Source organism: Fervidibacillus halotolerans (assembly GCF_026547205.1).
Classification (GTDB): domain Bacteria; phylum Bacillota; class Bacilli; order Bacillales; family Caldibacillaceae; genus Fervidibacillus; species Fervidibacillus halotolerans.
Map to the genome: position 1 here is coordinate 57,672 of NZ_CP106877.1, position 57,671 is coordinate 115,342.

The 57,671-nt window shown below is 35.5% G+C and carries 46 protein-coding genes, 8 pseudogenes and 1 riboswitch (2 of these 55 cut by a window edge); of the genes and pseudogenes, 30 read left to right on the forward strand and 24 right to left on the reverse strand.

Annotation, left to right across the window (positions count from 1 at the left end; translation table 11 throughout):
• From OE105_RS00215 to OE105_RS00230, 4 genes are all read left to right on the forward strand, one after another.
• Window positions 1-554 carry the 3' end of an FMN-binding glutamate synthase family protein gene (locus OE105_RS00215; protein WP_275422055.1) on the forward strand. 970 nt of this gene lie to the left of the window's left edge, so 554 of the gene's 1,524 nt are visible here — the last part of the coding sequence; its start codon lies off the left edge, out of view; its stop codon occupies window positions 552-554.
• 201 nt (window positions 555-755) lie between these two features.
• Window positions 756-1,658, forward strand: coding sequence for a 3-hydroxyacyl-CoA dehydrogenase (locus tag OE105_RS00220; protein ID WP_275420749.1), 903 nt, complete (start codon window positions 756-758; stop codon window positions 1,656-1,658).
• A 274-nt stretch (window positions 1,659-1,932) separates the two neighbouring features.
• On the forward strand, window positions 1,933-2,331 hold the full coding sequence (gene tnpA, locus OE105_RS00225; RefSeq protein ID WP_275420750.1) for an IS200/IS605 family transposase: 399 nt from the start codon (window positions 1,933-1,935) through the stop codon (window positions 2,329-2,331).
• 12 nt (window positions 2,332-2,343) lie between these two features.
• Complete coding sequence (locus OE105_RS00230) at window positions 2,344-3,453, forward strand: RNA-guided endonuclease InsQ/TnpB family protein (protein ID WP_275420751.1); 1,110 nt, start codon at window positions 2,344-2,346, stop codon at window positions 3,451-3,453.
• Window positions 3,454-3,741: 288 nt separating this feature from the next.
• Here OE105_RS00230 and OE105_RS00235 read toward each other — a convergent pair whose 3' ends face one another.
• A complete protein-coding gene (locus tag OE105_RS00235; RefSeq protein WP_275420752.1) occupies window positions 3,742-4,653 on the reverse strand; it encodes a diacylglycerol kinase in 912 nt (303 codons plus the stop codon).
• Window positions 4,654-4,859: 206 nt separating this feature from the next.
• Window positions 4,860-6,044 (reverse strand): endonuclease NucS domain-containing protein, encoded by a 1,185-nt coding sequence (locus tag OE105_RS00240; RefSeq protein ID WP_275420753.1) that lies wholly within the window; start codon window positions 6,042-6,044, stop codon window positions 4,860-4,862.
• Window positions 6,045-6,508: 464 nt separating this feature from the next.
• Between OE105_RS00240 and rlmD the strand changes: the two genes are divergently transcribed.
• Window positions 6,509-7,879, forward strand: coding sequence for a 23S rRNA (uracil(1939)-C(5))-methyltransferase RlmD (gene rlmD, locus OE105_RS00245; protein ID WP_275420754.1), 1,371 nt, complete (start codon window positions 6,509-6,511; stop codon window positions 7,877-7,879).
• A 34-nt stretch (window positions 7,880-7,913) separates the two neighbouring features.
• On the opposite strand, the gene OE105_RS00250 is transcribed toward rlmD, so the two are convergent.
• The gene (locus OE105_RS00250; protein ID WP_275420755.1) at window positions 7,914-9,392 is read right to left on the reverse strand and encodes a recombinase family protein; all 1,479 of its coding nucleotides are present in this window, start codon (window positions 9,390-9,392) and stop codon (window positions 7,914-7,916) included.
• Window positions 9,389-9,559: a hypothetical protein gene (locus tag OE105_RS00255; protein ID WP_275420756.1), complete on the reverse strand. Its 171-nt coding sequence runs from the start codon at window positions 9,557-9,559 to the stop codon at window positions 9,389-9,391. The genes OE105_RS00250 and OE105_RS00255 overlap by 4 nt, the downstream gene beginning before the upstream one ends.
• An 847-nt stretch (window positions 9,560-10,406) precedes the next feature.
• Here OE105_RS00255 and OE105_RS00260 point away from each other — a divergent pair.
• Window positions 10,407-11,870, forward strand: coding sequence for a type I restriction-modification system subunit M (locus OE105_RS00260; RefSeq protein ID WP_275420757.1), 1,464 nt, complete (start codon window positions 10,407-10,409; stop codon window positions 11,868-11,870).
• The gene (locus OE105_RS00265; RefSeq protein WP_275420758.1) at window positions 11,860-12,855 is read left to right on the forward strand and encodes a restriction endonuclease subunit S; all 996 of its coding nucleotides are present in this window, start codon (window positions 11,860-11,862) and stop codon (window positions 12,853-12,855) included. Before OE105_RS00260 ends, OE105_RS00265 begins: the two co-directional genes overlap by 11 nt.
• A gap of 136 nt (window positions 12,856-12,991) precedes the next feature.
• On the opposite strand, the gene OE105_RS00270 is transcribed toward OE105_RS00265, so the two are convergent.
• Window positions 12,992-14,155, reverse strand: coding sequence for an IS256 family transposase (locus tag OE105_RS00270; protein WP_275420759.1), 1,164 nt, complete (start codon window positions 14,153-14,155; stop codon window positions 12,992-12,994).
• A gap of 124 nt (window positions 14,156-14,279) precedes the next feature.
• Between OE105_RS00270 and OE105_RS00275 the strand changes: the two genes are divergently transcribed.
• The 4 genes from OE105_RS00275 (at window position 14,280) to OE105_RS00290 (ending at window position 21,129) form a co-directional block, all read left to right on the forward strand.
• A complete protein-coding gene (locus OE105_RS00275) occupies window positions 14,280-14,486 on the forward strand; it encodes a restriction endonuclease subunit S domain-containing protein (RefSeq protein ID WP_275420760.1) in 207 nt (68 codons plus the stop codon).
• Window positions 14,487-14,504: 18 nt separating this feature from the next.
• Entirely contained in the window at window positions 14,505-17,843 is a 3,339-nt protein-coding gene (locus tag OE105_RS00280; protein WP_275420761.1) for a DEAD/DEAH box helicase family protein, read from the forward strand.
• Window positions 17,844-17,911: 68 nt separating this feature from the next.
• The gene (locus OE105_RS00285; protein ID WP_275420762.1) at window positions 17,912-19,183 is read left to right on the forward strand and encodes a HEPN domain-containing protein; all 1,272 of its coding nucleotides are present in this window, start codon (window positions 17,912-17,914) and stop codon (window positions 19,181-19,183) included.
• A 602-nt stretch (window positions 19,184-19,785) separates the two neighbouring features.
• Entirely contained in the window at window positions 19,786-21,129 is a 1,344-nt protein-coding gene (locus OE105_RS00290) for an ISLre2 family transposase (RefSeq protein WP_275420763.1), read from the forward strand.
• Window positions 21,130-21,801: 672 nt separating this feature from the next.
• On the opposite strand, the gene OE105_RS00295 is transcribed toward OE105_RS00290, so the two are convergent.
• From OE105_RS00295 to OE105_RS00315, 5 genes and pseudogenes are all read right to left on the reverse strand, one after another.
• Window positions 21,802-22,185 (reverse strand): hypothetical protein, encoded by a 384-nt coding sequence (locus OE105_RS00295; RefSeq protein WP_275420764.1) that lies wholly within the window; start codon window positions 22,183-22,185, stop codon window positions 21,802-21,804.
• Window positions 22,179-22,496, reverse strand: coding sequence for a hypothetical protein (locus OE105_RS00300; RefSeq protein WP_420842551.1), 318 nt, complete (start codon window positions 22,494-22,496; stop codon window positions 22,179-22,181). The genes OE105_RS00295 and OE105_RS00300 overlap by 7 nt, the downstream gene beginning before the upstream one ends.
• A gap of 362 nt (window positions 22,497-22,858) precedes the next feature.
• Window positions 22,859-23,371 (reverse strand): annotated as a pseudogene (locus OE105_RS00305) (vitamin B12-dependent ribonucleotide reductase); the annotation flags it as partial.
• 288 nt (window positions 23,372-23,659) lie between these two features.
• Window positions 23,660-24,310 (reverse strand): annotated as a pseudogene (locus OE105_RS00310) (vitamin B12-dependent ribonucleotide reductase); the annotation flags it as partial.
• 342 nt (window positions 24,311-24,652) lie between these two features.
• Window positions 24,653-25,003, reverse strand: a pseudogene (locus tag OE105_RS00315) (PLP-dependent transferase); the annotation flags it as partial.
• 147 nt (window positions 25,004-25,150) lie between these two features.
• Here OE105_RS00315 and OE105_RS00320 point away from each other — a divergent pair.
• Window positions 25,151-25,694, forward strand: a pseudogene (locus tag OE105_RS00320) (GNAT family N-acetyltransferase).
• A 182-nt stretch (window positions 25,695-25,876) separates the two neighbouring features.
• On the opposite strand, the gene OE105_RS00325 reads toward OE105_RS00320, so the two are convergent.
• Complete coding sequence (locus OE105_RS00325) at window positions 25,877-26,062, reverse strand: hypothetical protein (protein ID WP_075047809.1); 186 nt, start codon at window positions 26,060-26,062, stop codon at window positions 25,877-25,879.
• Window positions 26,063-26,676: 614 nt separating this feature from the next.
• Between OE105_RS00325 and OE105_RS00330 the strand changes: the two genes are divergently transcribed.
• The 5 genes from OE105_RS00330 to OE105_RS00350 all read left to right on the forward strand — a co-directional run bounded on the left by OE105_RS00330 (window position 26,677) and on the right by OE105_RS00350 (window position 31,318).
• On the forward strand, window positions 26,677-27,357 hold the full coding sequence (locus OE105_RS00330; protein ID WP_275420765.1) for a response regulator transcription factor: 681 nt from the start codon (window positions 26,677-26,679) through the stop codon (window positions 27,355-27,357).
• A complete protein-coding gene (locus OE105_RS00335) occupies window positions 27,354-28,733 on the forward strand; it encodes a sensor histidine kinase (RefSeq protein ID WP_275420766.1) in 1,380 nt (459 codons plus the stop codon). Before OE105_RS00330 ends, OE105_RS00335 begins: the two co-directional genes overlap by 4 nt.
• A gap of 370 nt (window positions 28,734-29,103) precedes the next feature.
• Window positions 29,104-30,195 (forward strand): ABC transporter permease, encoded by a 1,092-nt coding sequence (locus OE105_RS00340; RefSeq protein ID WP_275420767.1) that lies wholly within the window; start codon window positions 29,104-29,106, stop codon window positions 30,193-30,195.
• Window positions 30,196-30,888, forward strand: a complete 693-nt coding sequence (locus OE105_RS00345; RefSeq protein WP_275420768.1) for an ABC transporter ATP-binding protein — start codon at window positions 30,196-30,198, stop codon at window positions 30,886-30,888.
• Between the two features lies 1 nt (window position 30,889).
• Window positions 30,890-31,318 (forward strand): DUF2871 domain-containing protein, encoded by a 429-nt coding sequence (locus OE105_RS00350; protein WP_275420769.1) that lies wholly within the window; start codon window positions 30,890-30,892, stop codon window positions 31,316-31,318.
• A gap of 40 nt (window positions 31,319-31,358) precedes the next feature.
• On the opposite strand, the gene OE105_RS00355 is transcribed toward OE105_RS00350, so the two are convergent.
• Window positions 31,359-32,051 carry a copper homeostasis protein CutC gene (locus tag OE105_RS00355; RefSeq protein WP_033827644.1) on the reverse strand — a complete coding sequence of 231 codons (693 nt, stop codon included), beginning with the start codon at window positions 32,049-32,051 and terminating at the stop codon, window positions 31,359-31,361.
• Window positions 32,052-32,288: 237 nt separating this feature from the next.
• Between OE105_RS00355 and OE105_RS00360 the strand changes: the two genes are divergently transcribed.
• Both OE105_RS00360 and OE105_RS00365 read left to right on the forward strand, forming a co-directional pair.
• Complete coding sequence (locus tag OE105_RS00360) at window positions 32,289-33,602, forward strand: transposase (RefSeq protein WP_015865126.1); 1,314 nt, start codon at window positions 32,289-32,291, stop codon at window positions 33,600-33,602.
• Between the two features lie 265 nt (window positions 33,603-33,867).
• A riboswitch (SAM riboswitch) is annotated at window positions 33,868-33,965 on the forward strand.
• A gap of 142 nt (window positions 33,966-34,107) precedes the next feature.
• A pseudogene (locus OE105_RS00365) lies at window positions 34,108-34,527 on the forward strand (Na+/H+ antiporter NhaC family protein); the annotation flags it as partial.
• 68 nt (window positions 34,528-34,595) lie between these two features.
• Here the strand turns inward: OE105_RS00365 and OE105_RS00370 are convergent.
• The 9 genes and pseudogenes from OE105_RS00370 to OE105_RS00410 all read right to left on the reverse strand — a co-directional run bounded on the left by OE105_RS00370 (window position 34,596) and on the right by OE105_RS00410 (window position 42,465).
• Window positions 34,596-35,729: a recombinase family protein gene (locus tag OE105_RS00370; protein WP_275420770.1), complete on the reverse strand. Its 1,134-nt coding sequence runs from the start codon at window positions 35,727-35,729 to the stop codon at window positions 34,596-34,598.
• Between the two features lie 68 nt (window positions 35,730-35,797).
• Window positions 35,798-37,330 (reverse strand): annotated as a pseudogene (gene tnpC / locus OE105_RS00375) (IS66 family transposase).
• A 106-nt stretch (window positions 37,331-37,436) separates the two neighbouring features.
• Window positions 37,437-37,739, reverse strand: a complete 303-nt coding sequence (tnpB, locus tag OE105_RS00380) for an IS66 family insertion sequence element accessory protein TnpB (protein WP_275420771.1) — start codon at window positions 37,737-37,739, stop codon at window positions 37,437-37,439.
• Between the two features lie 47 nt (window positions 37,740-37,786).
• Entirely contained in the window at window positions 37,787-38,107 is a 321-nt protein-coding gene (gene tnpA, locus OE105_RS00385; RefSeq protein WP_003352856.1) for an IS66 family insertion sequence element accessory protein TnpA, read from the reverse strand.
• Window positions 38,108-38,847: 740 nt separating this feature from the next.
• Window positions 38,848-39,477, reverse strand: coding sequence for a hypothetical protein (locus tag OE105_RS00390; protein ID WP_275420772.1), 630 nt, complete (start codon window positions 39,475-39,477; stop codon window positions 38,848-38,850).
• Window positions 39,478-39,754: 277 nt separating this feature from the next.
• Complete coding sequence (gene tnpC, locus OE105_RS00395; protein WP_275422056.1) at window positions 39,755-41,287, reverse strand: IS66 family transposase; 1,533 nt, start codon at window positions 41,285-41,287, stop codon at window positions 39,755-39,757.
• Window positions 41,288-41,393: 106 nt separating this feature from the next.
• On the reverse strand, window positions 41,394-41,696 hold the full coding sequence (gene tnpB / locus OE105_RS00400; protein ID WP_275420771.1) for an IS66 family insertion sequence element accessory protein TnpB: 303 nt from the start codon (window positions 41,694-41,696) through the stop codon (window positions 41,394-41,396).
• A 47-nt stretch (window positions 41,697-41,743) separates the two neighbouring features.
• Entirely contained in the window at window positions 41,744-42,064 is a 321-nt protein-coding gene (tnpA, locus tag OE105_RS00405) for an IS66 family insertion sequence element accessory protein TnpA (protein WP_003352856.1), read from the reverse strand.
• A gap of 80 nt (window positions 42,065-42,144) precedes the next feature.
• Window positions 42,145-42,465 carry a hypothetical protein gene (locus tag OE105_RS00410; RefSeq protein WP_275420773.1) on the reverse strand — a complete coding sequence of 107 codons (321 nt, stop codon included), beginning with the start codon at window positions 42,463-42,465 and terminating at the stop codon, window positions 42,145-42,147.
• 109 nt (window positions 42,466-42,574) lie between these two features.
• Here OE105_RS00410 and OE105_RS00415 point away from each other — a divergent pair, with 109 nt between their 5' ends.
• Together OE105_RS00415 and OE105_RS00420 are read left to right on the forward strand one after the other, a co-directional pair.
• On the forward strand, window positions 42,575-43,078 hold the full coding sequence (locus OE105_RS00415) for a hypothetical protein (RefSeq protein WP_146938797.1): 504 nt from the start codon (window positions 42,575-42,577) through the stop codon (window positions 43,076-43,078).
• 342 nt (window positions 43,079-43,420) lie between these two features.
• Window positions 43,421-44,026, forward strand: coding sequence for an SdpI family protein (locus tag OE105_RS00420; protein ID WP_275420775.1), 606 nt, complete (start codon window positions 43,421-43,423; stop codon window positions 44,024-44,026).
• Window positions 44,027-44,169: 143 nt separating this feature from the next.
• Here the strand turns inward: OE105_RS00420 and OE105_RS00425 are convergent.
• Window positions 44,170-44,394, reverse strand: a pseudogene (locus tag OE105_RS00425) (hypothetical protein); the annotation flags it as partial.
• A 410-nt stretch (window positions 44,395-44,804) separates the two neighbouring features.
• Complete coding sequence (locus tag OE105_RS00430) at window positions 44,805-45,929, reverse strand: IS4 family transposase (RefSeq protein ID WP_275420776.1); 1,125 nt, start codon at window positions 45,927-45,929, stop codon at window positions 44,805-44,807.
• A 210-nt stretch (window positions 45,930-46,139) separates the two neighbouring features.
• On the opposite strand from OE105_RS00430, the gene OE105_RS00435 reads away from it, so the two are divergent.
• The 6 genes and pseudogenes from OE105_RS00435 (at window position 46,140) to OE105_RS00460 (ending at window position 53,052) form a co-directional block, all read left to right on the forward strand.
• Window positions 46,140-47,453: an IS1380-like element ISBco1 family transposase gene (locus OE105_RS00435; RefSeq protein WP_017550355.1), complete on the forward strand. Its 1,314-nt coding sequence runs from the start codon at window positions 46,140-46,142 to the stop codon at window positions 47,451-47,453.
• A 196-nt stretch (window positions 47,454-47,649) separates the two neighbouring features.
• Window positions 47,650-47,862, forward strand: a pseudogene (locus OE105_RS00440) (protein adenylyltransferase Fic); the annotation flags it as partial.
• Between the two features lie 578 nt (window positions 47,863-48,440).
• Window positions 48,441-49,334, forward strand: a complete 894-nt coding sequence (locus OE105_RS00445) for an alpha/beta hydrolase fold domain-containing protein (protein ID WP_275420778.1) — start codon at window positions 48,441-48,443, stop codon at window positions 49,332-49,334.
• Window positions 49,335-49,772: 438 nt separating this feature from the next.
• Window positions 49,773-50,204 carry a hypothetical protein gene (locus OE105_RS00450; RefSeq protein ID WP_275420779.1) on the forward strand — a complete coding sequence of 144 codons (432 nt, stop codon included), beginning with the start codon at window positions 49,773-49,775 and terminating at the stop codon, window positions 50,202-50,204.
• A 728-nt stretch (window positions 50,205-50,932) separates the two neighbouring features.
• Window positions 50,933-51,295 (forward strand): BlaI/MecI/CopY family transcriptional regulator, encoded by a 363-nt coding sequence (locus OE105_RS00455; RefSeq protein WP_275420780.1) that lies wholly within the window; start codon window positions 50,933-50,935, stop codon window positions 51,293-51,295.
• Window positions 51,296-51,297: 2 nt separating this feature from the next.
• Window positions 51,298-53,052, forward strand: a complete 1,755-nt coding sequence (locus OE105_RS00460; RefSeq protein WP_275420781.1) for a M56 family metallopeptidase — start codon at window positions 51,298-51,300, stop codon at window positions 53,050-53,052.
• A 145-nt stretch (window positions 53,053-53,197) separates the two neighbouring features.
• Here OE105_RS00460 and OE105_RS00465 read toward each other — a convergent pair whose 3' ends face one another.
• Window positions 53,198-53,647: a hypothetical protein gene (locus tag OE105_RS00465; RefSeq protein WP_275420782.1), complete on the reverse strand. Its 450-nt coding sequence runs from the start codon at window positions 53,645-53,647 to the stop codon at window positions 53,198-53,200.
• Between the two features lie 616 nt (window positions 53,648-54,263).
• Between OE105_RS00465 and OE105_RS00470 the strand changes: the two genes are divergently transcribed.
• From OE105_RS00470 to OE105_RS00480, 3 genes are all read left to right on the forward strand, one after another.
• Complete coding sequence (locus OE105_RS00470) at window positions 54,264-55,238, forward strand: polysaccharide deacetylase family protein (RefSeq protein WP_275420783.1); 975 nt, start codon at window positions 54,264-54,266, stop codon at window positions 55,236-55,238.
• Window positions 55,239-56,048: 810 nt separating this feature from the next.
• Window positions 56,049-56,909 carry an ATP-binding cassette domain-containing protein gene (locus OE105_RS00475; protein WP_275420784.1) on the forward strand — a complete coding sequence of 287 codons (861 nt, stop codon included), beginning with the start codon at window positions 56,049-56,051 and terminating at the stop codon, window positions 56,907-56,909.
• Window positions 56,906-57,671: the 5' portion of an ABC transporter permease gene (locus OE105_RS00480; RefSeq protein WP_275420785.1), read on the forward strand. 53 nt of this gene lie beyond the right edge of the window; the window shows 766 of its 819 coding nt (coding positions 1-766); its start codon is at window positions 56,906-56,908; the stop codon falls past the right edge of the window. The genes OE105_RS00475 and OE105_RS00480 overlap by 4 nt, the downstream gene beginning before the upstream one ends.

The window sequence follows — 57,671 nt, forward strand, 5'->3', positions numbered from 1 at the left end:
CGGAAATCGAACAATTGGCCAAATTAATGAAAGAAACGGGTAAAGGGCCGGATTTTATTACGGTGGACGGAGGAGAAGGAGGGACAGGAGCTACATATCAGGAATTGGCGGACAGTGTTGGATTACCCCTTCGTTCAGGTTTGATGCTTCTTCATGACGTTTTAACAGAATACGGAGTTCGTGATCGGGTGAAAATTATCGCATCTGGAAAACTGTTTACCCCTGACCGAATTGCCGTCGCCCTTGCATTGGGGGCTGATCTCGTCAATATCGCCCGGGCTTTTATGGTAACGGTAGGTTGTATTATGGCGCAAGTTTGCCACACGAATCATTGCCCGGTCGGAGTGGCAACGACAGATCCAAAATTGCAAAAGGCTTTGAGCATCGAAGAAAAATCGTATCGAGTCACTAATTATTTAGTCTCCCTTAGGGAAGGATTATATAATTTAGCTGCAGCATGTGGAATTGAAAGCCCGGTTTATTTTACTCGAGAACATATCGTTTATAAAGATAAATACGATCGATTGTATGAGTTGAACCAATTGAAAAAATAGCATTTATATTATTTTGAAATAACCTTTTCAAATTAATCAAGTTTTTACTTTTTCCCTTGTATATACAAGGGATGTTTTTAAATGGAACTAATTTAATATTACTCCTTTTGAACCGGAGGATGAAACCCTTTACAAAGGTTCGTAATAGGTATATGATGAAAATGTAAACATTATGTTAAAATAACAAAGAGAGGGGTTCAAATGAATTTTAAAAACATTACTGTTGCTGGTAGCGGAGTGTTAGGAAGTCAAATCGCTTATCAAACTGCATTTAGTGGATTTGATGTAACCGTTTACGACGTGACTGACGAGGCTTTGGAACAAAATAAAAAAAGATATGAAACGTTAATGAAACGGTATCAAGAAGATTTACATGCAACAGAAGAGGAAGTAAAGGAAGCTTATGAACGGTTATCCTTTAGTTCCGACTTAAAAGAAGCAGTAAAAAATGCTGATCTTGTTATTGAAGCGATTCCTGAAGTGGTGAAAATTAAAACGGAATTTTACAGCCAATTAGGAAAAGTGGCACCTGAACATACGATTTTTGCAACAAACACTTCGACCCTTTTACCGAGCCAGTTTGCTGAAGCGACCGGTCGCCCAGAAAAATTTTTAGCCCTTCATTTTGCGAACGAAATTTGGAAAAATAATACGGCGGAAATTATGAAGCATCCGGGAACCGATGAAAGTGTGTTCCAAGCAGTAATTGAATTTGCAAAGGCAATTGGAATGGTTGCTCTTCCACTTCATAAAGAACAACCGGGCTATATTCTCAACTCCCTTCTCGTTCCTTTATTAGAAGCAGCTGAAATGCTATGGTTAAATGAAGTGGCTGACCCGGAAACGATCGATAAAACATGGATGATTGCAACAGGGGCACCTAAGGGACCGTTCGCCATTTTGGATATTGTCGGTATTACGACTGCGTATAATGTAGTAAATGCAAAAATTGCTGCAGGTGTGAAAGATGAAAGGCTTAAGAAACTAGCTAATTTATTAAAAACGGAATATATTGATAAAGGAAAACTCGGTGTAGCAACAGGTGAAGGTTTCTATAAATATCCAAATCCTTCCTATGCTGACCCCAACTTTTTGAAAGGATAAACAAATTATTCAATGGTAATTCAAAATAACAAAAGTGATCAAACCTCTGTATGAAATTCAAGGAAACAAACATTCATACAGAGGTTTTTTTCTTTATATATTGATAACTGTTGGGTTGGCGATAGGCCGTTTTTAACATCTTTCCGAAAGAAGTCTCCCACTTCTAAACGAAGTGAAAGTGTGAGATGAATTTCGGTTAGGCGTAGGTATGAGTTGTCTCTTTTTTTGTGTTATGATATAATCAGTATTATAAAAATGAAAGGCTGTTTTACCAATGAAATTAGATAATAATAACCATTCAGTGTTCTCGTTGTATTATCATCTTGTTTTGGTGGTAAAATATCGCAGACCAGTGATTGATGATACCATATCTGACTATGCAAAAGATATGTTTGTGAGACTGGGTAAAAATTACAATATTTCCTTGGTCGAATGGAATCACGATATGGACCATGTGCATATTTTGTTCAAAGCACATCCGAATAGTGAACTGTCAAAGTTCATCAATGCTTATAAAAGTGCAAGTTCTCGACTGATCAAAAAGCATTTTCCACAAGTGAAAAGAAAACTGTGGAAAGAATATTTTTGGTCAAGAAGCTTTTGCCTGCTTACAACGGGTGGTGCACCCATTGAAGTCATCAAAAAATATATAGAAAATCAAGGGATGAAGTGATGGGGTGTCGATATGGCAAACAAAGCCTATCAGTTCCGTCTGTACCCAACAAAAGAACAAGAACAACTGCTCGCCAAAACCTTTGGTTGTGTCCGTTTCGTTTACAACAAAATGCTTGAAGAACGCATACAAATTTATGAAAAGTTCAAAGACGACAAAGAAGCTTTGAAAAAACAAACATTTCCGACCCCTGCCAAGTACAAAAAGGAGTTTCCTTGGCTTAAAGAAGTGGATAGCCTTGCGCTGGCAAACGCCCAATTGAATTTGCAGAAAGCGTTTCAAAATTTCTTTTCCGGTCGTGCTGGATTTCCAAAGTTCAAAAACCGCAAAGCGAAACAGTCGTACACGACAAATGTGGTCAATGGCAACATTAAGCTTTCCGATGGCTATATCAAGTTACCCAAACTGAAATGGGTCAAGTTCAAGCAACATCGGGAGATTCCTGCCCACCACATTATCAAGGCTTGTACGCTCACGAAAACAAAAACAGGAAAATACTATATTTCTATTCTTACAGAGTACGAACATCAACCTGTACCAAAAGAAGTGCAAACGGTTGTTGGCTTAGATTTTTCCATGAACACGTTGTATGTCGATAGCGAGGGTAAGAGAGCCAATGATCCTCGATTCTATCGTAAAGCATTGGAAACATTAGCAAAGGAACAGCGCATTCTATCACGCAGAAAGAAAGGATCTAATCGTTGGCATAAACAGCGTCTGAAAGTTGCAAAGCTACATGAAAAAATTGCGAACCAACGAAAAGACTTTCTGCATAAGGAGTCGCACAAATTAGCGAAACTTTATGATTGCGTGGTCATCGAAGACCTCAACATGAAAGGGATGTCACAAGCCCTCCATTTCGGTCAAAGCGTTCATGACAACGGCTGGGGCATGTTCACCTCTTTCCTTCAGTACAAATTGGAAGAACAGGGGAAGAAACTGGTCAAAATCGACAAATGGTTCCCCTCATCCAAAACGTGTTCGTGTTGCGGTCAAGTCAGGGAGTCTCTATCGCTTTCTGAGCGTACATTCCGCTGTGAATGTGGATTCGAAAGCGACAGGGACGTCAATGCAGCAATCAATATCAAACATGAGGGCATGAAACGATTAGCGATAGTCTAACTTGTCCTCGAACCGTGGGGCACACGGGGATCGCTCGGTCAACTTCCCATCATGAGATGGGATTACCCGAGAAGCCCCCACCTCTAAGCGAAGCGTAGGTGGTGGGAGTATGTCACATTTCCTCGAGTTTGTTCATTTATAGACAACGATTCTTTCAATGCAATCATCCATTTCCTACTTATTACAAAACTGATTCGGACTGTTTTTAAAAAACATAAATAGATTGCATTGATAGGAACAAAATAGGTTTCAGTATATGTAAAGTTCACGGTCATCCTATTCATTTCATCAAGTAAGGTCCTTCGGGTTCAACTTATTTATAGGAGCGAATATTTCCAAATGCCGATGTAAATTTTCAAATTCGGCTGGAGTCGTTCCACCCAATTCGCCATCTAGATTGATCAATACTTCTTCTGGCGACGTAACTTTGATATGTTTTGCCTTTGTATAAATGACCTTCGAATCATGAATATGTTCTCCCCGCAAGGCTAAAGTGACTAATCGGATAAAATCAGCGAGGTTCGTTTTTTTCAACAAGATTAAGGTAAAGTAGCCGTCGTTTAGCGATGCGTTTGGGGCTAATTTTTCAAAGCCACCAACGGAATTTGTCAAGCCGATTAAAAATAACATCGCTTCCCCTTCAAATACTTTACCGTCATATTCCATCCGAATTTCCGATGGCTTAATAGATGGAAGCATTTCGATTCCTTTTAAATAATAAGCTAATTGACCGAGTACAGTTTTTAATTTGCTAGGTACCTCGTAAGTCAATTCGGTTAATCGGCCACCACCGGCAATGTTGACAAAGTATTTATTATTGAATCGACCGATATCGATCGGTACCGTTTCCCCCTTTGTGATTACCTCTGTTGCAGCGATAATATCTCGGGGAATATGTAATGCCCTTGAAAAATCATTCGTTGTACCTACGGGGATCAGCCCTAATTTTGGTCGATATGATTTTTCAGCTAATCCATTCACTACCTCACTTAACGTTCCATCTCCGCCTGCTGCAACAACGACGTCGAACTGCCTTCGAACAGCTTCTTCAGCTGCCTTCGTGGCGTCTCCCGGACCTTTCGTTGCATGGCAAGATGTTTCGTATCCGGCATCTTCCATTCTTTCAATCACATCAGCTAAATGTCTGCGAAACACTTCCCTGCCTGAGGTTGGATTATAAATGATACGTGCTCTTTTCATCCTACATCATCCATTTTCATATTTTTTCGTAACTATAACAATAATAGCTTATCTTTGCATGAACGGCAAATCGGGTGGCAAAAAATGGTATATTTACTTTTCGGGTAATATCTAGGGTGTGATGGTTTCCAGACTTTTAGTTTCGTGTTGTTCTCGCATCAAAAAATAGAGTAATTATACGAAATGTTGATGTTCCTCCGTAGATATTATTTGTAAAACGAACGAAGAAAATCAAATTCAATGCCCTTGTCCTTTCCTTTAAAATGGGCCTTTACAATTGTCACTGCAAAAAGAGCTTCGATTAAATTTCCAACTTGTTGATCAACCTGTTTATCCTCTAATGAAATTTCCCCAATCCATAACAGTTTTGACGGCTTTTGATTAGAAGAATCTTGAATATAATATCCAAAGGATGAAAGTGCTTGATAAACATCTTCCCATAATCGTTTCGGCAATCCCTTTGCATTAAATTTTAATTCATAATAGGGGAAAAGAGCCCTTTTTTCTGTTCGTAAATATTTATGAAATCCGTATTGTGTCGTAACATGGTTTTTCCCTTTCCCGACCTTTACTTGAATAAACCTGGAGATGTGATCTGCAAACACCGGTTTATTTCCCCGATAACCAATCGAACCGATATAAATTTCACATGGCAGTCCTTCGGGAAAGTCCTGTGAAAAGAGTGTGTACGGAATTTCATATCCTTGCCACGTATTTTTCGCTTTGCTTACCTTAATTGGCGGAGATTCGAGGTTTCGTCTTATTTCAATCTGTTCATCAAATAAGAACCGATGAAAAGGAAGATCCATGATCTTTTTAAAGAAGGCATCTGCCACTTCTTGATTTGCCTTTGGATCTTGACTCAATTCAGGGCTTGCGTCTTTCGGCATGAAAAATTGGTAAGAAGTGTACGGAATGCCAAAGGGAGATGTTTCCTTTAAATATTCTTGAAAGCTCATTTTTTCAACAGATTTCGCTTTTTTATGTAATTTCCCTTTTTGAAAAATGTCTTTTAATAATGGCTTATCCACTTCTTTTAAATAATTGAAAACGGTTTCTGTTTTTATCTCTTTCCACTCAATGTTGTTTTGGTTGCATACGTTTTTAACTTCTTCAGGAACCGTTTGTCCGACGAGCATTCCACGAACGTTCTTCTTGATCGTTCGCTTCAGTCGATTCACATAGTCGAGAATTTGTTCGATGTGTTCTAGCTGAATCATGTCTTTTTTCAATTCAACTAATAAGACATGTCCGTTTTTGTCTCGAAAAGTTAAATCGGTCCGTCTCGATTCCAGCTGGCCCTGCCTTTCCATTAATGCTAAACCTTCTTCGATCAGTTCAGGGTGAATGACAAGCACATCTTCCAGTTCCTTTTCAGAAAGAATATACATGCGATTTCACCTCTCCAATACACATTGTTTTACATTTATTATATCAAAATTTTCTGAATGATCGTTTTGTAATGTTTCCTTGGTGTAAAATGGGGAAATTAGGGATTTTAAAATGGAAAAACGTTTGGCAAAGCTACTTTCATATTTGCATTAAGGTATCACGAGAAAATCTAGTAGCATTGTTTGATCTATATAAACGTATATCCAATTTGTGAACCGTACCTTTTAGTGGAGAATCAACGACTATTTGACGATTTTCAATAGGGAAAAGTAGTCCAATATGAAGTGAAAAACGCAGATGTTTGTATCACTGGGGGACACCCTTATTATTTCTTCATAAATATTAATGAATATTTCCGTTTTCAAAATCTCCTAGTTAGAACTTAAAATGGCTTTCTAATTCATATTTTTGTATAATGACTGCTGTAAGACAGATATGAAATACAAAATTGAAGGTGATTCGATTGACAGAAAGCATACCAGTGAAGAAAAACGATTATGTTGATATACAATTTGAAGATTACACCCATGACGGAATGGGCGTTGGAAAGATCAACGGATATCCGATCTTTGTAGAAAAGGCGCTTGTCGGTGAGCAGGCGAAAATTAAAATCGTCAAAGTAAAGAAAAGTTATGGTTACGGAAAATTAATCGAAGTGTATAAAAAAAGCCCCTTTCGACGGGAAATTCCGAAAGAAGAAGAACATCAATACGGCGGTTGCCAAATACAACATATGACGTACGAGGGACAATTGAAATTTAAAGAGGATTACGTCCGACAAGTGTTAAAAAAGATTGGGAAGCTGTCGGATGTTCCCGTCCGTCCAATCATCGGCATGGATGAGCCAAATCATTATCGCAATAAAGCCCAAATGCCGGTCGGTCAAAAGGATGGAAAACTCATATCCGGTTTTTATCGTCCGAGAAGCCATGAAATAGTAGATACAGATGAAAGCATCATTCATCTTCAAGAAATTAACGAAGCGGTAAAAGTCGTTAAAGAAGTGGCCTCTACCCTCGGCATCCCCGCCTATGATGAGAAAAACCATAAAGGGGTATTGCGTCATATTTACGCTCGCTACGGAAGGGAAACGGGAGAGTTAATGGTCGTCCTTGTAACGCGCACGGAACAGATTCCAAAGAAAAAACAACTCGTAACCGAACTAACTCAACGACTCCCCAAATTGAAATCACTCATCCAAAATGTGAATCCGAAACGGACGAATGTCATTTTAGGGGAAAAAACGAAGGTGTTATGGGGAAGGGAAAACATTTATGATTACATCGGGAACGTGAAATTTGCCATCTCCGCTAAATCCTTTTTCCAAGTGAATCCGGTTCAGACGAAAGTGCTGTATGAAAAGGCGCTGGAATATGCAAACTTAAGCGGAAAAGAAACGGTGATTGATGCGTATTGCGGAATTGGAACGATCTCCCTCTTTTTAGCTCAAAAGGCAAAAAACGTTTACGGTGTGGAAGTCGTCGGTGATGCGATCGAGGATGCCCGCCGAAATGCGGAACTGAACGGTATAACGAATGTGAAATTTGCCGTTGGAAAGGCAGAGGAAGTTATTCCAAAATGTGCGGAAGAGGGAATTCGAGCGGATGTAATCGTCGTCGATCCCCCTCGGAAAGGTTGTGACGAAAAATTAATCCAGACGATGCTGGAAATGAAACCGGCTCGGATCGTCTACGTCAGCTGTAATCCTTCCACTTTAGCAAGGGATTTACATATGTTGGAAGTCGGCGGTTACCGAACGATCGAAGTCCAACCGGTGGACATGTTTCCGTATACGAGCCACGTTGAGTGCGTTTCGCAGATAGTTTTAAAATAAAAAAGTGAGGCAAGATAAGGTTTTTCTCTTGCCTCTATTCAATTTTAGGTGTGGCAAACCGGTAATGAATTATTGGTGTACCGTCCTCTTTTACCTCGATTCGATTAATCAGTCGATGAAGAATATCCTCGGTTAATTTATCGAAATTTAGGAATTGAAGTAATTCCTTTTTGAGCTTTTCAATCGTTTCGATTACATCTTCGTTTTCCATCAATGTAAGAAGTTCATTTTTCTGTTCGATTAATTCAGTTAATTCCTTGTTCGTTGCTTCAATACTCTCCTGATATTCTTCATGGGTAATGATTCCGTCAGCTAACAGGTTGATGAATTTTCTTTTTCGATTTTTTAAAACATCCATCTGTTTGTTAATCTTATTGATTTTCTTTTGAGAATGCGATTTTGTACTTTTCGATTTTCTCTCCATCTTCTTTATATATTTCTCTTTATCAACTTGTTGAATTAAGGTTTGGATGTCATCTAGGATCGTTTCTTTTAGAAAATCCTCTTTTATCGTGTGGGCGGTACAAGTCTTTTTCCCATGACGGGCATAACTTCCACAAATGTAGCCCCGACGATTACTTCTATACCACATTCCAGTCCCACAGTCGGCACAAAAGAGAACGTTAGTAAAAAGGTGTTGTTTTGGTGCGGGAATATATTTACCCCGCTGTTTTAATTGATTTTGGACAGCATCAAACGTTTCCCTAGATATAATTGGCTCATGTGCATTTTTGATAATAAACTGTTCTTCTTTAGGAACGTTTTTTCTTCTTTTATTTGTTACACTTACTGTCGTTGTTCTTCCTTGAACAAGATCCCCAACGTAATGGGGATTTGTCAAGATGCATCTAATGGTAGAGTCATGCCACTTATCTCCTGCGTTTGCTTTTCCAGCAACTTGAGCAGGTGTTGGAATTCCTTCATTATATAGCCGTCTTGCAATACTTTGTCGTCCATTTCCTTCCAAATATTCTTTGAAAATCCGTCTAACAATATTTGGTGTTTCATCATCTCGGATATACAATTTTCCATCTCTTACTTCATACCCATATGGAGGGTTTGATCCTTTAAAAAGTCCATTTTTTGCTCGAGTTTTTAATGTCTCTTTCACACGATTACTCGTGTTTTGAGATTCTTGTTCGTACATCCATGCATAAAGGCCAAACATATGAGTGTTCCCTGTTAATGTATTAATCGCATTATCTAAAGTAATGATGTGAATCCCTTGGTTTTCACATAAGTTTTTGATTTTATAGGATAATTCTCCATTTCGGGCAAGGCGTGATAACTCTTTGGCAAGAATGATATCGAACTTCTTATCCTGAGCATCTTCAATAAGTTTTTGAAGTTCTTCTCTTTTTGCCGTCGTCCCGCTCTCAACGTCGATATAAAATTTGTAAATATCCCAACCTTTTTCCGCTATATAGTTATAAAACAGTTTTTGCTGATATTTTAAGGAATCTTTTTGTTCTTCTTTATCGGTAGAAACACGGACATATACTGCACATCTCATTTTAAATCATACTCCTTCTCATCATTTTGAGATGTAGCAGTGTTTACCTTACTAGCATTATTGACGAGTTCTTCAATTTTATGATCAATAATGGAATTTATAACATCCATGAAGGTGAGCGAAGTATCTGCAAAAATTCGCTCAACAGTGTTTTCTGATCTATTCATGATTTATCGCTCTCCCTTTTATAATTTTTCAATATAAAAAAATCCGCAGAATTACATAACCAACAATGTGAATGGTTACGTAACCTCTGCGGATCTCGCTTTTTATTGGGTTACACTATTTATTTGACTTTGTACAAATATTCTTCAATACGACGTTTAGATGAATGTAGTTTTTCGATGAATCGACGTTTTTTAGTATTTCAATAAGGGTATTAAATACTGTAAATATCTATTTTCTTCTAATGGTTTATTCGTTCTAATATAGACTGCAGGGACTCCCATGTTGTTTTGTTGTAAAACATTATTAAGTGAACTAAAATTTCTTAGTAATTTATCATCATCACTATGGATAGTATTTATTTGATTATCCACTGTTACGATATGGATTTTGTTTTGCTTATAAAGATTTTCTAATTCCATCAATAGCTCAGTATTTCTATAAAGTCTTGATGGATCTCTTGACGAACATCTTCAATCATCTCTCTTTGACTTCTTAAATTTTTTTATCTGCAAGATTTTTGTTTATAGTTCGAATATAACCTGCACATTGCATAATATATTCATCTCCTTAGTTATTTGTATTTTTCGATTTGCATAAAGTATTGTATCTTCGTTTTTTCATATTTGAAGAGGAAAAAGGAATTTTTTTAAAAAAATTTGACTAACCGATTTGTTCTGAAACATTATACTTATCGATTCAATGTATTTTAATAGGATTTTAAAATTTTTAAGATATTTTGGATTAATCAATTGGGTAAATAGTTATAGGTCTCCCTGTTTAACCTTTTAATAAAATGAGATAAATAGGTATAATGAAGATATATCAGATGCAGCAGGAGGAAGTTAAATGATTACAGGTGAAATTAAAAATAAAGTAGATAAAATATGGGAAACGTTTTGGACAGGTGGCATCACAAACCCACTGACTGTTATTGAACAATTTACTTATCTGTTATTTATAAAAGGTTTGGATGAAACGGAAACAATTAAAGAAAAAGAAGCGGAAATTTTAGGTATCCCCTTTGAGGGAATTTTTCCAGAGGATAAACAGCATTTACGTTGGCACCGTTTTAAACAGCTCGGCTCACCAGAAGAAATGTATCGAATCGTTTCGGATGAAGTTTTTCCATTTATTAAAAATTTACATGGCAAAAATAATTCAGCATACGCCAAGTACATGGGCGATGCCATGTTTTTAATCCCAACAGCGAATATGCTAGCAAAAATTGTCGATGGCATTGACAATTTGCCTTTAGATGACAGAGATGTTCAAGGAGATTTATACGAGTATTTACTTTCAAAATTATCAACGTCCGGTACCAATGGACAATTCCGCACACCTAGACATATTATCAAAATGATGGTTGAGCTGATGAAGCCCACACCGGAAGATATTATTATTGATCCTGCCATGGGGACGGCCGGATTTTTAGTTGCAGCAAGTGAATATTTGCGTAAACATCACCATGATTTGTTCATTGTTCAAGGTTTAAAAGAACATTACCATAATACCATGTTCTACGGAAATGATATGGACCGAACCATGCTACGGATCGGTGCCATGAACATGATGCTTCATGGTGTAGATAATCCAAATATCGAATATCGTGATTCTCTCTCTGAGTTGAATAAAGATAAAGAAAAATATACGTTAGTATTGGCTAATCCTCCATTTAAAGGCTCCTTGGATTATGAAGCCGTTTCAAACGATTTGTTGAAGATCGCAAAAACGAAAAAAACGGAATTATTATTTTTATCTTTATTTATTCGCATTTTAAAACCGGGAGGACGAGCGGCGGTCATCGTTCCAGACGGTGTGTTATTTGGAAGTTCAAAAGCACATAAAACGATTCGCAAGGAAATTGTTGACAATCATAAATTGGAAGCGGTCATTTCCATGCCCAGCGGCGTGTTTAAACCGTATGCAGGCGTTTCAACGGCAATTTTGATATTTACGAAAACGGGTGCAGGTGGAACAGACAACGTTTGGTTCTATGACATGAAAGCAGACGGCTTTTCATTGGACGACAAACGTAATCCGATTGAAGAAAATGATATACCGGATATTATCGAACGATTTAACAATTTAGAAGCAGAAAAAGAACGAAAACGAACAGAACAATCGTTCTTCGTACCAGTTGAGGAATTAAGGGAAAATGATTACGATTTGTCAATTAATAAATATAAAGAGATTGAGTATGAGGAAGTGGAGTATGAAGAGCCGGAAGTTATTCTGGGGAGAATTGAGGTTCTAGAAAAAGAGATTATGGAAGATATTGTTGAATTAAGGGTGTTAATAAATGGAAAATAAATTAATGGATAATATTTTTCTTAAAGAGGTAATTGAATTAATATCTGGTCGAGATCTTAAAAAATCACAATACAACTCTGAATGTAAAGGTATACCATATATTATAGGTGCAAGCAATATCAAAGATGGTAATTTGGTTGTAGAAAGATGGACAGAGCAACCAACAGTTATCGGTAAGAAAGGAGATGTTATCCTTTCTGTGAAAGGAACAGTTGGCTTGCACTGCATATTACAAGAAGAAGAGGCTCATCTTAGCAGGCAGGTTATGGCATTAAGAGTAAAAGATGGTTTTCTAAATGAATATATAAGATATTTTTTAGCATTTTATATAGAAAAATTAAAACTAAAAGCAAAAGGAATGATTCCAGGGATAACAAGAGAAGATATTTTACTTGCTGAAATTCCTAATTTCAGTATAGATACACAAAAGAAAATAGTAAATGTGTTAAAAAAATCAGAAACTATTATCAAAAAACGCAAAGCCCAAATCGAAGCATTGGACCAATTAACGCAAAGTGTGTTTTTGGAGATGTTTGGGGATTCCTTTACAAATGATAAAAACTTTCCTATTAAACCTCTTAGTGATATTGCGTCAGTAGGTTCTAGCAAACGAGTTTTTGTAAAAGAATTAGTAGATGAGGGAATTCCCTTTTATAGAGGAACTGAAATAGCTTCTTTAGCAATAGGGGAAAATATTACACCTACTCTCTTTATTACTAAAGAACATTATAAAAGTTTAAAAGAAGCAAGTGGAGTGCCAAAGATTGGAGATTTGTTATTGCCGTCAGTATGTCCAGATGGTAGGATTTGGAGAGTAAACGATAGCAAACCTTTTTATTTTAAAGATGGTCGTGTATTATGGGTTAATTTTACTAACAATGATATTAATACTATATATGTACAATATGCTTTAAAGGACAAATTAATTAGAGATTATATAAATATAGCATCGGGTACAACAGGTACCGTCAAGAATTTTGTGTAAGGTTCTATAGAGTATCCTCAGATTATGCTTTATTTGATAATAAATTCATTTATCTGTTTCCCACTAGGAGACTGAATATTCAGTCTCCTAGTGGGAAACGCACACCTCTTCGAATATCTTTACATACTTACAAATTTTAGTATCTTTCTTCGAACATTTCTTGCAGGGCTTGATAGGCGTTTGAAAAACCTCGTAATTTTCTATTCGACCATTTTTCATTAAAGTCTTGTATGGTCAAATACGTGATTTTCTCCGCAGCTTCTATACTTGAAAGACTGTTCATCGTCTTTAGTCGTCTACGTATGTCTTTAATGGTTCTTTCGATCGCGTTTGTCGTGTATATGACACTGCGTATGCTTAGTGGATATTTCATAAACGTGAGTAGAACGTCTAAATCTTTTTCCCATGATTGTACTTCTCTTGCGTATTTTTTGGACCACTTTTTCTCGAATTCATGAAATGCTTGTATCGCAGCTTCTTTTGTCGCGGCACGATAAATAAGCTTTAAATCTTCTGCCACTTCTATTTGGTCTTTCTTTCTGACTTTATTTAATGTATTTCTGACTTTGTGTACGACACATCGTTGTACATCGGCTTTTGGATAGACAGATTTAAAAGCTTCTTCTAAGCCATTAAGACCATCAAACACGCCAAGTAATACTTCTTTTACTCCGCGCTGATATAAATCTTGAAGAATTTCTTGCCATCCAAGAGCGCTTTCTTGACCTCCAACATAGAAGCCTAATATTTCTCGGTAGCCATCTTCATTGACTCCAAGGACGATATAAATGACTTCCTTCGCATACGTATCACGACGGACTTTTATATATAAGCCATCTAGGTAAAGGACAGAATAACGCTTATTGAGTGGACGTTGTTGCCATTTTCGAATGTCTTCTATCGTCGCATCTGTAATATTGCTTATCGTGGTTGGGGAGTAACTGGAACCAAGAATTCGTTCGATAAATTTACCGATTTCTCGAGTGCTCATCCCACTTTGGTACATTTTAATAATCGCTTCTTCGAGCCAACCATCGCGGCGTTGATAAGGTTCAAATAGTTGGGTTTGAAAATCCCCATTTCGATCTCGTGGAACATAAAGCTGATCAATTTTTCCATACTTAGTATCCAAAGAACGGGTGTAATACCCATTTCTGGAGTTATGAACCTCTTTCTGTTCCACTTCTAAAAAGTTTTTGATTTCTTCTTTCATGATGAGCTCTAATTTTTCTTTTACAAACTCACGAATCAAATTTTCTAGTTGATTTACGAAGTCAGAGTTAGGTATACTACTAGACATAGGTAGGGTCATCCTTTCTCAATTTGTTTGGTCGCAAATCTGAGAATACCCTACCTTTTTTCTTTTGGTCTAGCAATATGCTTTACACAAAATTTTATACATCATCGGTACAACATTTGCGGAATTGAAAATATTCTCTTTAAAAAAAGTAAAATTAATGATTCCGCCATTAGAATTACAAAATAAATTTGCGTCGATTGTAGAAAAAATAGAGTTGCAGAAAAAATCTATGAAAAATAGTCTCCAAGAAATGAGGAATAATTACAATTCCCTTCTTCAAAAAGCCTTCAAAGGCGAACTATTCACCGATGAAAAAATTTCTAACCCTTAATCAAAGGGAGGTGTTTACGTGTCAAATTTTAGCTTTTTAAAAGAAAAGAAGCAATTTCGTAGTTTTACTAATGCTTGTTTTGAAGCGGAGAAGGGGTTAGTTGTCAGCCCAGCGGTTAGTGCGATTCAGTCTCGGCGTGCGCTGGAGCTGGCGGTGAAGTGGGTGTATAGTTACGATAGTGCGCTGTCTGTTCCTTACCAAGATAATCTTTCTAGTTTGATTCATGACCGGAATTTTTTAGGGATTATTGATGAAAAATTACTGCCGATGATGAAGTATGTCGTGAAACTTGGCAATCAAGCGGTTCATACGAATGCGCCGATTACTCGGGATGAAGCGGTTTTATCCCTTCATCATCTGTTCCAATTTATTGCATGGATTGATTATTGTTATTCTGATGAATTTACTGCTGGGGAATTTGATGAATCACTACTACCGATTGGAGAAGAAAAGAAGGTCCGTCCGAAAGAATTACAAGATTTATATGAACAATTAAGTGCGAAGGACCGGAAACTTGAAGAAATTATTAAAGAAAATCAACATCTACGTAAAAAGGTTACAGAAAAGCGTGAACAAAATACGAAAGAAAATAATTTCCAAGTCGATCAATTAAATGAATTTGAAACAAGACTGAAATATATTGATTTAGATTTGAAACTTGCCGGTTGGGAGTTTAATAAAGATATTATTCGGGAATATCCAGTTGTTGGTATGCCAAATAAGGAAGGTAAAGGGTTTGCTGATTATGTTTTATTTGGAGATAATGGGAAGCCTCTTGCTGTAGTAGAAGCAAAAAGAACGTCAAAAGATCCGAAAATTGGTCGCCAACAGGCCAAACTTTATGCGGACTGTATCGAAAAAATGTCAGGGGTTCGTCCGGTCATTTTCTATACGAACGGGTTTGAAACATACATTTGGCATGACCCGTATCCGCCGCGAAAAGTTTCCGGTTTTTACAATAAAGAGGAATTAAGTTTGTTAATCGAACGCCGACAAATGAAACGTCCATTAACAAACATTCAAATTAATGATGATATAAGTAACCGTTACTATCAAAAGGAAGCCATTTTATCGGTTTGCGATGCATTGAGTCGAAACCAAAGAAAAGCGCTTCTTGTTATGGCGACAGGCAGTGGAAAAACGAGAACGGCCATATCCATTGTTGATGTGTTGACTCGGCATAATTGGGTGAAAAATGTTCTCTTTTTAGCAGATCGCAAAGCATTAGTTAACCAAGCATATAGAAGCTTTAATCACTTACTACCAAGTTTACCTTTATGCAACCTTTTAGATAACAAGGATAACCCAGAGGAAAGCCGTATCGTCTTTTCTACATATCCAACGATGATGAATGCCATCGATGAGGCGAAAAGAAAAGATGGCAAAAAACTATTTACAGTAGGACACTTTGATCTCATTATCATTGACGAATCACACCGAAGTATTTATAAAAAATATCGCAGCATATTCGATTATTTTGATGGTATTTTACTAGGCTTAACGGCTACACCGAAAGATGAGATTGATAAAAATACGTATGCCGTGTTTGACTTGGAAAATGGTGTCCCAACTTTTGCCTATGAGCTGGATGAAGCTGTACAAGATGGATTTTTAGTCGATTATCGGACCATTGAAACCAAAACAAAATTTTTAGAGGAAGGGATTCATTACGATGAGTTGTCAGAGGAAGATAAAGAAAAGTATGAGGAAACTTTCGATGAAGAGGATTTTCGGGAAGACATTGACAGCTCTGCCTTAAATGAATGGCTTTTTAATGACAACACCATTGATTTGGTCCTAAAAGAATTAATGAATAAAGGGATCCATGTAGAAGGGGGCGACAAGCTGGGCAAAACGATTATTTTTGCGAAAAACCATCGGCATGCCGAACGAATTGTCGAACGGTTCGATGTCCTTTTCCCTGAATATGGAGGAAATTTTGCAAGGGTCATTGATTATAGCACGAAATATGTTCAAACGTTAATCGATGATTTTTCAGACAAGAATAAACTGCCACAAATTGCTGTATCGGTGGACATGCTCGATACAGGTGTGGACATTCCGGAAGTCGTCAATCTTGTCTTCTTTAAAAAGGTTCGTTCAAAAACAAAGTTCTGGCAAATGATTGGTCGCGGTACAAGGCTGTGTCCCGATTTATTTGGCATCGGGCAAGATAAAACTCATTTCCTCATCTTTGATTATTGCGGAAACTTTGAATTTTTCCGGGCAAATCCAAAGGGAATGGAAACGAAATTGGGTAAAAGTCTGACAGAAAAACTTTTTAACGCCAAAGTAGATATCATTCGAGAACTTCAAGAAATGGATTATCAGACTGATGACTATAAAAGTCATCGTAATCATTTAGTTGATGAAGTGACGAGAGATATTCTTGCTCTTGATCATGAAAATTTCCGTGTCCGACAACATTTGCAATATGTGGAGAAATATAAAAACAAGGATAATTGGGCGTCGCTATCGTCACTTGATACGAGTAACATTAAAGAACATATTGCACCGATCATTGCCCCGATTCAAGATGATGAATTTGCCAAACGATTTGATTTATTAATGTATACTATTGAATTGGCCAAATTACAATCAAATAATGCAATTAAACCCATTCGCAGTGTGATTCAAACAGCAGAATCTTTATCGAAACTTGGTACGATTCCACAAGTACTCGAACAAAAGCACATCATCGAAAAAGTATTGACCGAAGAATTTTGGGATAGTGCTGATATTTTTGAACTGGAAGAGGTACGAGAAGCACTTAGAGATTTAATCAAGTTTATCGAAAAAGAAACGCAGAAAATTTATTATACGGATTTCCAAGATGAAGTTATCGAAGTAAAAGAGAACGCTCCGATGATCCATGTAAATGACCTACAAAATTATCGGAAGAAAGTCGAGCATTATTTAATCGAGCATAAAGACCAAATGGCCATTTACAAGCTGAATCATAATAAACCGTTAACCGCACAAGATGTGAAAATGCTTGAAGATATCCTCTGGAAAGAACTAGGTACGAGAGAAGATTACAAAAAAGATTTTGGTGACACACCGATTACAAAACTCGTTCGGCAAATTGTTGGCTTGGATCCGAAAGCAGCGAACGAAGCTTTTTCGGAGTTTCTATCGGAAGAGCGGTTGAATCTAAACCAAATTCGTTTTGTTAAACACATTGTTGACTATGTTATTAAAAACGGAACACTCGATAAAAAAGTATTACAACAAGAACCGTTTAGATCAGTTGGCAGTATTGTTGAACTGTTCAAGGACAATATGGATGATGCAAGAAAAATCATTGGCATTATTGATGAGATCAATCGAAATGCGGAAGAAGTGACAGGGGCGTAAATATTATCAATCATGACAAGGCACCTAGGACAAATATCATAGGTGTCTTTATTTTTAGGAGGGCATATATGTCAAAGGATGTTGTAATTAATCCGGGTATTTTTCCTGTGATAATGAGTATTCAAGATAAAGACATCAATGGTAGGTATTCTAAAGTATATCATTTACCAAGAAGTATCAATCTACTATACTTAGAAAACTTAAAAGATAAAAGTGAAAAAGAACTTCTTAGAAAATATGCAAATGCAGAAAAATTTAATGATAATGAATTAGAAACGTTGTTTAAGTTTTTTATTAACAAAATTGACAAACCAAAAATAAATAGTAGTGATAAGAATAGTGACCTATTGAGCTTATTTGGTGCCGAAATGATAGAAAAAAATGGTGGCATAGAACTACAAATAATTAAAGAGTATACCTCTTATATTAAAAAAGAAACATGGGAATGTATTGCTCTTGATATGTTAAAGGATAACTATGAGCAAATAATTTCTAAATATGATTTTGGGGATATCCGAATTGACTTAGGTGCATGGAAAACTGAGTTTAATGAAGAAAAGCAATCGTTATTAAACTCATTTAGAAGTGCTTTTTTATTTACGCTAGTCGGATTTCTGTATGGAGATAATAGACATCTATATAGCTCATTTTATGATTTCTTTGAAAACGAATTCTCAAAAAGAATCGGACTTATATATGGAATATGGAAAACTAAAAAGTCTGGTGAAAAAGTTAAATACATACCTATATATGATAGTTTCTATAATTTAAAAGGATTGCAGGTACAAGAGCTAATTGAAATAGTGCTTGCCGTTTTGGAAACTGATGAGCTGGATATGAAAGATAAGGAAATGATTAAAAATTCTATTGTTAATGGTGCGGAAAGTCTTCATAAAAATATGGATTCACAAACAATGCAATTAGAACAAACATTGGTTAAACCAGTTGTTAATTATATAATGGAAATACAAACCGCAGGTGACGATTTGAAAGCTGCACAAGCTTTATATGAACAGAACTTATATAACCAGTCTGTTAATAGATCTTATTATTCGATGATGCATTCACTAAAAGCATTATTGGAAAGTGAAAATATGCTTTCAGATTGGGAGCCAAATGCTTTAAATGTTAAGGAAAGTCATAAGCAACTTGAAAGAAAATTATCCTCGTTGGTTAGTAATGGTATCATAGCACAAGATTATTTGGATTCTTTTAGGTTTGTTAAGCAAAAAAGGTGGATAGCAGACTATAATATAGCAAAAATTGATGAAATAGAATGCAAAGATTGTTTGAAAAAGGCAAATAATTTTTTATCGGAAGTAAAAAGATTAACATATTAGATTGTAGGAGTATACCTTAATCGGGAAAATGAGCAGATTGTAAATTAGGCTTTCGGTAAAGTACTCATCGAAGTATAATTGTTGCTGCAGTCTGGCTATCATGGGATTATATAGTTATGTATATACCTATTATTAAAGATTGGTTTGTTAATTTATTTAATAATTTTAAAGGATTAATACTTTCTGTTTTTCCTGCATTGTTAATTTTCTTTATTTTTATGAATATTATTAATGATAATTAAATAAAAATTAAATATAAATAAAAACAAAAATAATAACAAATAATAAATCATAAATTACAACAGGAATTACATCAAAGATCTAAACAGATATTAACCTGTTGTAAAAACCTTTAACCCCTTGTCTATCAAGGGGTTGGAAAAATCTGTATAAATAAAAATGAAACTGTATGAGTAAAATTATTGTGGGCGGAATAAATTTTATCCCCTTCATTTAGTGAACGAACGTAGTGAGTTCACTAAATGAAGGGGAAAGCAAGCGGAAGCGCGGTAGGAAAAAAGCAGATATAATGAAAAAGAGGGTACTCCTTGGTAGAATGATAGTCAACCAAAACTAAATCACAAACAAAGGAGTAACCCCTCATGCAAAAGAATAACACAGTATATCCAAATTTAAAAGAAATTGAGCAAATGGTTTGGAGGCAATTACAAGATACCTTCTCCAGCGTTATGAAAAATATTTTGGAGGATATGGATCAACAGATTGCAGAAGAACGAGATAAAAAACGCTATCGACTCATTGATAAAAGAAAATATCATATAACTAGTCTCTTTGGAGAGATTGAATTAAATCGTAATTATTACCGTGACCGGGAGACAGGGGAATATGTTTTTCTCCTTGATCGTTATTTAGAGTTTGAGGATGCAGGTTCTTTTAGCCCATTGATTGAGGAGGTAGCTATTGAATTAGCTGTTCAGGGACCTTCCTATCGAAAAGCAGCCAGTACGTTAGAAACCCTTTTAGGCTATCGGGTTATTAGTCATGAGGCAATCCGTCAACACTTATTACAAGTTTCGAGTATTCCAAAAAAGCGTGAGCATGTACATCAACCTGTATTATTTGTAGAGGTCGATGGTTTGTTTGTAAAACGTCAAGGTAAACGAAAAAAGGGAAAAGAAGAGAAAATAGCCGCAGTTCATCAAGGCTGGGAAGTCAATGGGAAACGAGTAAGACTGAAGAATAAACGCCATTTCGTACATGAAGGGAACCAGCCATTTTGGGAGGCGTTTGAGGACTTTCTCATCGAAAACTTTGAGTATGATCCAACCATTCATAAGTTGGTAATAAATGGAGATGGTGCAAATTGGATTACAACTTGTCGTGATTATTTCAAAGGTCGTGCATTCTTTTCGCTTGATCGTTTCCATGTGGCACGGGAGATTCGAAGTTTGTTCCGTCATCACCCACGTTATCGTCCAATTCGTAAGGCGCTTGCATCATATGATTATGAGAAATTGCTTACAGAGCTTAACAGTGCAGTCGGAACGCTAGAGGATGATGGACAAGAGGAACGTCTAGAAGCATTTATTCGCCAATTAGAGAAATATCCAGAAGCCTTGGGAGATTATCGTAACTGGCTTAAAGAACAGGGTATAGATACAACAGGAATGCGTCCGATGGGTAGTGCAGAAGGAACCATGAGTGTATTTGCCAAAAGACTTAAAAATGGCCGTAGTTGGGTGGATAAAGGTGTAAGTGCCATGTTCACTGGTTTGGTAGCTTACTTGGATAAATTGACCTTAAAAACACTATTTGGCAGGATCGAAAAATGGACTGAAACAAAGGTGGAAAAGAACCCACCAAGATACTATAAAGAAAAAGTTACGAGCACAATTGGTGAAGCCACTAGAGACAATGTTCTATATCTAAAAGGAAAAGCTAACATACCAGTTTACAAAGCATTAAAAGAGTTGTCTGGCTTTTAAAAAAGGCAAAATTCTTACCAAGAGAGTATCCTAAGAGTTTGAATCCGCTTTCAAATTTAAGGTGTAAAAAAACTGCCTATAAATACTTGACTCAAACATGAAACTTTGTGGATGGAAAAATGTCAATGTGTATGTAAAAATACCATTTGGTATGATTTTTTTCTCGTCTGCAAGGTTTTTTTTTTGCTATTTCTGAATTATTTCCCGCTTCACCTTGATTTATTTCCCTATGTGACTTGTTTCTAGTTACATAGGGTATTATTTTTTTATCATTTTGTATGAATTATTTCCAATTGTTGATAACTATTTTGTTTTTTTGTTTTAATGGTGTGGAATATTCTGGAAGTTTATGTGTTTTTATATGATTTTTTCTTATATGTATATGAATAAATATTGATAGGGTATGAATCTTTTTTATATGAGTATGAATTATTTCTCTTGTGGATAATACGGAACATAAAAAGTTGGGGATATAGAACAGTTATCTACATAAAAAAAGTGTAAAAAGGTAAGGGAAGGTAATAAAAAGTTAAAAAAAGGGAGCGGATCGTATCTTAGCTGATAGATGAATGAGGGGAAAAAGAAGATGAAATAAAAAAGGGCATGACAAAGCAACCCCTAATTTGAAGGTTGAGAAAAACTAGGGGTTCATTCGTCAATTTTTGAAAAATTTTATGAGCTTAGGGCAAGGGGTTCGTTTTCCGTAGCAAGTTGTTGGCGGATAATTGTACGTACTCGTCCACCATAGTTTCTAGTTACTTGTAGCCCTAATACAAACTCTTCATGTACAAAAATATCAAGCGCTTGTAACACTCGTTCTAAGGAATATTCGAATGCCAATTGAACAAAATCGTTTTGTGCCGACATTGGAACATGAGTGCGAACGTTGCGTTTCTCTAAGAAGTCGGTAATTGTATTCGTATATTCTTCCTTTTTGATTTCTTTTAAATCCCTGCTGGAATGAACACCTTCCTTTAGAGTGAAATAAAGGGTGTTGTCCTCTTTTATAACTGTTTTGAATGTATTTGTACCTTTATTAAGGATTTCCTCTAACATTCCGCGATAATGCGTATATTTTGGTGCGAATGAACTTGTTCTACTGTATATCCGGCGGGGGCATTTACAGTTTTACTAATTGAACTGTCCACCCAACGTTGAATAATACATTGGGTATTTGCATGGGCCTCCGGACTTAATTCCATTGCCGAAACAAAGTAACTTGGTAGGTTGTCCTTGTCTGCTTCTGGATGTTTATCCAAATACTCTTGAACAATATTTGCGTTTACCTCTATGAATTTACCTAACCTTCCTGAACGGAAATAGGAAAATGAGAAGTAAGGTTCTAGTCCTGTTGATACCCCAACCATCGTTCCTGTACTACCAGTCCGTTATTTTCACAAAAAGACGCAACTCTTTTTGCAGTTCTCTAATGAACTTCTTATAGTTTCCTATAAGCGAAGACTATATCAAACACTCTAATGAGTGCCATTCCGTTTCCCTCATCATTGGCTTATGAGGTAAAGGTCGCTACACCTATAGTCGTTGAACGTTCATCTTAAAATCAAATTTAAGATGCTTCGCTGCTGATTGCCCATTGTTTCATCTGTTTCATTTTCAAACCTTCACGATTACCATTGCTGGTTGCGTTGTGGTTGAAACAGCTTTAGGGTTTCTCAGCAATTAGGAATGTTTCGATAATGTGTCACCACATTAAAGCCCAATTTTACTTAGGAGCTACTGTTAGGAGATGGCTGTTTCGGATACCATGTTGAAGAATACCTTCTCTAATATCCTCTGGCATAGATTGTAAATACCCAGATTGAACTAATTTTTCTCTTCCGTTTACATTTGGTTCTCCGTTTGGAAGAACATCAAGGAATGGAAAACTACCCTTTTCCTTAGCAATTTCAATAGAAGCACGATATGCAGTAGTAGCGATTGTTTCAAATACTTTATCTACAAGTTCGTTTCCTTCTTTACTTCCATATTCTTTTTCGCAATAGATTAGTAGGTCGGCTAATCCCATAACCCCTAATCCCACTCGACGTTCGCCAAGTGCTTGTTTTTCATTTTCCGGCAAGAAGTATGGTGTGGCATCTATAACGTTATCTTGAAGTCTTACACCAACTTCAACTACGTTACGAAGTTTCTCAAAATCTACCGTATGTGTCTCTTTATTAACCATATTTGCTAAGTTAATAGCAGCAAGATTACATACGGAAAAAGGTGCGAGTGGTTGTTCCAACTTTATTGTTACCATGATCGCTTTTTATCGACCATTTCTGGAGATTTCTCTCATCTCTATCTCTTTGCACCAAAAAAGATAGATACAGTTAGTCAATTCTAACTCAGTTCAGCATATCTTTTCGCAATGTCGCGGCCTCGTGGATTCATTATATTCTGCTAATATAGCAGGTTCAGAATCTATGCGTTGCCCCTGTACAAGTTTTTAGGCTTGTCCTTCAGGTCGGGTTACCATTTCCGATTTGGAAAGAAGGCTTTCCCGTTTTTTCCGCGATGATTAACGTGAGGCAAACTTACCGCTACCACACGGATTTGTTGCAACTACTCTTTGTCCGTATGCGACAGCATTGGTTTTTTCGTTGGCATTATCGATAAAGAAAATTCCGGGTTCTGCCGAGTAAGTTGCACAAATATTTATTAGATTCCACAATTCTCTTGCCTTTATTCTACGATGAACACGAACTTTAAAGCCTAATTTTTCCCACTCTCTTACATCACCGACTTCATGCCAATGTTCGTCGTAGTATTTTTTCTCTTCATCATTGTAATTATCAACATCTGGGAATCTTAATTCATAGTAATCGTCATTTTCTACTGCTTCCATGAACTCACTAGTAACACATACACTTATATTTGCTCCTGATAAGAAATCAGGTTCGTGGACGCTGTACGTACCACCATCACGAAGTTTTTCTTCTGCTTCACGGATAGCAGCTGGTTCAAAACCACCATGACCTTCGATATTTTTGAAATTTACGATACCTTGATAGATGTTTTTCTCTACTCCAGTTAAAGGTGTGAATTTCAATTTTTCTTTTGCTAATTTTTTAATTAACTCATCTTCCGTATTTTCAATTAAGAACCGTAGAACGCGAGGATTTTGCATTTTTGAAATGATGAATTCAATGATATCCGGATGGTCGGATTGTAACATGATCATCTGAGCCGAATCTTCGTGTAAGTCGCTACTTTACACCGTCCTTAAAGGACTGCTCTAGCTTTCGCTAGAAGTCGAGACTATATCTTGTATCCTTGATGAAGAATACCCTTCGTGTTTCGGACCCGCTTGGTGTCCTAACCTACTCTTGTATGTGTCATACAATTTTGGATAGTCGTTGAACCTTTTCCTATTCGGAACTTGGCTGCGCTGTGGGCCTTTTCTTTTTAGTCGCTTGGCCGATTACCCAATCCAACTCGCTTTTTATAACTATCACGCTTAGGCATATTTCATCCTTACGTTGTAGTGTAGTTGGCTCTAAGGGTGTCTCCGCAATTAACGAAGTCCGAATGTGCAACCATATACACCGCGTGAACAAAGGATATGGCTTTCAGATTTTATCAAATGAAATAAGACCGCCGAAACTGCAGCCATTCCCGAGCCGAATGCAAGAGCAGCTTCCCCCTTTTCTAAAACAGCCATACGTTCCTCAAGTATACGTACGGTTGGGTTTCCTAGTCGAGAATAAATAAAACCCTTTTCCTCACCGCGAAATCGCATTTCACCTTGTTCAGCTGTATCGAACACGTATGTCGAGCTTTGAAAAATAGGAGGGGACAAGCTGTCGGAGAACTCTTTAGAAGAGTAACCCCCGTGAATTAACGTTGTCTCTATTCGATTTTCATTTGTCATAACGTCAACCCCTTTATTTTGTAACCGTTTACAATAATACTATACGTCAACTGGATTAGTTATGTGTAAAACCACAATACAACAAGTTATTGACTACTTGGTATTTAAATTTTATAATCTTTGGAAAATAAGAAGGGGATTACAATCATGATATTTCCAACATTAGAGACAGAAAGACTACAGTTAATCGAAATCACAGAAGTTCACGCAAAAAATATATATGAAGTCTTTTTCAAAGGAGGGGGTCATTCAATACTATGGAATGGACCGGATGGAAGGGATAGAGGAGGGTAAAGAATTAATTGAATCTTTTTTGCAAGGGTACAAAAACAATCGGGCCATTCGATGGGGCATCGTGTTAAAAGAGACAGGTGAACTAGTTGGAACATTAGGATTAAATAGTTTAAGTGTATGGAATAAGCGAGCGGAAATTGGTTGTGATTTACATCCACACTATTGGAATAAAGGAATGACAACGGAAGCGGTAAAAGAAGTGTTACGCTATGCGTTCAATGAATTGAAACTAGACCGCATCGGTGCAATAACCTATCCACAAAATGAAACATCCATCAAACTTCTTAAACGAATAGGATTTCAACGGGAAGGTGTTTTAAGAGGGTATCTTTACCAAAATCGTCAATCCCATGACGCATTTGTTTTTTCATTGTTAAGGACAGAGTGGGTTGATTAGTATGTAGGTATATTTCAAAGATAAAAATGAATCATGGTATCAAGGAAGGATGCTAACATAAACCCCCCCATTGGAACGAAAAGGGGGGTGTTGAATAGCTGTCAGGAAAATGCTATCTAAAGTTTTCGGTGTAATGTAGAAAATCATGCTTTCCTAACAGATAAGTTTTTTATTTAATTATCTCATTTCCTTATCAAGGCTAAAATGCCTTTGATAATGAGTACGAGTGAGAAGACAATGATTGCTAAAACACCAATTAAAGATGTGAATGGGGTAAATGCTGCGAATACTGTTCCTGATAAAGGGACTTTAACTAAGGCAAAACCAGAAAGCACAGCAGCTAGAAACAAAAGAACGTGTCGATCCAATTTATTTCCTCCCCTCAAATGGCTTATTACAGTATATGTACAAGGTTCGGAATATGTGCTATTTGTTTCGAAGGTGAAGGAGTATGATATCGGCTAGTGGACATTTTTAGTAAATATAAAAATAGTGTGGTAATTACAAAGTAAGCTTAATAAAAAATTCTCTAAACCTTAAATAGAATTCATCTATCATTTTAATCGTCTCCTTTGAATAGAGCCTGTTGATTTTGATACCTTATAGTCATCTGATGGGGTTATTTCTTTCAAAATGTCCAAGTTTAAAAAACAACATGAGGCATTAGCACATGTAAAGGTGTCAAATTATTGCTCAAAGTTTGTATCTAAAAAAACCGATGCCTCCGTGATACTGTCGAATCCCCTAACCTGAAAATATTCAATCAAATTCCGCGATTTAATTTTACAACATGTATGCTTAATAATTTCTAACTAAATCACTTTCTTCTTCCTACTTCCTGCAACCCTTTCCTATATCAGTTATAATAATAAAGGATTATCTATCGCAAATCACGTTAGACTAGGATAGAATAAATACCGTTGTTTAAGCCTATTAACCGGTCGGAAATTAACCTTGTCGCATTTGGAAAGGAGTGAGGTGGATGGTAACAATTTTACTAGTTGACGATGACAAATATATTTTAAATTTAGTGGAAGTTCATTTAGTTGAAGAAGGATACCGAGTGTATAAAGCTACAGATGGGATGCAGGCGCTCAATTTAATGAAAGAACATTCCTTTAATTTGGCGGTCGTTGATGTGATGATGCCGTTTATGGACGGATTTGAGCTGACAAAAGAAATTAGGAAAATGTACGACATTCCGATTATTCTACTAACGGCAAAAGATCAACTAGAAGATAAAGAAGAAGGATTTGCTTCAGGGACCGATGATTATTTAGTAAAACCGTTTGAACCAAAGGAATTGATTTTTCGAATTAACGCATTACTTAGGCGTTACGACAAGTTCGATGACGACACTATTATCGGAATTGGCCGAACGAAAATTGATAAACGAAGCTATGAAGTTCAAGTAGGAGACCGAACACTCCTACTTCCATTAAAAGAATTTGAGCTTCTCCATTATTTAATGTCTCACCCCCGTCAAGTATTATCCCGCGAGCAATTAATTGAAGCGGTGTGGGGTATTGATTATGATGGTGACGAACGTACAGTAGATGTTCATGTAAAACGGTTACGGGAACGATTTTCAAAACTAACGGATGACTTTCAAATACGGACAGTTCGAGGAATCGGTTATTCGCTGGAGGTCAAAAAAAGATGAAATCACTCTATTCGAAATTTGTTGTGATTACTCTTGGCACGATGTTTCTCAGCAGTCTGTTAGCTTTTATTATTGCAAATATCCATTACCAAGCTATCTTGAAACCATATAATGATGAAAAAAATACCGAAGTTGCACTCGATATAGCGACTTTTGTCAAAAAGCATCCTGAGACTGATTTTTCTGCTTACTTCAAAAATATTGCAGATATAGGCTATCAACTATATATAATCGACGAGAAAAACCGGGTGCAGACATTTGGCCCACCGTTCCGTAATCAAGATCTCCCGTCCGCTATAAAAAAACAAGTATTAGCAGGCGATATTTATCATGGAATTGAGCAATTTCCTCATAGTGTATTTATCGTTGGTTTTTTCGCAAATGAATTAAAAAACTCAATTGGAGTTCCACTCGAAATGAATGGGGAGCGCTATGCGTTATTTTTACGACCAAATATTAAATTTTTATTTAATGAATTTCGGATTTTCTTAAGTTGGATTCTTTTCTTAATGCTTATATTAAGTGTCGTTATGGTTATTATTAGTACAAAATTTTTAGTCACGCCAATTACAAAACTAACTGGTGCAACGAAATTACTTTCAAAAGGAAATTATGATGTTCAAATTGACCTCTCTCGAAACGATGAACTAGGGAACTTATCGCGAAACTTTTCACAAATGGCACATAAACTTGGGCAATTAGATCAGATGCGGAAGGAATTTATTTCGAATATTTCCCATGATATTCAGTCACCGTTATCGAATATTGAAGGATATACGAGTCTTTTAGAGAAAGAAACGCTTACCACTGCGCAAAAGGATGAATACATACAAATAATTAAAGGGGAGACAAAAAGATTATCAAACTTAACGAAACAATTGCTCCTTCTTGCTTCATTAGATCAGCGTAACGATATGATGAGTAAAAAATGGTTGGATGTTTCCGAACAAATTAAGGAATTAATTAGACAATATCAATGGCAATTAGGTGAAAAAGATATTATGCTTAGCTATTCACTGCCAAAGACAGATATATTCGGTGACCCGGTTCTATTAGAAACTGTTTGGGACAACTTACTTTCGAATGCGATTAAATACAATAAAACCGCTGGAACGATTGACATCAAGCTGGAAAGGGTTGAGTCAAACATACAGGTTGTTTTTCAAGATTCTGGGATTGGCTTAACAGAACAGGAAAAGGAACATATTTTTGATCGTTTTTACCGGGCCGATACATCAAGAACAAGAGCGGTGGAAGGAACAGGTCTCGGACTTTCTATCGTTTTTTCAATTGTGACAATGCATGGTGGTGACATAAAAGTTGAAAGTGAGGAAGGAAAAGGGACAACATTTACTATCGACCTCCCTATAAGTTAATAAATATTTACAAGTGAGATATCGGTACGATTCGGTATCTCTATTTGGTTAATAGGAAAGTATAACTTTTCCAGTTTCTCCTTACCTATACGCATAAATGTCCAAGGAAGGTTTCGGCAGCATGATATCAAAGCCGAAAAACTCTCTTTCTTTTCGGAGAACGATGGATTTTCCTTCGTTTAAAGTCTCTAGCCATGAGTTTTCTTTACAACGTATTAGTGCTTCACAGTTGAAACAGGAGTCAATTTCTGTAAATCACGCATGTATCTATTATAAGTCCGGCACCAAAGTTTGTTTTGTAAACAGTTGTTCATATTCCGTTCATATTGCCTCCGTATAGTAAATGTAGAACGAAAGAGGAGGTAGAACAATGCTTACACACTCAATAAAAGAAATATGTTTTTTTAAACTTAGATACATTTTAATCGGGTTTATCTTATTTTTTGTTGCGGCACTTGTATTCATCATTAATGGACTTGCAAATGGGCTCGCCGCAGAAAATATTTCTTCATTAAAAAATATGAATGCCGAAGCTTTCTATATAGCCAAAGATGCAAATAACCGCATAGAACAGTCTCGTTTCTCCATTTCAGATGTCGAGAAAATTTCAAAGGATGACCGTGTTGAACCACTCGGTTTACAAATGCTTTCACTTAAAAAGTCAGGAAGTAATCAAAAAGTTGATGTCACAATAATGGCTGTTCATCCAAAAGGTTTTCTCATGCCAGAAGTCACTGAAGGAAAATCAATTGCAACGTCAAAAGAGCCCCAACTCGTTGTCAATAACTCAATAAAAGATGATGGTGTTAAAATAGGTGACGAATTATATGAAGAAAACTCTGAGACTACCTTTACAGTTGTTGGATTCACTGAAAAAGAGACATATAGCCATACTCCTGTCGCTTTTATTAGTTTAAAGAGCTGGGAGGATATGCTAGGTAGTCAGGTTAAACCGTATTACAATGCACTTGTATTAAAAAATGATAATCAAGTAGTGAAATCAGATGTTAAAGGTTCATTAGGAAGTGGTGTTTGGGTATCGACAGACGATGTCATTAAAGGTATGCCGAGTCATCAAGCTGAACAAACTTCACTAAATATGATGCTAATCTTTTTAATTATTATTGCAGTTTTTGTCCTAGGGGCATTTTTCTACATTATGACCATTCAAAAAATGAATCAGTTTGGTGTATTAAAGGCGATTGGGGCTAAAAATGGTTATTTAATCGGAACGACGATGTTGCAAGTATTTTTTATATCCGTTGTCAGTATTAGTGTAGCTGTCGGTTTTACGAAATTAATGCAGATGTTACTACCAAGCAGTATGCCGTTTATTTTTAACGGAGTATTAATACTCACGTACGCAGGGATTTTAATGGTTGTATCGATGCTAGGTGCGTTACTATCTACAGTTAATATTATAAAAGTTGATCCGTTACAAGCGATTGGGAGGGTGGAATAGATGAGTCAAATTCCTTTACAGTTAGAAAATATACGTAAAACATTCCAAGATGGAGATAAAGAAGTAGATATTATAAAATCATTATCTTTTGAAGCAAAAAAGGGTGAACTTGTTGCTGTTGTCGGTCCTTCTGGCTCAGGGAAAAGTACATTTTTATCCATTGCTGGGGCATTGCTTAGCCCAGATGGGGGACGTGTCATTGTCAATGGAGCAGATATTGCTCAGTTTAGTGAAAAGGAACGAGCGGATGTGCGTTTGCGAGCCATCGGGTTTATCTTCCAATCAGCAAATTTAGTTCCTTTTTTAAAAGTAAAAGATCAACTAAAAATGGTGAAAGAATTAGCGACTAAATGGGGAAGAGAAGCGAAAGAGGAGGCACAGCAACTTCTACAATCCGTTGGGTTAGAACATCGGATGAACCACTATCCTCATCAACTTTCAGGAGGAGAAAGACAAAGAGTAGCCATCGCCCGAGCGTTTATGAATGACCCAGACATCATTTTAGCAGATGAACCTACCGCAAGTCTTGATGGAAAACGGAGCAAAGAGATTGTCGAACTACTAGCAAATGAAGCGAAAGATAAAAATAAAGCGGCTATTATTGTCACGCACGATGAGGCTGTCTTACCATTTTGTGATAGAATTTACATGATGGACAATGGTCGGCTCATTTTAAAAGAGGAGATGATTTAAAGTGAAAAAAATTATTAATCTAGCATACTTTTACGCAATCGTAGCATTAATTAGTGGACTTTTTTACCGAGAATTAACGAGGTCTTATGCGTTTGTTGGAAAGACACAGTTAGGAGTCGCACACACACATTTATTTGTTCTCGGCATGTTTATGATGCTCTTTGTCTATTTATTTGCTTATCAGTTACAATTGCATAAAGATAGTCTATTTAATAGCTTTCTATTAACATATAATGCAGGGGTCATTATCTCAACAAGTATGATGATTACAAGAGGTACGCTACAAGTTATTGATTTTACAATGTCTAAAGGTTTGGATAATATGCTTGCTGGCATTTCCGGAATTGGACATATATTATTGACAGTCGGATTCCTCCAATTTCTTCATATGTTGCGTAAAAAAGCAAAAACAGTAGAAGCAACCTCTTAAGATTATCTTAAGAGGTTATTTTCTGTTTTAAGTATCAAAACTACTTTGAAGCGATATTCCTTAAAATAGCCACTTTATGCTGATCGAGCGGTTGGCTGAAATCACCATTAATTCTAGCCCCTGAACCAATATGGTATTCATTGGCTTGAATCTGATTGACTAATTCACCGATATTATCAGGTGTCACCCCTGAACCGACTAATATTGATGGGCCATCTATTTCCTTAGATAGAGCGACAAGTTCTTTCAGAGTAGTAGCTCCTTCGCTCGCTGTTGGCTTTCCACCAGAAGTTAAAATCCGTTTAACATTCTTTTTATATTTGACGAGTGTTTTATATGCATCGATTTGCGAGTGGGCGGAATCAAACGCACGGTGGAAGGTAATATCCAAACCGGGTACATGATTAATCACTTTCGTTAATAGTTCTTCATCTATTTCTCCATCTTTAGTAATGCAGCCAAAAACAATCCGATTTCCGCCTAATTGTTTAATTATGGAAATATCTTCTTTTATTGTCTGCCAATCGGTTTCATTATAGACAAAACTGAAACTATGTGGTCGTACCATAATCTGAACAGGAATTGTTACACACTCAAGGATAGTTTTTATCGTTCCGTAACTAGGCGTTAGACCTCCTTCCTTCATCGCACTAACTAACTCAACTCGGTCGATTCCAAGCTTTTCCGCCTGTATCGTATCAGTTACGCTTGTCGTAATTACTTCAATTTTCATCGGGATTCCTCAATTCTTGTTTGTTTTATGTATACTCTTATTTTAACCGATATGAAGGAAATTGTTTCCTAATTATACAAACGTTTTGTGAGCGAAGAGAGGGGACGATTTTTAGTAAAGAACTCACAGCTCTGAGGAGTAAAAATTCTTCGAGATAAATTGAGCTTCTAGCCCCCAAATTTTGATAAATATGCGATAATTTATCTGGATTTATCAAGATTTAAGGGGGATTTGTGAATGTTAACAAGGAAAGAAAAAAGAGAAAGAGAAAAAAACCAAAACTTTTTCTTCGACTTCGTTAAGATTCAAAATCATTTCTTTAAAGACTTGGTAGATCAACTAAAAAAAGTAAAAGATAAAAGGCATCAAAGCTACATTACCTATGGTCCAGAAACAATCCTTTACACCATTCTTCTTAAAAGTGTATTTGGAATCAAATCAATGAGAAGTATGACCGAATTGTTTAATAAGGATGAATGTATCGAAAATATTCGAGTAGTTTTGGGTTTGAAAGAGCTCAACGAGCTCCCGCATTATGATACAATTAATGACTTTTTAGCAAAGTTGGAGCCAAAAGAGCTTGAAACCATAAGGATTTATCTAATCAAAAAACTTTTTGAAAAAAGATGCTTAGAATCCTTCCGGATTCTAAATAAATATTGGCCAATTGTTTTCGATGGGACAGGTATCCATACATTTAAGGAAAAACACTGTGAACATTGTCTGAGAAGGGAATACAAGGATAAGGAAACCGGAGAAACAAAAGTGGCATATATGCACCATGTTCTAGAAGCCAAGCTTGTGGTAGGAGATATGGTTCTTAGCATCGCTACAGAATTTATAGAAAATGAGTCAGAAAATGTTCCAAAGCAGGATTGTGAGTTAAAAGCTTTTATGAGGCTAGTCGATAAATTAAAGAAAACATTTAAACGTCTTCCTATTTGTCTTATCGCAGATAGCCTTTATGCTTGTGAACCAGTATTTGAAATTTGTGATAAACACAATTGGAAATATATTTTCCGGTTCAAAGAAGATCGGATTAAAACGGTTTCTCAAGAATTCAGAGCAATCCAATCTTTAGAAACGAATGGTAAAAGCTCAGAATATTTCTGGGTCAATGATATTGCTTATAACGATCGTTTGGTAAATCTTGTGGAAAAAGTAAAAGTAACTGAGAATGAGAAAAAACAGGAGTTTCTGTTTATTACAAACTTTCGAATAACTGAAAGGAATGCAGAAATACTTGTTCAGGCAGGTCGAAGACGCTGGAAAATAGAAAATGAGGGTTTTAATAACCAGAAAAATGGTTGGTATGAAATTGAACATGTGAATTGTCATAATTACAATGCACTGAAAAATCATTACTTACTTGTTCAAATAGCTGATATCCTTGTTCAACTATATAAATATGGGTCAAAACTTTTGAAGCAGCTGAAAAAGTCAGCAAAAGAAATATCCTCGAAGCTGTTAGAAGCGATCCGAACCCGCATTATAACAGTCGAGGATTTGAAAAAATGTAAAAAAATACAGGTTAGGTTTACATATACCTAACAATTCTATTATAGCAGAAGGGTGTGATGAATAGGGAGTAAAAAGCAAGTTATCCACAACTTTATAGAAAAATCGCATTAATAGGACTAGTTTTTAAAAATTTTAGAAGGAAAGTAACTGGAAAATTTTACCAACTGTGGATAATTTGAAAATCCCTATTTTGACGAAAAACTTTGAAATATACTCTTCATAGCTGAAGAACTCATGAACATATTGACAATTTCATAATTTTGTAGTAAGGTAAGTAACATCAATTTAATAGTTTTTCTTATCCAGAGAGGTGGAGGGACTGGCCCTTTGAAGCCTCGGCAACAGCTTTATAGCATTGTGCCAATTCCAGTAGCATTTGCTTGAAGATAAGAAGAGTCGTGTCGTGTCAAACATCCCTCTTTTTATGATTTGGGATTTTTTTCTTTTTCAAGAGATGCAAAGGACGGTTAAAAAATAAACTAATTAAACCGAGTAAGTTTATCAGTATTATAGGAAAAATGTGGAGGGGTTTGACATGGATAAAACGAAAAAACAAGGTAGCATCGTAGCATTGTCTCCGTTATTTGTCTTTATTTTCCTTTTTATCGGAACGGGCATTTTTACGGGGGATTTTTCAAATATGCCTTTAACGGTTGCGGTCATTATTTCTGCCACGTATGCAATGTTTTTAAATAGAAAAGAATCACTCGCAAAGAAGGTAGAAGTATTTACGAAAAGTGCAGGACATTCAAATATTATACTTATGGTTGTTATCTTTGTTCTTGCCGGTGCATTTGCAGGGGTAGCAAAAGGAATGGGTGCGGTAGAATCAACGGTTAATCTTGGCTTATCACTTGTTCCTGGGAATTTGTTAATGGTCGGCCTGTTTCTTGTCGGTTGCTTTATCTCTGTTGCGATGGGGACTTCCATGGGAACGGTCGTAGCACTTGCACCACGTTGAGTGCGTTTCGCAGATAGTTTTAAAATGAAAAAATGAGGCAAGATAAGGTTTCTCTCTTGCCTCTATTCAATTTTTGGTGTGGTAAATCGGTAATGAATTATTGGTGTACCGTCCTCTTTTACCTCGATTCGATTAATCAGTCGATGGAGAATATCCTCGGTTAATTCATCGAAATTTAGGAATTGAAGTAATTCCTTTTTAAGCTTTTCAATCGTTTGGATTACATCCTCGCTTTCCATCAATGAAAGAAGTTCATTTTTCTGTTCCATTAATTTAGTTAAATCCTTGTTCGTTGCTTCAATACTCTCTTGATATTCTTCATTGGTAATGATTCCGTCAGCTAACAGGTTGATGAATTTCCTTTTTCGATTTTTTAAAACATCCATCTGTTTGTTAATCTTATTGATTTTCTTTTGAGAATCCGATTTTGTACTTTTCGATTTTCTCTCCATCTTCTTTATATATTGCTCTTTGTCAATTTGATGAATTAAGGATTTTATGTCATTTAGAATTGTTTCTTTTAAAAAATCCTCTTTTATTGTGTGGGCGGTACAAGCTTTTTTTCCATGACGCGCATAAGCCCCACAAATGTATCCGTCTCGATTGCTTCGGAACCACATACCTGTACCACAATCGGCACAAAAGAGGACATTAGTAAAAAGATGTATCTTGGGTGCTGTAATATATTTTCTTCTCTGCTCTAATTGATTTTGGACAGCATCAAACGTTTCCCTAGATATAATTGGCTCATGTGCATTTTTGATAATAAATTGTTCTTCTTTAGGAACGTTTTTTCTTCTTTTACTTGTTACACTTACTGTCGTTGTTCTTCCTTGAACAAGATCCCCAACGTAATGGGGATTTGTCAAGATGCATCTAATGGTAGAATCATGCCACTTATCTCCTGCGTTTGCCTTTCCAGCTATTTGAGCAGGAGTAGGAATTCCCTCGTTATATAGCCGTCTTGCAATACTTTGTCGTCCGTTTCCTTCCAAATATTCTTTGAAAATTCGTCTAACAATATTTGGTGTTTCATCATTTCGGATATACAATTTTCCATCTCTTACTTCATACCCATATGGAGGGTTTGATCCTTTAAAAAGTCCATTTTTTGCTCGAGTTTTTAATGTCTCTTTCACACGATTACTCGTGTTTTGAGATTCTTGTTCGTACATCCATGCATAAAGGCCAAACATATGGGTGTTACCTGTTAATGGTAAGCGTAAAATAATCCCCACCTTTTAATGATAGGGATTAAATACTATTATGGTGATAAATTATTAAAAACCCGACAATTCAAAGGAATTGTTTTGGACCAAGGAAGTAGTTGATCAAGCTCATCCATATTGCTTAAATCCATATTGGGAAGCCTTTCAAATAAGTAGCGAAGATAATAAAATGGATTTAATTTATTCTCTTTTGCTGTCTCCACAATACTGTAAATGATTGAGCTGGCCTTAGCTCCTTTCGGAGTATTGCTAAAAATCCAGTTCTTCCTTCCGATCACAAATGGTTTAATGGATCGTTCACTTCGATTATTATCGATTTCTAAACGTCCATCCTCTAAAAATGCCACGAGTTTTTCCCATTGGTTGAGGCAGTATGTAATGGCTTGACCTAATAGACTCTTTGGTAAAACATTGCTTTTCTCTGTTTTTAGCCATGCTGAAAAAGCCTCCAACAATGGTTGGCTGCGTTTAAGTCATTTTTTATATCGTTCTTCTGGTGTACATTCTTTCAAATCACGCTCGATGGCAAATAGCTGATTACAGAAATTGAGTCCTTCCCGAGCTGTGACGGCTGAATGACGTTTGGATTCAGGAAGTACGTTTAAAGCCTCATCGAACTTTCTGCGGGCATGAGCCCAACATCCAACTAATGTTACACCGGATACCTTATGGTATCCGGCATATCCATCGACATGCAGGTATCCTTTAAACCCTTTTAGGAATTCTTTGGCATGTTCTCCTGCCCTAGTTTCCTGATAGTCATAAAGGACAAGTGATGGATCCTCTCTTCCAGTCCGATAAAGCCACATGTAAGATTTCAATGTACTTGACCTTCCAGGTTCATGTAAAACCTGAACAGTTGTTTCATCCGCATGTAGAATGTCTTTAGAGAGGAGATGCTCTTTCATTCGTTGATAAATTGGCGCAAGCCATTTTTCGGCACCATAAAGCATCCAATTGGCCATGGTTTGCCAGGATAAGTTCACACCTAATCGTTTGAACTGTTGTTCTTGGCGATATAGAGGTAGCCCCTCTACATATTTTTGATTCATAATATATGCCATGCTTGACGGTGAAGCTAAACTTTTTGGATACACAGATTTTGGGGCAGGTGCTGTAACGATTGGTGTCTCTATTTCATTACGCTCACAATGACGGCATCCATAGACATATCGAACGTGTTTTAAAACTTTGACTTGAGCCGGAATAATCACTAATTCTTGTCGTACTTCTGTGCTCATTTCGTGTGTTTTTTCACCGCAACACGAACAGACCTGCTCTTCTTCGGGTAAACGATATTCAATCGTTTCCATAGGCAGGTTTTCAAACGTAGCTTGACGTTGACCACGTTTCTTTTTACGACGATATGTAATTGTTTCAACAGTTGGCTCTTCGGCTTTTACATTAGACTCTACCTCTGCTTCATTGAATAAAGGTAGTTCTAATTGATTAGGATTTGTTTTTTCGCTTGAAGAGCCAAATTTTCGTTTTTGACTAAGACGATACTGTTCTTCATACCATCGTAATTTCGCCGTCAATTCAACGATTTGCTGTTGAAGTTTTTCAATTCATTCAAATGGGTTTTGGTTAGGATTCTTTAAATTTTTCATCATGTAGTAATAATTCGACGGTTTTAGCTATTTTCCTCCAAGGTTTTTGTTAAAAGTAAAAAATTCATATAACTGTTCTAGCCTTTACTTCTGGGTGTGCTTTCTTTTGCTCCATTGGAAGACCATCCAATAACCAGCGTAATTGCCGATAACTAATTTGTATCGTTCCAGTGTCATTTTCATTTGGCCATTGAAATTTTCCTTTTTCCAATCGACGATAATAAAGCCAAAAACCATTATAGTCCCAGTGAAGAATTTTTAATTTATCTCGCTTTCGATTACAGAACACAAAATAGCTTGATGAAAAGGGATCTAAATCAAATCCCTCTTTCACCAAAGCAGCTAATCCATCAATGGATTTTCTCAAATCAGTACTTCCTTTTGCCAAGTAAACTCGTTCAGCTCTTGTACCAACTAACATGTTGATTTCAACGTCCTAACCACTTCTGAAAGAAAGGCCGGATCGAAACCAGGTTTTACTTCAATTGAAATCCCACTAATTTCAATCCGTAATGAATTTTCAACTGTTTGTGAATGATCTTCTAGGGTAACGGATGCCCATTTTGTAGACTTTCCTTGATTTTTGATTGGATTTTCAATTTTTCTTAACCAGTATTTAAACTGGTGAATACTCCATTGATTTTCCTTGCACCAGTTTACTTGAGTTTGACCGCTTTTACGATAGTCAGCGATTCGTTGTTCCCAAACCTTTCGTAATTCAGGATTCTTAGGCATAAAAAAACCTCCTTCAATTTCATCTTGAGGAGATTATCTCATGAAATTAGCACACCAAGAAGGTGTGCAAGATTTGACGCTTACTTAGAAAGTTCTTATAGAGGCTAAAATGCTTTATTCTTAGAAAGATATTTTTAGAGGTTTTTCTTTTTGTCTTAATGAGAAGTGTCATTTATAAATATTAGAAAACACATTGGAACGCACACCATGAGAAATATTCGGTTATTACTATTACAGGTGTTACAAGGATATAGCGATATTAAAGGAAATCTTTAATCATGCAGCTCTAGGCATCACTAGGCGTTATATCGGTATTAGACGAGAGGACATAAATGATACCTTAAACAATTTTAGATAAGGATATGGGGTAGAAGAATTAGAAAAAATAAAAGAGTTAGGAGTGTTAACTCCCAACTCTTTTTAAAATGCTGTATATATTATTGGGATAACTAATAGCAGTATAATGGATGAAAATACTATTTTATACTTTATACTTACTTGCTTATTTTTCTTTTTTGCATAGATATAGACTAAGAAGTATCCAACACTAACTATCATTAGTGTTATAGACAAAATAGTTAATACGTTCGAATTCATTGTATAACCACCTTTGATTGTAAAAATTGTGCCTTCCAAACGTTTCCATTCTGCCAACTTAGTGGTCTGAATCTATCAGTCCTAATAAGCATCAGACCAATCGGTACAGAGAATAGTTATTTTGTAATCACCTTAGGAGTATTTTATAGAGGCTCAACATTGAAAATAGCAACCCAAGTTACTGCGATATAAACTCCCTTTCCTTTGTTATTTGCATTTACACGGGCTGCAACTAAAGACCAATATCCCGTTTGGACCCCAGCAATAGCAGCTACAGGAGGGAAAAACGCTCCGATTCCTGTTACTATACCAGCACCAGCTGCCACAGAGGCGGCATAGTCAGCAAATGCTTTTGCTTGAGAGTTATTAAATTTACGATCATATCCCCACCAGTGAAATGTCCATTTACCATAAACTGCATTAACTGTGATTAAGTCGGGATTTTGATCAATCGTTAAATCTTTGTTGATAGTAATATAATCATTTTCAGCGTAATGGTTCAAGTCAGCAAAGTGTTGCTCTAATTCTTCAAGATTATACATTTCGTATAAGTGTTGAGGAACATCTTTCAGGTACAATTTTCCTTCATCTGAAACCGCCACATAAGGTTCAATGGCAGCAATCATTTTCTTGCTTCTAATCTCATCTGCAGACATCATTTCCTTATTTTCAAATTCATCGCGAGGCAAAGAGGTACTAGCAAAGCTTTGTGTCGGTGCTATGGCTGTCAGAGTAACAATCAAAACCAAAAATCCCATCAATAATCTCTTCAATTGACTCTCCTCCTTTAAATTTGGGGTCCCCTTACTATACTTATTCGTCATTAGGACCTAAATACCTCTTTTTTAAAAAATTTATTATTTTACTATTTTTTAATAAAATATCAATTTTCAGGGATAAATCAGCACACACAAGAGCAGGATTAAGTGGTCCTCATTCCTTTAGACACACTTTTGCTAGAGATATGCTAAAAGCAGAATTGAAACGTCAAGGAATAGAAAAGTAAGCGTAAAATAATCCCCACCTTTTAATGATAGGGATTAAATACTATTATGGTGATAAATTATTAAAAACCCGACAATTCAAAGGAATTGTTTTGGACCAAGGAAGTAGTTGATCAAGCTCATCCATATTGCTTAAATCCATATTGGGAAGCCTTTCAAATAAGTAGCGAAGATAATAAAATGGATTTAATTTATTCTCTTTTGCTGTCTCCACAATACTGTAAATGATTGAGCTGGCCTTAGCTCCTTTCGGAGTATTGCTAAAAATCCAGTTCTTCCTTCCGATCACAAATGGTTTAATGGATCGTTCACTTCGATTATTATCGATTTCTAAACGTCCATCCTCTAAAAATGCCACGAGTTTTTCCCATTGGTTGAGGCAGTATGTAATGGCTTGACCTAATAGACTTTTTGGTAAAACATTGCTTTTCTCTGTTTTTAGCCATGCTGAAAAAGCCTCCAACAATGGTTGGCTGCGTTTAAGTCGTTTTTTATATCGTTCTTCTGGTGTACATTCTTTCAAATCACGCTCGATGGCAAATAGCTGATTACAGAAATTGAGCCCTTCCCGAGCTGTGACGGCTGAATGACGTTTGGATTCAGGAAGTACGTTTAAAGCCTCATCGAACTTTCTGCGGGCATGAGCCCAACATCCAACTAATGTTACACCGGATACCTTATGGTATCCGGCATATCCATCGACATGCAGGTATCCTTTAAACCCTTTTAGGAATTCTTTGGCATGTTCTCCTGCCCTAGTTTCCTGATAGTCATAAAGGACAAGTGATGGATCCTCTCTTCCAGTCCGATAAAGCCACATGTAAGATTTCAATGTACTTGACCTTCCAGGTTCATGTAAAACCTGAACAGTTGTTTCATCCGCATGTAGAATGTCTTTAGAGAGGAGATGCTCTTTCATTCGTTGATAAATTGGCGCAAGCCATTTTTCGGCACCATAAAGCATCCAATTGGCCATGGTTTGCCGGGATAAGTTCACACCTAATCGTTTGAACTGTTGTTCTTGGCGATATAGAGGTAGCCCCTCTACATATTTTTGATTCATAATATATGCCATGCTTGACGGTGAAGCTAAACTTTTTGGATACACAGATTTTGGGGCAGGTGCTGTAACGATTGGTGTCTCTATTTCATTACGCTCACAATGACGGCATCCATAGACATATCGAACGTGTTTTAAAACTTTGACTTGAGCCGGAATAATCACTAATTCCTGTCGTACTTCTGTGCTCATTTCGTGTGTTTTTTCACCGCAACACGAACAGACCTGCTCTTCTTCGGGTAAACGATATTCAATCGTTTCCATAGGCAGGTTTTCAAACGTAGCTTGACGTTGACCACGTTTCTTTTTACGACGATATGTAATTGTTTCAACAGTTGGCTCTTCAGCTTTTACATTAGACTCTACCTCTGCTTCATTGAATAAAGGTAGTTCTAATTGATTAGGATTTGTTTTTTCGCTTGAAGAGCCAAATTTTCGTTTTTGACTAAGACGATACTGTTCTTCATACCATCGTAATTTCGTCGTCAATTCAACGATTTGCTGTTGAAGTTTTTCAATTCATTCAAATGGGTTTTGGTTAGGATTCTTTAAATTTTTCATCATGTAGTAATAATTCGACGGTTTTAGCTATTTTCCTCCAAGGTTTTTGTTAAAAGTAAAAAATTCATATAACTGTTCTAGCCTTTACTTCTGGGTGTGCTTTCTTTTGCTCCATTGGAAGACCATCCAATAACCAGCGTAATTGCCGATAACTAATTTGTATCGTTCCAGTGTCATTTTCATTTGGCCATTGAAATTTTCCTTTTTCCAATCGACGATAATAAAGCCAAAAACCATTATAGTCCCAGTGAAGAATTTTTAATTTATCTCGCTTTCGATTACAGAACACAAAATAGCTTGATGAAAAGGGATCTAAATCAAATCCCTCTTTCACCAAAGCAGCTAATCCATCAATGGATTTTCTCAAATCAGTACTTCCTTTTGCCAAGTAAACTCGTTCAGCTCTTGTACCAACTAACATGTTGATTTCAACGTCCTAACCACTTCTGAAAGAAAGGCCGGATCGAAACCAGGTTTTACTTCAATTGAAATCCCACTAATTTCAATCCGTAATGAATTTTCAACTGTTTGTGAATGATCTTCTAGGGTAACGGATGCCCATTTTGTAGACTTTCCTTGATTTTTGATTGGATTTTCAATTTTTCTTAACCAGTATTTAAACTGGTGAATACTCCATTGATTTTCCTTGCACCAGTTTACTTGAGTTTGACCGCTTTTACGATAGTCAGCGATTCGTTGTTCCCAAACCTTTCGTAATTCAGGATTCTTAGGCATAAAAAAACCTCCTTCAATTTCATCTTGAGGAGATTATCTCATGAAATTAGCACACCAAGAAGGTGTGCAAGATTTGACGCTTACCTTCCAAAGGCTTTTATACCTTTTAATCCAGCTCCAAGTACCCCTTGTGTAGTTACTCCCTTTTGATTATTAAGTATTTCTTGCTGAATAATAGATTTACTCAACATTATGTCTTGTCTAAAACTAGGACTTTCTAAATCAAACATATCAGGATCATAATTTTCATATTGCTCTACAATACTAGGGAGTGATGGTAATGTTTTTTGTGTAAAAGAATTAGTTGCTTCTTTAGCGCTAGCTAAACTTGGTCCTACCGCACTTACTAGCATAGTAGTAGCTAAGGTTGCTGCAACAGAACTAATAATTTTCTTTTTCATTCTCTTTCTCCTTCGAAAATATATTATAATATTTACAATATTATGTTATCGTAGAATCGTATTAATTCAACGGTGATTTAGAAAGTTAGGACTAAAGGGGTTGGGCGTAATGTCAAATAGGACTAAGGATAGAAGTGCTGAAGTTTTTGGTATGACTGTTTCTATAATTCTAGCGATTGTAGTATTTATTATAATGGTATCAGTACCTATATTTCTTAATTTCGGGGTGATATACTTACTCTCCAAATTACCAATAGTTGAATTTTACTTTTATATAGATTTTTGGTCTAATTTCTGGTTCTTTTTTGGTTTTACTGTAATGAACATTATTGTTCTTGTATTAAGTGAACTGTTAATTACCGCAATCAGGAGAAAGAAAATAAAAAAGTTGTCAGATATTGGCCCAATAAATCTTAAAGAATGGATTATATACTTACTTATTTTTATTGGTTATATTAATCTTTTTGATATATATTTTGATAGATTCAATACAACATTTATTGGTGCGGTGTTAATTTCTGTTAGTATTATATTTTTGTTTATTATCATAGAAAAAACTCTAGATATGTTCCAAGATGAAGAAGAAGGTTCAGCAAATATTGATAAAATATAATAGCTTTTTAAATAAAATAAGGTTCAGCCCTTATTATTCTATAATTTAACGCATTGGGGCTGAACTTTTTTTACGAAGATCACATTTCCATTTATCAATCAATCTAGATTTGTTTTAAACCTTACACAAAATTCTTGACGGTACCAATTTTAAATACTGTAAATTTTATACAAATTTATATACACATATCTTTTTTTACAGTTATAATTTAAATAACTAGTATTAAAGGCGAATATCAATGATGCTTATTGAATGCGAAGTTTCAATCACCCAGACCAATCTTTCATTGTAAGATTACATATACATAATTGAGGATATTTTTTCGTTTGAAGGAGGAGATAAGTGTTGAAGTTCATTTCCATCCTATCTGTGATTATTTGTATTGCTATTGGTTGTATAGCCCTCCCTTTTCTCCCAGATGAAGTATTTATTCACTGGAATACAGAGGGGACTGCTGACATTCAAGTAAGCAAATATATTGGGGTTTTAATCATTCCACTTATAATGATTTTTTCATGGGGTCTCCATCTTTTCCTAATGCGAAATCATCATCAGCCACTCTCATATAGCATCATATTTAACGTAATAATTTTTCTTTTGATGCAAGTGTTATTGATCTTGATTAATTTAGATTTACTACAGTTCCATGTAGAAATTTCTGGAGTCATTATTGGAGTAGTGATGTTGATAATGGCCCCGCTAATGAGAAATATAAAAATGAATGCTCTATTCGGTGTGCGAACCGTTTGGTCAATGAAAAATGAAGAGTCATGGAGAAAATCGAATAAATTCGGTTCAAATTTACTGTTTGCATGGGGAGTATTTACAATCATTATATCTTTCCTCTTGCCATCTGCATATGTCATCCCAACTGCCCTATTTGTTGGATTGCTAGTAGTTATCGTAATTGTTTACGGAAGTTATCGTTTTTATAAAAACAGTATTTAGAGGACAAAAATATTTATAAGCACAAGAAAAATCGCGTTTTTATACATTTTCAAAACGCGATTTTTTTATTTGAAAGGGTTTTCGCTAAGTGTTTACTCTCTTTTTCTGTTCTCCTAGTCTCGAATATTTTTCTTTATTTCCCAACCGTAAACGCTTTCGGCATAACGCGGAAGCAGATGCCCTTCATTTAAATCATCCTGAATCATGTTCGGTTTGCGCTCAAGCGGATCTCCAAATCCAGGACCCCCACGAAGGTAATTTAAATATAGATCGTAATTTTCAAAAATGGTTTCTGTCGTAATGGATTGCTCATCACGGATAATTTCTTTAGCTTCCATTAATTGGTCATAGGTTGGATTGTCTGGATCTCACCTATCACTCATCGAAGTGGAAGAGCAAAAAGTGCTGATCCGACTTTTAGAAGAAACAGACTGGAATCTATCAGCCGTCGCCAAAAAATGAATATCGCCAGGTCCACTCTTTATCGGAAGTTAAAAAAATATGAGTTAAAGCGGAATTAAGGTGAATTTTCCTCTGTTATACGATATTAATAGAACCTTTACCGCGGTTGCAGATGTAAAAGGGGAAGTGTCAACTTTATGGCACTCCCCATCTTTTTTGATAATCATATCACTAGCGTCGCATAAATAAAGATTGAATTTTCAGTTTACTTTTTCAGGATTTTTATTGAAAAATTTAAAATACCAAATCTAAGGTAGTAAACATCCATTTTTTAACAATGTATCCTGTGGCTAGTGCGACAACAACTGTAAAATCCTTAAGGGACACCCTTTCCTTTGATTTTTCGTATCCAAATATGGGCCGATTTCCATAATGCTGCTTTTAAATAACGACTAATTTGTAGATAATTTCGGTCGCTATTCGTGTTCAACTGTGCTAATACGTTTAAACAATACACAATCATTGCTATATATACTTGGTTATGAACTGCTTGTTCGCTGTGACCATAGAACTTTTTGATGTTTAAATGTTGTTTCATCCATTTAAAGAAGAGTTCGATCGCCCAACGAGATTTATAGATCTCAGCTATTTCGTCTGCATCTAAATCAAATCGGTTTGTCAGTAGTGTAAGTTCATTTCCTTTAGTATCGAAGATTTTCAATCGACGAAACACGTTTTCTGACCGATTTTGGGCTGTTCCAATGACTACCAATTCATCTGAAATAACTGTTGAGTCACTAGGTAATGTAAATGTTTCAAGTACTCGTGTGACGGCATTCTTCCGAAGCCGTGAAACAAAGAAGTATCCATCGTCAGTCATGCGATCAAAACGTTCATAATCTAAATATCCACGGTCGAACACGTACATGCATTCCTTATCATCCAAGAATACCTCCAATTGACCTCGGTCATGTTCGACGGCATTCGTGATGACTGCTTGATCTGGATAGGAAAGTCCTTTATCCATAAAAACAAGCCGAAGGTGAAGTTTTACACCAGATTTTGTTTTTCGAAACTCAGCCCACTTATGGTTCGTCAAGTTTAGTGGCAATGTACTTGAATCAATGATTTTCAGTGGTGTTGTCATTTTTCTACGTGTTTGAAAATTGGTTTTCTGATGAATTTGTGCAACCAAATCTAGAAAAATCGTTTGAAAGAAGCAAGTTGGAACCTGATTCAGACGTCTTCCTAATTGTGAGAAACTAATGGATTCGAATCCAGTTGCACATTGTAATTCATCTGAAAATAATGCATCGCTTAATGCCCGTAAGCTCTCTGTTTCGTGGAGTTGGGCGTATAAGAGTAACTTCATAAAAGGTGCCATGTAGAGCTTCTTTGTATAGTAATTTAATTGATAGTTTTTCACCTGCTCCTCAAACAATTCCTGGTTAATAGGTGAAAGCCATTGTTCAAATGATGTTTTTCGTGTAAACTTATCCATGGTTTTTTCCTTTATTTTGGATTTGGATAGGTTTACTACCAAAACCATTATAAACCTGAATTATTCACAGAAATTCAGAAACTTATTATAACTTATGGATTACCAAGCCTTTTCGGCTTTATTGTAATTCATTAAAAAAATGAAAAAAGAATCCATTTCTGTTAAAGTTAAAGTAACCAAAACAAAAACCAAACAGAAAGGACTCTTTATATGGTTACTTTAACGCAAAAAACACTTGATTTCAATCATAAAATTAAATTGTCAAATGATGGAGGTTCTCTTTCCTCCGATACAGGTGAGTTTCTTTTTAGAGAATTCGATGAAAAAATTGGTTTTTCAAAGACTTTAGTTAAGTACTTGAGACTTAACGATTCAAGGAAATATTATCTTCATTCAAATGAAAACTTGTTACGTCAAAAAGTCTATCAAATCATTGCCGGGTATGCGGAAGATGATGCGGCTGATCAGTTGACTCATGATCCTGTGTTTAAGGAAATCATTGAAACTCCAACACTTGCTTCCCAGCCCAGTTTGTCTCGCTTTTATACACGATTTGATAAAGATTCAATTGAACAATTAAATCTGGCTAACCAAGAAATGCTTGATAAGATTCATTGTTTTCGACAATCGAAAGAGTTATTTATCGACTTGGATTCGACTCATTCGGATACATATGGGGACCAAGAATCTTCGTCATATAATACTCATTATGGCACGATGGGTTTTCATCCATTAGTCGCCTTTGATGGTGCGACTGGTGACTTTTTGAAAGCACAACTCCGTCCCGGAAATGTTTATACATCAAATGGTGTGGTGGAATTTATTCGGCCTCTCATTAAACATTATAACGAAATGTTTCCGGAAACTACCCTGTTTCTTCGTGGAGATAGCGGGTTTGCTGTTCCGGGATTATACGATCTGTGTGAAGAAGAATCTGTTTTGTATATTATTCGGTTGAAATCGAATTCACAACTACAAAGTTTAGCGAAGGAATACCATCCTTCTTCCGCACCTTTAGATGTTTCCAAGACGGAAACCTATTATGAAGAAACGATTTACCAAGCAAAATCATGGTCAAAACCAAGAAGGGTGATTATTCAATCGGTACGTCCTGCAGGTGAGCTGTTCTTTACCCATTCCTTTTTTGTTACTAACTTTGAATTAGCTTTTCCTCAAGATATCGTCCGAGCTTATCAAAAAAGAGGGACGATGGAAAACTATATCAAAGAAGCAAAAAATGGCTTTTACTTTGATCATATGAATAGCCACGCTTTTCTAGTGAACGAAGTAAAAATGATGTTAACACTTCTTGCATATAATTTGACCAATTGGTTACGAACTCTTTGTTTTCCGGAAGGTCAAAAAACTATGCAAATTGATACGATACGTACTCGGTTAATTAAAGCGGCAAGTAAAGTCGTGAAATCAGGCAGATCCCTTTACTTCAAACTATCATCGAGTTTTGTGTATCAAAATTTCTTTTGGGATGTACTGAATCGAATTCAAAAACTACAATTGGAATGACCAATAGAATACTTCTCATAACTGAAAAAAATAAATTTTTCAGTCAAGGGGGAAGTATGCCCAAAATACCAGAGTTGTTCTATTGAAAATTCAGTTATTTTATGAATTGGCTACGGTTCTTAATTAAATACCGTTATTTTCAACTAATTTAACAAATTTTATCAAATGGGATTTGTAGCTATGAATATTTCAGGATAAGGTGATTGATTGGAGTAAAGTAGCCAAAGAAGATTATTTTTTAGCAATGGAAAGAAGCCCTATTAAAGATGTTGAAATCAAAGTTCTTTTAAAAGCAGCCTTGACGGATCAAATCAATGATTGGGAGGTTTATATGAAAGGCATCGATGTAAGTTATTATTATGAGGGGTATGACTTTTATAAGATAAAAGATTTACAAGAAGAGTTGTAAGTTTTAAATAATTAAGAGATAACATGAAAAATACAAAGTTTATATGACATTGTTTTGCCTATGAAAATAAAAGAAGTAGAAGAATTAAGACTGAACGGTTTTAGATGCTTTATAACATCAATCATTACTCTTTTCAAAAACTTTTCACCCAGAAAAACTTTCCATCGTATGCTCATCGTTAAACATAGAATTTCACATTCGGTGTCGTTCAATAATGAAGAGCCGTGTAGACAGAAGGATTTACAGTTTGTAAAATTAAGGTATAAACGAAGAAACAACCCTATATATGTTGAAACTTTTTTCGTAAAAATTTTTTAGAAAAAGGCTTAGAGGGAATGAATTATCGACAATTAACAGATGAATAACAAGTTGATCAAATTTGAATTTGATTTTGTGTTAAATGTATAATACATCACAAAAATAATTTCGATTCAGGCAACTTTCATAATGGAAATCTCTTAAAGGAGTTAAGCGATGAATATTTATGTACACGATAAACGAAGATCCTTCAAAAGTGTATTGTTCGGCAATTTATTAAACTCTTGAATACGAAAAAGATGTTTAAGAGCGCTGAGAATATGAAGAAAGCCTTAGAAGAAAAAGCTGTAGAGAATAGCAAACCGTATACGATCGGGAAAGTAAAGTTGAAAAGTTCGATAGCGGAAAGTACCTTTGAAGATATGCAAGTATTTACGCTAAACGATCAATTTTCTTCAAAGCAGCGTGTCATTTTCTATCTTCATGGTGGTGCACATATGAACCAGCCTCTAAGTTTTCACTGGAAGTTCATGGATAAGATCGCCCAAGCATTAAATGCAAAAATCATCGCCCCTATATACCCTAAGTTACCGCATTCCAACTATCAACATACATATCCGAAGCTCATTCATTTATACAAAACAATCCTAGATTCTGTCGACGATCCACAGCAAATCATCATTATGGGGGATTCGGCAGGGGGGAATTTATCCCTTGGTTTAGCGCAGTATTTAAAAAAACAGGATATTCCTCAACCAAAGGAAATCATTTTACTATCTGGAAATGTCGATATGGTACTTAATAATCCAGATATACCAAAGTATGAACGGGTTGACCCGATGCTCGCATTGGCCGGCTTTGATGTCGTTCGGCGTATGTGGGCAGCGGATAAAACGCTAAATGACCCCATTATTAGTCCGATGTACGGTGATTTTCATGGAATTGCTAGAATCACACAATTTATTGGTACCCACGAAGCCCTATATCCAGATGCGATTCGCTTTGCCGAGAAGTTGCACGATCAAGGGGTTGAACAGCAAACCTTTGTATATCCAAAAATGAATCATGTCTTTGTTCTCTTTCCGATCCCCGAAGCTAGAGATGCATTTCAAAAAATCATCCATATTATTACGGATGGTAAAAAGCAATTTCACGAGTCGGAACCGATAAGCTTAAGCGTTAATGATGAGCCTACGCATGTCCAAAATCATTGATTCTAAAGGTATGGGAACCGCCTTTTTTGCCAATACCTCAAGGACGTTTCAGGCAACACGGATTTCATGCCCATTCGCGTCTTGAAACATCACAAATCCAAGGCACCTTTTTGGAATGGTATTGTTTCCAGCTGAAAAGTGAAATCCACAAAAATTGAAGACGAAGAGAAAGAAAGGCGCATTAAGATTTTTTCTGTTAAATCTCTACATTCTCTGTTATGCGAATCACAAACGGTTGCCTCTATTCTACAAAAGGGACTATTTTTTCTCGTCATGATGCCAAACATCTATCCTATTAACAAAACGAAGTTGCATTTCCAAAGGACGAGAATTTGAAAAATACGACAAATCCATTGCACTTACGTTTGTTTGAAAATTTTGTTCTTTCCGATTAAAATTAATGGTAAATGTTGGGTTTTTTAAGGGGGATTGGACAACATGCATTATTTTTTTAAACTGAACGTTGTGAGTGTATTCATCGCTTTTCTATATTTTTTAAATGCAGAACTATTGATTAATTCGTATCGAATTTGGATACTGGAAAACTATGATGACATATTTGACGATTATATCTATCCGACAAAGTATCTTATATTACTTCTTTCTTTAGTGAGTTTATTTTTCATCATAAAAAAATGGCTTCATGGAAGAATGGGAAATTTTTGGATTATGCTGTTGTGGGTTCCTTATGCGATCATGTTGATGCGATTATTTATCATATTCTTTCCGTTAGGTGATGGGGAAGATCCGGGTCCTGGATTTGGTTTTTACATGCTTTTTGAATTTCTCATGTATCAAATGTTTCTATTCTTTACGATTATGCTTTCCAATGCATTTTCAAAAAATACATTCGATAAGGTAAGCGGATGAAAGCCTTAACTGCTTTCTTTTCTTTTTTGTGCACCCGGAATATGATTAATCTATAGGGTGAAAGTCCCAATTCAAAGGAAGAAGTATTGATTATTTTAGCGAAAAAAATGTCCATATCAAAAAAATCTTTACAATATCAACCCCTTGGAGGCTTCCTATTTAAGTAGCAGAGGGCTTTAAAGTTTGCAGAAACGTTATGAATTCTTGAGATAATTTTTGTTGATTAAAAACCGCATACGGAACCAAAATTACAGTGGAGAAAGAAGAGGCTTCCTACTTGATTAAACATATCGGATCATTCATTCACGAGGCTTCTATTTGAAAGTTTCAGAAACGTTTGCGATGAAAGGGTCGGTCCCTGTACAATTCTTAATTCATTTTAAATGTTCTTTGGATATCAAATTTCAATTCTTTGGAATCCGATCAAAATGGACATGGTCCGGGGAAATATTCACATATCTTTCTACCTTTATTAAGAGTTTTTAGCCATCTATTTTCCCCTCCATGAAAAATGTTTTTTCTCAGGCGGCACAAAAAACACAATAGCTAGTTGTGCTGCCTGATTTTTTTTGCACTGTACAGTGTGTAGTCTAGAAATAAGTTCGATAGACACACCTAAAGTGTAATATAATAAAATGAATTTCCAGATAAAGGATTGACATTCAGGTCTACAAGTTATAGACTAAAGATGTAAGGTCTATAACTTGTAGACTAAAGGGGGTGTGATCGTGAAAGAATTGAAACTGACGGATAGTGAAAGAAAGTTTGCTGAATTGATTTGGGAACATGAACCTATTAGTTCTGGTGAACTTGTGAAACTATGTGAAAAGGAAATGAATTGGAAAAAATCTACTACGTATACAATGTTGAAAAAATTATGTGAAAAGGGGATTTTTAAAAATGAAGAGGCGATCGTTTCTTCTTTAATGACAAGGGACGAATATTATGCGAACGAAAGCATCCGTTTTGTTGAAGATACTTTTGGTGGGTCATTACCGAAGTTTTTGACAGCCTTTGTTAGCGGGAGAAAAATTAGTAAAAAACAGGCTGAGGAGTTGAAAAGATTAATTGATGAGCATAAGGAGGTGTAGAAGTGACAGAACGATTCCTTACCGTAGTGAATATGAGTCTTACAGCAAGCTATGTCATCCTTTTTGTAATACTTGTTAGAATGTTGCTGAAAAAATCTCCAAAATTCATTTCCTACGCATTGTGGAGTGTCGTTGCTTTTCGTCTAATCTTTCCATTCTCATTTGAAAGCGTTTTTAGTCTTATGCCTCGGAATACAAATGTTTCTCCAATTTCCAACGATATGATCGATCAACAAAATCCACTGATCGATAGTGGAATAGAAGCTGTGGATTCATTTGTGAACCATTCCTTTTCTTCCCCAACGAATGAGGTCAGTGTAAATCCACTACAGAACTATATAGAAGTAGGGTCGTATATTTGGATTGCTGGTGTTATTGCGTTACTTATTTATAGCATCATCTCCATTTTCGCTTTAAAAAGACAACTAAAAGATGCAAAACTCATTGAAAAGAATATTTATCAAGCGAACAATTTGAAAACACCATTTGTGTTTGGATTTTTTAGACCTAGAATCTATTTGCCGATTGGATTAAATAAAGAGGAACAAAACTATATTCTACTTCACGAACAGATCCATATTCGACGAAAAGACCATTTAATTAAACCATTTGCTTTTTTCATTGTATCGGTCCATTGGTTTAATCCATTAGTCTGGATTGCTTTTCGCTTAATGAACACCGATATGGAGTTATCCTGTGATGAAAAAGTATTGAAAGTTATGGATGGAAATATTAAAAAACCTTATGCTACCTCGCTTTTATCTCTTGCCACGAAAAAACATATTTTAAATGGAAGTCCTTTATCTTTTGGTGAAGGAGATGTGAAAAGGAGGATTACGAACGTGTTAAATTATAAAAAACCGAGTTTTCGAATCATCTTATTTTCGATTATCATTGTAGGAATTGTTGGGATTGGTTTACTTGCAAATCCGAAAACTTCAGCTTCTCTTAGCGACTCTTCCTATCATGTTAAAGAAATTTTATATCAATCTCCTTCGTCTTCTTTGAACGATTCTTTAGATACATTACCCCAATATAGTATTAAAGACCAAACGCTTTATAGTAAGCAGATTACTGATGAAAATTGGAGTAAGGTCGGTGAATTATACGAATATAAACTGAGCAAACAAAAATTGTCTACATTATTTAATTCTTCTTCAAAGAATGTTCAAGAACTAATCAATCGAACAAAATTAGTATTTCGGACAGATATCGACGAAGAACATGGGACATTTGATTTGTTACTGGAACTAAAGAATGGGGAAGTACTTTTAGCATCAGGATATGATAACGAGGAAGCCAGCATTATTCACTGGTTAGTTGAATTGGAGAAATTAGATAGTATTCATAATGAATCGAACCATAAGGATGAGGAAGACATTCAAGCATTAGTAGAAGATTTTGGAAAAACTCTTCAGAAAGTTTCCCTCTCCGCTCCAGATCATATCGTTGCGAAAAGCATTGAGGAAAATTATAGCGAATATATTACATCTGAACTACTAGAAAAATGGAAAAATGACCCGCAAAGTGCAGCTGGACGTATGGTATCTAGCCCATGGCCTGATCGTATCGATATAATAAAAATCGAAAATACTGATGAAACGCATTATACAGTTTATGGAGAGATTATTGAAGTAACTAGTTTAGAGAAGAAAAATGGTGGAGTAGCAGCTAAACGTCCGATTACTCTTGTGGTAGGGAAGGAAAATGAGCATTGGCTCATCAACGATGTAGCCGTTGGCAAATACATTCAGTAATACGATATTCAAATAAAGAAATAGATTTCAGTTTTCTTGTCGAACGATTGGAATAGAGCTTAAGCATGCCAGATTTATTTTTTCCTCGTTTTAAAAAGGAGTAATCGGATGTCTGCTCGCTTACTCCTTTTCTGTTTTAAAATTCTTATTCATTATTCAACTGTTCATCGTTGAAAGGTTCCCATTTTCCATCAATATACACCTCTAAAATTTCCCCACCATCAGCAAAAAATTTAATGTTTTCTTGATTGGTGAGCCGATAATCGATGACTTGTACCCTTATTTTAACCTTTTCAATCTCCGGATGATCAGATAAATAAAATAATTTCGAATTTAATTCATCAGCACCGTTTCGAACGAATTCTCCAATTAATGGGTATCGAATGGACTTTTCTAACAGATAAGCTAATTCCCGTTGTTCTTCTACTAATGAGTCAAAGTTTTCACTCGATATAATTTTTACTTGTTCAGAAACATTTTTATGACGATTATATAAAAATTTGTTCCAGTGGCTCATCGTTGGCTCATACAATATGAAACCAATCATTAAACCGACGATAAAAGTAAAGATGACATTAGCGATTTGTTTTTTCATATTTATGAGTCCACCTTTCTATAAATTTCCATTCTAATCGATTTAATATGTAAAGGATAATCGTTAGAAATGGGAAATGCATAGCTTTACGAACATAAATGCAATCACCACTTTTCTTAGAACTATATCAAATAGGTCTGCTTAAATATGCCAAATATTGAAAAAATTGTATATTATAATTATAACATAAAATATTTTATCTATATTTGGTTTTGTCTTATATAATGAGGATTACTACTCAAAGGTTTATTGAAAATGGATACGAGTTCTTAGTGGGATTTCGATTTAAATCTACAGTTTCTTTTAGTTAGGAGAAATAACTTTTTCCAGTCAAAGTGTCGATCGGTAGTATGATAGTTTTCTTTTGTAATTTAGAATTGTCCAATTATTATTTTTGGAATATTATAATAAATAAAAGGGATAGAAAAATAACAAAACGAACCCATTTGCATTAAATAACTTCGGTTCCTATTCTTTCATTTTCACCATATCGAATATGATGAAGGAAGAAAAGAACATTTTTATTGTTTCTTTTTTCTGAGAAAGTTGGGGCTGCTCTGTTTTTTAAACATTACTTCCTAACTTTTAGTTATTCATTTATTAGGAGGCAATATTTATGAAAAAGTTATTTATGCTGTTTGGAGGTATTGTAGTCCTTTTGTTATTTTTTTATAATTATCAATTTTATAAAAATGAAACAAGTGAGACAATTAGTAGAGCAGATTTCAAAAATCACGTAGGGAAGTTGGCGGAAGCAAATCCTAAAAATCATATCGAAACAGTTCAGGAACATACTGTCAATAAACACATCAGGATAAAAGATGAACCGAACGATCAAACAATCGTTCCTGTTTTAATGTACCACCATTTTGTAGAAGAAGGAGAAAAAGTGGGGTATACAACGATTTCTAATGTAGCATTTGAAGAACAAATAAAATATTTAAAATCGAAGGGATATAATACGGTAACTGATCAAGACATTGTTGATTATTATTATAATGGAAAAAAATTACCCGAAAACCCTATACAAATAACTATGGACGATGGATATGAGAGTAACTATAAACTTGCATATCCTATTTTAAAAAAGTATGGAATGAAGGCTACGATATTTGTTATTGTTTCAAGAATTGGGGAAGAGTATCTCCCTCCACGTTTAACATGGGATCAGATTAAAGAAATGTCAGATTCAGGTGTTATGAGTATTCAAAGTCATACATATGACATGCATCATAAAGTAATGAAAAATGATTCAGTAGAGGTTTCAGCAATGATATCTGATAACAATGAAGAATTTTTAAAAAGCGTTAAAGACGATCTAATTCGAAGTAAAGAAATTTTAGAAGAAAAATTAGGCAAAGAGGTCATTTCCTTATCTTATCCTTATGGTCATTATAATGAGGAAATTTTAAGTGTTGTAAAAGAAGTAGGGTTTAAATTGGCTTATACGGTGCAGTCTGGTTTAAATAATGTAAATACCAATGAATTAGAACTATTTAGAATAAATGTCAGCTCAATGTATAATGGAAAAGCAATTGAAGAAGAAATAAAGAAGCAAAAGGAGCTTTTGAATTCGCAAAATAATAACTAATAAATCTTAGGAATTAATATTATTAATATTTTTGTCGCAAGAGGAAAAAAATGAGAGTATAAAATATTTTGTGTAAATAGAAATGCATTAAATAATGTTCATAGAAAAAGGAAGCCCCTTTCTGTAGAATAAAGTTGGCCACCCAACTCACAGAAAAGAGGTCTTCCCTATGAATCTTCTTACTATAGAATGAATCGAAGCACTAGCACGAAATCAAAATATAGAGAAGTTTTTCCCAATCATTTCGAAACGACGATTTGTTGCATCGAGTACAAAACAAATATGGTGTTTTTTGTAAAAAACGATTGTTGGTTTAGCGATCATACCCTTGATTGACGGTCTTAAAATCTTCGAAAATGGCTGCTCAAGTCTATAAATATACTTTACTGGCAATATTTTTTAAAAGGATGATTTCGAATGGTTAATTTTTCCAAAACACTCTTCCATTTACCTATATTCAAACCCTCCTAAATAAGTAGAAGTACCTATTCCATTTCCCCTGATTTATTTATATAATAATAATAACATTTTTAAAATTAAGTTTTGTTTTAAAAATTCATCGATTATCCTCTGAGAACTTATTCAAGGTATTTATTCCTTGCATCCTTGTAAAACGCTTCTCTACATTCGTTCCTCAGTCAGTCATATTTTCCTTGATTTACAGTCTGTTATTAGCTCACCATTCTCCTTTGAGTTTTTCTAATCAATCAACTTTGTTGAAATGCGTTCAGTTTCTATTCGTCTCCAATACGTTTATCGTTCGTGTAAACAATAACATCCATTCCATTACAAAAAAGAAGGGAAAAGCCTATGGATATTTTTTCGTTGGAAAATGTTCGGGTTCGAATAAAAGATAAAATGATACTCGATCTCAAAAATCGGTCAATCCATATTTCCAAAGGTGATGTCATCGGTATCATTGGTGAAAATGGAGCTGGGAAAACGACGTTTATTCGGGTACTTCTTGATTTAATCAAATTTGAAGGGAAGGTTGAGCGAAATATTTCCTTCCAATCCATCGGTGTCCAAATGCAAAAAAATGGATTTTCTGGTTTGATCAAAGTTTATGAATTAATTTCCTTTATTTGTAATTCTTCAATAAAAGACAAGCAACTTACGGAGAAAATGAGGGATTTTCAGATTGATCACTTGTTAAATAAACGGGTGGAATCTTTATCAGGGGGAGAACTTCAACGGTTGACACTGTTTCTTGTCATGTATCATGATCCGGACGTTTTAATATTTGATGAGATTACAACTGGATTAGATTACCAAACTAGGAAAAGTGTTTTAAATTATTTGAAAAAAATAATAAATAATAAAACGGTATTAATGGTTACCCATTACTATGAAGAAATTGAAAAATTAGCAAACAAACTGCTCATTTTACACCAAGGAAGGTTACTAGATTACGGTTTTATTGATTCTTTATTTGAAAAGTATGAAATATTTTCCACCTTTACTTTAAAAAAAGATGACTTTTCTCTCCTAGAGGAAACAACAGATAAGGGGTATGCATTTGAGGATAAAGTGGTTGTGATTAACAGGAGCAAAAAAGAAGAAGACAAGCGGTTACAAATTATTCAGAAAAGCAATTGTACATATGATTATAAGAAAAAAGATTTTTATTCCTTATATAAAAAAATCATTGAACAGAAGGGTGTCATATGAAATACATACGTTACTGTTTCATTGAACTGAAAATCATCTTATTTCGTACACCGATTGCGATGTTTTTTAGTATCCTGTTTCCACTCTTTATGATGGCGATTATCGTCGGAAGTACAGGGAATATCGAGATTGGCGAGGGATATCATTTTATAGATAAGTATGTATTTATTGCATTAGGTCTCGGTGCAATACCAACGAGTCTCGTTTCTTTACCGATTTCAATCGCCGTTGAAAAGGAAATTGGAGCGTTCGAAAGATATGTTTTATTCGGGATCAACCCAATAGGAATTGTTCTGACAAAAATGGTTGCTCATTTTTTTATTACATTCATTCAGTTTATAATTGTCATCTTTTTTGGATGGATCATTTTCGATTTACAATTATTACCCTTTCATTATTTTCTCCTTTTCCTCATGCATTTTAGTTTATGTATCATTGTCTTATTACTAATTGGAGTTTTATTAGCGAATTTATTTCATCGAGTGCAAGTCGTCCAGATTATAGGAATGTTTTTGATGTTTTTACTGTTAGCTTTAACAGGAGGAATTACAGACTATTCCACATTGCCAGAAACAATCAAAAACGTCATGGCTTATGTCCCCATCACTTATTTAATGAATGATTTTTATAAAATTTGGTTTCTAGAAACGAGTATTTTACCAAACTTTTTATCTTTAGCAATCATTTATATCATCCTATTAACGCTAATCAATCTATTTGTAATCTATAAAAACTATAAATTTTTAATCATAAACAAACAAA

Excerpts from the sequence above, each read along its gene's own strand:
- OE105_RS00340 (WP_275420767.1), top strand. The coding sequence starts at position 29,104 with ATGCTTACACACTCAATAAAAGAAATATGTTTTTTTAAACTTAGATAC.
- OE105_RS00285 (WP_275420762.1), top strand. The coding sequence starts at position 17,912 with ATGTCAAAGGATGTTGTAATTAATCCGGGTATTTTTCCTGTGATAATG.
- OE105_RS00415 (WP_146938797.1), top strand. The coding sequence starts at position 42,575 with ATGTCAAATAGGACTAAGGATAGAAGTGCTGAAGTTTTTGGTATGACT.
- tnpA (WP_003352856.1), bottom strand. The coding sequence starts at position 42,064 with ATGCCTAAGAATCCTGAATTACGAAAGGTTTGGGAACAACGAATCGCT.
- OE105_RS00450 (WP_275420779.1), top strand. The coding sequence starts at position 49,773 with ATGCATTATTTTTTTAAACTGAACGTTGTGAGTGTATTCATCGCTTTT.
- OE105_RS00335 (WP_275420766.1), top strand. The coding sequence starts at position 27,354 with ATGAAATCACTCTATTCGAAATTTGTTGTGATTACTCTTGGCACGATG.
- OE105_RS00235 (WP_275420752.1), bottom strand. The coding sequence starts at position 4,653 with ATGAAAAGAGCACGTATCATTTATAATCCAACCTCAGGCAGGGAAGTG.
- OE105_RS00360 (WP_015865126.1), top strand. The coding sequence starts at position 32,289 with ATGTTAACAAGGAAAGAAAAAAGAGAAAGAGAAAAAAACCAAAACTTT.
- OE105_RS00410 (WP_275420773.1), bottom strand. The coding sequence starts at position 42,465 with ATGAAAAAGAAAATTATTAGTTCTGTTGCAGCAACCTTAGCTACTACT.
- OE105_RS00465 (WP_275420782.1), bottom strand. The coding sequence starts at position 53,647 with ATGAAAAAACAAATCGCTAATGTCATCTTTACTTTTATCGTCGGTTTA.
- OE105_RS00230 (WP_275420751.1), top strand. The coding sequence starts at position 2,344 with ATGGCAAACAAAGCCTATCAGTTCCGTCTGTACCCAACAAAAGAACAA.
- OE105_RS00290 (WP_275420763.1), top strand. The coding sequence starts at position 19,786 with ATGCAAAAGAATAACACAGTATATCCAAATTTAAAAGAAATTGAGCAA.
- tnpA (WP_275420750.1), top strand. The coding sequence starts at position 1,933 with ATGAAATTAGATAATAATAACCATTCAGTGTTCTCGTTGTATTATCAT.
- OE105_RS00475 (WP_275420784.1), top strand. The coding sequence starts at position 56,049 with ATGGATATTTTTTCGTTGGAAAATGTTCGGGTTCGAATAAAAGATAAA.
- OE105_RS00270 (WP_275420759.1), bottom strand. The coding sequence starts at position 14,155 with ATGTCTAGTAGTATACCTAACTCTGACTTCGTAAATCAACTAGAAAAT.
- OE105_RS00265 (WP_275420758.1), top strand. The coding sequence starts at position 11,860 with ATGGAAAATAAATTAATGGATAATATTTTTCTTAAAGAGGTAATTGAA.
- OE105_RS00260 (WP_275420757.1), top strand. The coding sequence starts at position 10,407 with ATGATTACAGGTGAAATTAAAAATAAAGTAGATAAAATATGGGAAACG.
- OE105_RS00345 (WP_275420768.1), top strand. The coding sequence starts at position 30,196 with ATGAGTCAAATTCCTTTACAGTTAGAAAATATACGTAAAACATTCCAA.
- OE105_RS00295 (WP_275420764.1), bottom strand. The coding sequence starts at position 22,185 with ATGTTAGAGGAAATCCTTAATAAAGGTACAAATACATTCAAAACAGTT.
- OE105_RS00445 (WP_275420778.1), top strand. The coding sequence starts at position 48,441 with ATGAAGAAAGCCTTAGAAGAAAAAGCTGTAGAGAATAGCAAACCGTAT.
- OE105_RS00470 (WP_275420783.1), top strand. The coding sequence starts at position 54,264 with ATGAAAAAGTTATTTATGCTGTTTGGAGGTATTGTAGTCCTTTTGTTA.
- OE105_RS00255 (WP_275420756.1), bottom strand. The coding sequence starts at position 9,559 with ATGAATAGATCAGAAAACACTGTTGAGCGAATTTTTGCAGATACTTCG.
- OE105_RS00355 (WP_033827644.1), bottom strand. The coding sequence starts at position 32,051 with ATGAAAATTGAAGTAATTACGACAAGCGTAACTGATACGATACAGGCG.
- OE105_RS00330 (WP_275420765.1), top strand. The coding sequence starts at position 26,677 with ATGGTAACAATTTTACTAGTTGACGATGACAAATATATTTTAAATTTA.
- OE105_RS00370 (WP_275420770.1), bottom strand. The coding sequence starts at position 35,729 with ATGTTTGGCCTTTATGCATGGATGTACGAACAAGAATCTCAAAACACG.
- OE105_RS00250 (WP_275420755.1), bottom strand. The coding sequence starts at position 9,392 with ATGAGATGTGCAGTATATGTCCGTGTTTCTACCGATAAAGAAGAACAA.
- OE105_RS00430 (WP_275420776.1), bottom strand. The coding sequence starts at position 45,929 with ATGGATAAGTTTACACGAAAAACATCATTTGAACAATGGCTTTCACCT.
- OE105_RS00300 (WP_420842551.1), bottom strand. The coding sequence starts at position 22,496 with ATGGTTGGGGTATCAACAGGACTAGAACCTTACTTCTCATTTTCCTAT.
- OE105_RS00435 (WP_017550355.1), top strand. The coding sequence starts at position 46,140 with ATGGTTACTTTAACGCAAAAAACACTTGATTTCAATCATAAAATTAAA.
- OE105_RS00220 (WP_275420749.1), top strand. The coding sequence starts at position 756 with ATGAATTTTAAAAACATTACTGTTGCTGGTAGCGGAGTGTTAGGAAGT.
- OE105_RS00240 (WP_275420753.1), bottom strand. The coding sequence starts at position 6,044 with ATGTATATTCTTTCTGAAAAGGAACTGGAAGATGTGCTTGTCATTCAC.
- tnpA (WP_003352856.1), bottom strand. The coding sequence starts at position 38,107 with ATGCCTAAGAATCCTGAATTACGAAAGGTTTGGGAACAACGAATCGCT.